A 57,671-nucleotide genomic window follows, 5' to 3' on the forward strand; every position below is an offset into this window, starting at 1 on the left:
GATATAGACTCAGTTTTAAATAAAGAATGGTAGGAAAATTATTAGTGGCATGACGAAGGTCATATTTTGGTAATGCGGAAGATTACCAGAGAGTGGGTTACAAAAAGGAATAAAATGGATGGAACTTACGGGTTATTCCATTACGTATTATACGATTGTTTCCATCAGGTATCAATATTTAAATAGGACTACATTTACAAGTAAGACTCTACTAGTCATAAGACTTGTAGAGCCTTTATACATCAAAACTTTAAAAAATACTCAAATCCCATGTATTCGCTATTTTTTCAAGTAATAAAACACCTGCCACACTACTCCCATACTCATCAATAGCAGGTCCATAAATACCTATCCCACATCCGTCCAGTAAAGGAGATGCAACTTGTCTTACACGGGGAGGTACTGCTGCCATAATTCCACCGGATACCCCAGTCTTTGCAGGAATTCCAATGAATGCAGCAAATCGTCCGGAATTATTATAGACTCCACAAGTCAGCATGAGACTCTTTGCTAATCTAGCAATTTCTTTAGGAAGGATTTGTTCTTTCCGAATAGGATGATATCCATCATGCGCTAAAACTAACCCGATCAATGCAATGTCTTCTGTGTTTACTTCTATTGAACATTGCTTCAAATATACTTCTAACGCTTCCTCTACTTCCATTTCTAAATAGCCTGTTTCTTTTAAATAATAAGCGAGCGCTCTATTTCGATTTGCTGTTTCCCATTCGGAGCGAAATACTTCTTCATTATAGGTAAAAGGTTTCCCTACCATTTTCTCCATTAACTTTAATACCGATTCTAACTTCGCTTTTGGGGTTTCCCCAGGAAGAATCGAAGAAACCGTAATAGCTCCTGCATTAATCATCGGATTAAATGGTTTTCCATGCTTATGCATTTCTAAACGAATAATCGAGTCAAAAGGATCTCCAGTTGGTTCTAAATCAACTCTCTCCAATACATAAGGAAGGCCATGATGCATACATGTAACGATAAAACTAATTACTTTGGAAATGCTTTGTAGCGTAAATGTTACTTCCCAATTACCAGATTTTATAATGTTCCCATCCGGCTCTATTATCGAGATGCCTAAATGTGATGAGTCTGCCTTTTCTAAAGCTGGTATGTAGGAAGCATTTTTTCCTTGGGATGTAAACGGGCCATACTCCGTAATCCATTCATCGATTAAATTGGCATTTTGGATATTTCTTTGTTCCATTGCATCTTTTCTCAATTGTTCCATTGTTTTTCTCCTATTCTATATCTACTCTCTTTTTTAAAAAATAATGATAAAAAACTACAATAATCGCCGATCACAATAATTGTAGTCTTTACTTCATTTATCCTATTTAAACTATTCGGTTACTCCCCATCACTATCATCATCTTTTTCTCTTGATGGTAATATTCCCACTTTCACCGCAAGCTTTGGTAAATTCATCGCAATAAACATTAAGACTGCGGTGATAATAGCTAAATCATATGCTCCATAACCTATTGTCAAACCGACACAAGCAGTAATCCAAAGATTTGCTGCAGTAGTAAGTCCACGTTTTACATTCCCTTTGTCTATCCAAATTACCCCTGCTCCAAGAAAACCAATTCCACTTATTACTTGGGCTGCTAATCGCATCGGATCCATATAAGGTCCTTGGTTTAAAGTCGATAAAGACATTGCTAATGTCGAACCTAAACATACTAATATATGCGTTCTAATTCCCGCAGGCTTATCTTTAACCGCTCTTTCTAAGCCGATAAAAAATCCGACTACTGTTGCCACAACTAGTCTTATATATAAGTCAAAATGTGAATCAAATAATGATGTAATAAAATTCATCGTGCATTACCCCCTTGAGGTTTCAACCTGTCTTGTCTCTCCAATTATACATCACTTAGGGTAACTCTTTATGCAATTATCTAAACTTCCATTTAGCTTACTTTTTAAGTTGACGAGGACACTACATCTTAGGTCTTAGATAAAGATAATTCTAAGGTTCAATGTGGAACATTTTTCTATTTCCTACAATGAAGAAGCAACCGAAGCAATAGAAAGGAGTCTTTTTGTCCAGTAAAGTTTTTGCAAAATTTCCAATGTTAACAACAAATTTTTAGTTACTATCCATTTTAATTAAAAAAATTGTCACTTTTAGGAGGAATTATTTCTATGTCAACAATCACCAGGTGGGCTTTTGGTAACAAAGCCGCCATCACTGTATTAACAGTTTTAATATTAGTAATTGGCCTTGTTAGTTATTTTAGATTGCCCATGGAATTTTTACCATCTGCTGATAATCCGCAAGTAACTATTATTTCGATGGGGCAAGGTGCGGATTCCAAAACAATGGAATCCGAGGTAACCGATCCGATAGAAAGGGCAGTAACAGGACTTAATGGAAAAACGTCTGTTTTTTCTAAAACCGGAGATGGATTTTCCCAAGTAGATCTATTCTTTGAAGCAGGCTATGATATGAAACAAGCAAAACAAGATGTAATGGATGCCATGAATAATGTTGCTTTACCTGTCTATGTATCCAAGCCAATCATTTCTCAGCTGAACACTTCCATGATTCCAATTGTGAATATCGCCGTCACTTTTGAAGACGGATTGACAGCTGAAAATATAGACTTTGCACGCAATGAGTTGCATGCTCTTTATCAAGATATCAAAGGTGTCTCGAATGTTGATATATACGGAACTACCGATTCCATCATCTCTGTCAAAATAAATGACGAAAAATTGACTGAGCACCAAATCCCACTTCAAGCAGTTATGGGCGTTCTCAATGGTCAAAACACTTCTGTCACAATAGGGGAAAAAACGATTGATGGTAAAACGAGCAATATTAAAGTAATCGGCGATGTAACAAGTATGGAAAAACTAAAAGAAATAACGGTAGCTCCAGATGTAACCTTGGGCGATATTGCAACGATTCAAGAAACAACCGATGCAAACTTCATAAGCCGTTTCAATGGAAAAGATAGCTTAGACATTAGCATCACAAAAGATAGTCAATCAAATGCAGTAACGATTAGTAAAGAAATTGAAAAAGTAACGAAAGAAATCAACGATAAGTATGACCAACAGGAATCCGTTATTTACGTATCCTCTTCTGATTTAGTGGAAAATTCCGTTCATACGATGATAAAAGAAGTGTTACTTGGCGCACTCTTTGCAACGATTGTCATCATGCTTTTCTTACGAAATATCCGCACTACTTTTATAACGATTGTATCCATTCCTCTATCTCTTTGTTTCACCTTATTTTTACTGTCCTTATCAGGTGTAACACTGAATATATTAACACTTGGCGGTGTCGCTGTTGCTGTTGGCCGTCTTGTAGATGATAGTATTGTCGTGATTGAAAATATTTTCCGTAAAATGCAAACAGAAAAGTTTTCTGTACAAATGATTATTGATGCAACGAAACAAGTCGGTGTTGCAATTACAGCTTCCACTTTAACAACGGTTGCCGTTTTCTTGCCGATGAGTTTACTAAATGGAGGGCTTCAAGAGTTCCTTTTACCATTCGCTTTAACAGTTACGTATTCTTTACTCGCTTCGCTAATCGTTGCATTGACGGTAGTTCCTTTAATGAGTGCTGGATTATTAAAGAACACGAAAATTCCCGAACATAAACCAGCTGTTCGCTTTCCCAAAATAGTGACATGGTCATTGAATCATAAATGGATTGTTTTCGTCGTTTCTATCTTTCTATTTATAGGATCGATCGGTACTTATTTTGCCATTCCGAAAGGAGCAGTCGATAACTCCTCTGCCGATTATGTTGTGGCTACATTAAGCTACCCCAATGATACGCCAATCGATGAAATAAAGGAAAAAACAATCGAACTCGAATCCTCTATATTAGAAATGGATGAGGTAGAACATGTATTTTCACAAGTAGGCTCCCCAGCAGAAGCTGCTCAATATGGATGGGTAGGATCTCCGACGGAAGCATCTTTCAGTATTTTATTGCATGATAAAAAAGATACCGACGTCATTGTAAAAGAAATGGAAAAGAAGAAAGATCAATATCCTGAGGCCCTTTTAGAAGTTACTGCAGCGTCCTTCATGATGGGAGGAGCTAGCGCAACTATTACGATAGATGTAGTAGGTGAAAATTTAGTCGAGTTAGAAAAAACAGCAACAACTATTAAAGATAAAATGGATAACATAGACGGAGTAGAAGAAGTTACGACCAATCAAGACGAAAAGAAAACGGTGCACTCCCTTGTAGTTGATCCTACTAAAGGAAATACAGAACAAATCGCAGGGCAACTTAGTGTCATGCTAAATAAAACACCAATAGGAACAATCAGTTTAAATAATCAACAAAAAACGGTATTTCTAGAACCTCTTCTAGTGACGAAAACACCGGAAGACTTGGAAAATATACCAGTCATGACCGAATCAGGCCCTGTTCCAGTATCGTCCATCGCTACATTAAAAAGCGAAGAACGTTCTACGAGCCAGTTCCATAAAGACGGAGATGCCTATCTTCGAGTAACCGCATCCGTCGACTCTGCAAAGCTCTCGGAAATTTCAAATGCAATTAATGTAGAAATTTTCGGAGATGAAAAGGATAACCAAGGAATGGATATTCCAGATAATGTAGAAGTACTAATTGGTGGATCTAGTAGTCAGCAAGCAGAAGATTTTACAGATTTATTCCTTATCATGCTTGTATCTATCGGGATCGTATTCTTCATTATGGTCATCACATTTAAATCGATCAAGGCACCAATCGCCATTCTTTGCTCGTTACCACTTGCTGCAATCGGAGCTATCTTAGGAATTCTTATTAGCGGAATTTCCGTTGATATTACAGCTCTTCTTGGTGCATTAATGCTTATTGGAATCGTCGTAACAAATGCAATAGTGCTTCTAGACCGAGTGAAACAAAACGAAGAAAAAATGATTATCCGCGATGCACTTGTGGAAGCAACCGCAACAAGAATGAGACCGATCTTCATGACCGCACTCGCTACCATTTGTGCAATGCTTCCATTATTGTTGAAGCAATCCGAAACAGGTAGCTTAGTATCCCAAAGCCTTGCAATCGTTGTAATTGGCGGATTAGCTATGGCGACGTTGTTAACACTGATTGTCATTCCTTGCATTTATGAATTGCTTTATTTTAGAAAGTCTAAGAAACAACGGAAGGCTCAAGCGGCTGAGCAGGATGCTAATTCTTAATCTGAACAAATTAAAACCAGACCACTGCCTGAATGCTGTGGTCTGGTTTTTACTGTTTGTTCTTGTTAATTCGAAGGGTCTATTGCAATATTCTAGTATATTGATACTTCGGATTTAATAATCACCCTGTGTAAGAAACAATTCAGAATTTTTTTTTGCACAGGGACATTTTTTCACGTTGACTTACGAAAACAGAAGAAGTAAAATGTTAACCTAAAGCGTAGTTATTACGGTTTAATAATTAGCATATAATTAACGTGCATAGAATTTGTTGAATATTAAAATACTTGCAGTAGATAGGAGAAGTTTAATGAGTTTAAAAACAAAAATTCCTGTATATATTTTGAGTGGATTTCTTGGAAGTGGTAAAACAACCGTTTTATTAAAGATGCTAGAGCATTGTAAAAAAAAGGGACAACAACCAGGGATCATTTTAAATGAATTAGGTCAAGCAAATGTAGAAGGCCATTTGTTTGAAGATCGAAAAGTAGTTGAACTACTCAATGGTTGTATTTGCTGTACGATTCAAGATGATTTAAAAGAGACGATGAATGATTTAGTTGCGGAAATGGATTATAACCCCCTAGATGTTTTATTTATCGAAGGGACAGGTGTAGCAAATCCTTTAGAAATACAAGAAGTATTATTGACCGATCCTTATGTAAACCAATTTGAAATTATGTCGATTATTACAGTTATTGATGCTAGCCATTTCAGAGAGTATCAAAGTATTTTCACTAGCTCTAGCGAAGTGCGCAAGCTAGTTAAAGAACAAATTGTATGTGGCAGTCTTTTATTATTGAATAAGACTGATCTAATCCGACCTGAAGAGTTACAAAAGGTGATACGTAAAATTATACAAATGGGCGGAGACGAATCGAATATCATCCAATGTCAATTTGGCCAAGTAGAAAACGATATATTGTTTGAAAAACGATTTCAATCTTTTTTGATGAATCCACAAAATACAGATATTGCCAAAGAGCATGAACATCATCACTCTATTATACAAGCCATTAAATTAGAAGATATTCCATCCTTTCCGATAAAATCTTATGAAAAATGGTTTAAAGGACTTCCAAGCAACGTGTTAAGAGGAAAAGGATATATTGAAATTGAACAGACCTATGAACTATTAAACTTTCAATATGCTTCTAACAAAGTGACATTTACTAAACTACCTACTACTGCTCCTAAAAAATCGATTATTATTTTAATCGGAACTGATTTAAATAATGAAGTGATGAATGAACATTGTAGACATTTATTAGAAGGAATTCTTTAATAGAACAATTTTTTAAGGGATGTGAATAATTCATGCGAGCGAACAGGATCTCCTTATGGAAAGAAACCTTTATCTTCTTGATTTTTGGTATAATCGTATTTTCATTTATGGTCGCTGAATATATAGAAATACCTTTTGAAATTTCTAAAACTTGGTTAAATGCTGGAACAATATTTTTGAGCATCGTTTTAGAAGCATTGCCTTTTATTTTCTTAGGGGTATTTGCCTCTGCCTTCATTCAGACTTTCGTATCCGAAAGTACTGTGCAAAAATGGATTCCTAGAAATTCACTTGTCGCAATCATACCAGTAGCATTATTAAGTGCACTTTTTCCTGTTTGTGAATGTGCAATTATTCCAGTCGTAAGAAGACTGATCAAAAAAGGAATGCCATTGCATTTAGGTATTATTCTAGTCATCGGGGCTCCTATTTTAAATCCTATCGTTTTCGCTTCAACCTACTATGCATTCCAGTCAACACCCGGCATTGCTTATGCGCGAATGATTTTAGCGTTTATATTGGCAATTATAATAGGCTTTATCGTATTTCTCTGTTATCGAAATACGAATCAGTTGAAATGGACAACTACAGAGTTTATGGATAGTCATGTAAATATGGTGAACTCGAAGGAAAGTTCCAAAATGAAAATTTTTCTGTTTAATGCGACCGATGAGTTTTTTGATATGGGGAAGTATTTAATATTCGGAACAATCTTAGCCAGTCTATTTCAAACTTTTTTCAATCGAGATACATTAGTTAATCTTGCTTCAAGCGACATTGTCTCCCCACTTGTCATGATGGGTCTTGGCTTTATAATGTCTTTATGCTCAGAAGCGGATGCATTTGTTGCCTCCTCTTTTGCTCATACCTTCCCTACTGGATCCCTTTTAGCATTTTTACTATTTGGTCCTATGTTAGATTTAAAAAGTTCCTTTATGCTTTTTGCCTATTTTAAATTTAAATTTGTCATTGGCTACATGGTGATTGTTACACTATCTGTTTATGCGGTTATTTTGATTTTTCAACATTTTATTTTGTGAGGTGAGTTATGCGAAAAGAACCCGATTATCGATTTCATGTGTTTTTGAGAGGCGTTATTTTGATTGGTTTTTTCTTGTTGCTCTTCAAATTACTAATCTCTGGAGATATTCAAAACTTAATTGCGCCTAAAATGATCCCTTTTTCTTATTTTGCGGTATTGATATTACTAGTTCTAGGCGTTATGCAAATATGGCGCAGCAGCTCCAAAAATCGCACAGATTTATTTTGTAATTGTGGTTTTGACCATCATAATGCAGGCTCATTCATTGGAAACTTACTCATCTACTCACTATTTCTTATACCTTTGCTTGTCGGCTTTTGGTTTCCAGATACCGTTTTAGACAGTTCCATTGCAGCAAAAAGGGGTATCAACTATGGCTCCAACTTGGCTGCACCAAATGGGGATGTCGCTTATCTTATTGCTGAAAATACGTATAATAATGAAAGCTTAGAAGAGGATAGTGGTGGAGTAATAGATCCTAACTTGTATGAAGGCTATGATACAAATTTGGAATATAAAAATAGGGAAGAATTAAAGAATGAGCTGTTAAACAGTTCCAAAATTATCGTAAAAGACGCGTATTACTTAGACACTTTGGATATAATTGTTAATAATATTGACGCTTTCGTTGGCAAAGAAATAGAACTGATAGGCTTTGTTTTTAAAGAAGCAGATTTAAAAGCAGATCAATTCGTCGTAGCACGATTTGCTATCTCTTGTTGTATCGCAGACTCTACGGTTTTTGGTATTATTGCATCTGCTGATATGTCACACCCTGTTGCCACGGATGAATGGATAAGCACAACTGGTGTCATATCCAAAACAACAGTTGATGACTGGGAATTGCCAATGATCCAAGTGACTGAAATTGAGCGAATAGATCAACCAGAAGATCCATATGTGTATGAACTTTATATGCCTTATTAATGAACGCATAAAAAAGCATGAGCAAATTCGCATCATGCTTTTTTATAACGTTTGAAAAGAAAAGATTTATTTTTCACTATCAAAATCTACCCACTATATGTATTTCGCTGCCTCGTACGTTGCATACCACCAAAACTAATGAAAAAAATGCAACAATACAAAAAAAAGCCCAACTTTTCTTTTTCTTCATGCTATTTCCCCCTGAAATATTTAAATTAAATAACACTATTTCTCTTTTTATCATTACTCTTTTCTTATTTCACTCCTTCAAACGGTAATCATTTCGATTTGAAAGGATATAATCTATTATTTTGGCTCATCTTGAGTATTAGTTCCACTTTTTAATTGATAAATAAAAAAATGCGTTTGCCCTCTGCTTGTGGAAAGTGATTGGTGTAATCTATCCACTCTACTTTTTGACATCGAGCTTCCATTTTTTCATGGAGCTCTCCATCTATTTCTTTCATCCTTCTTACAACCTGATCGTAAGGCAAGTTAAAACGAGAGACCGCCAAGTGAAAGGGTGAATGCTTGAGTAATAGCTGGCAAAATTCATCTACGGTCTCTGCTTTTTCCACTAAAAGATCTTCTGTGTTTACAATAAATTGATAAAATTCTCTTTTGTCATCTGGAAGCTTTGCTACCTCACTTCGTAACAAAAACTCCATAAGCCGTTCATTCAAATTACTCACCTCACATTTAAAAACAGAACAGTCTCTTGTACTTCTCTCCGAAGGCTATGTGGAAGAACGAAAGCGCTTATTTTAGGACACGAAACTTGTCACCAACTCGATTTCTTTACACCAGGTAATTGTCCTTTATGTGCTAGTTCTCGGAAAGCAATCCTAGACATATTGAATTTGCGCATATAACCTCTTGGTCTCCCAGTCACTTCACAACGATTTTTCAATCGAGTAGGCGACGAATTTTTGGGCAGCTTGCCGAGTGCTGCATAATCCCCTCTTTCTTTTAATTCCTTCCGGAGTTCTGCATAGCGGATGACCAATTTCCGCTGTTTTTTGTCTTTGACCACTTTCGATTTTTTTGCCATTGTAATGCCTCCCTTAATATCTATTTTGTTTCTCTATGAAGTGTTACTTTGCGTAGTCGTGGGCAATATTTCTTTAGTTCAATACGTTCCGGATTGGTACGTTTGTTCTTCGTTGTAATATAATTGCGATCGCCCGACTCTGTACAGGCCAATGTAATATTCACTCTCATGGTTGCTCCTCCTCGGTATGTTTTTCACAAGCACAAACCATTAATCAGCTATAACTCCCTAGCTACACATTCAAAATAATACCAACTAAATCGTAATAATTACGATTTAGTTGGTATTATGAATTAAACCATATCATCATAAAAAAGTAAAGATTATTTTATTCACCAGTACATATTACAGTACCTTTAGCCCACTACCATTCTTTCGCCTCTACATAATTTATGCATGAGAATCAATAATTGAAGGAGGCATGAAAATGGCATATGAAAATGACAACTTGCCTACAGAAAAAAACAATCACTTCGTCGAAACAACTGGCTTTAGCGATAAACCCTTTTGGAATTTGATACAGCAGGTGGATTCTTTTTTCAATCAATTCTTTAACCACTTGGACACTCATCTGCTTCCTAATTCCTTGCAAGTGAGCACATATGAAACCGGAACAGAAGTGATAGTTGAAGTGGCATTACCAGGTTGCAATCGAAACCAGATCCAGTTAGAAATTATCGGCAACCGGTTACGAATTGGAATTGAGGACTCCCTTCAGGAGGAGTTTAAATATGAAACACATACAGGAAGAAGACAATTTTATTCACGAAGAGAGCAGATTGTCTCCCTTCCATTTACAATTCCTGAAAAAGAAGCACTTACCACTTTTCACAAGGAAGTATTAAGAATAACCATCCCGAAAAAAGATACTCAACCAAAATACCTTACAATTGATGACTAACAAAAATCAAAAGCTCTAAGCTCCTATATCTACCCCGATTTAATAGCAGGCACGACGAATCGAATGTTGCATATTATAGGAATAATGCCTCACAACCATTTTCGTCTCACCCCAAGTCAACTTGTTTTTTGAAAAAATGGTTGCTTTCATCGGCAAATTGGTTGCTCTTGGAATAGACTTGGTTGCTCTTGGAATAGACTTGGTTGCTCTTACGCTGGTTTGGTTGCTTTCGGAATAGAATTGGTTGCTCTCAACAACTGACTAGTTGCCATTTGCCACTTTCTGGATATAAAAGTAGAATAAACTGTGCTTCCTAGCAAGTCGATACTGATAAATAAGCAATTTCTTGTGGTTTGCAGAAGAAATCTGAGCGACGCCTTATCCTTATACCGCTTTGGGATACTATATGTCACTAGCAAAAAGTAATCCGCCTCATAATATTTTATAAATTTCTAAACGTAAAAAAGCTACAATCACCGATTCTAATCGGTGATTGTAGCTTTTGCTTTATATACGATATATATATTGATAGAATCTAAAATTTGTGGTAAATTAGTATAGAAACACTTTTTCTTTATTATGATATATATATTTTCCCTAATTTAATTATATATCATAATTCTCCATCGGTCAACTATTAATTCATTTTTAAAGGAGTGCTTGATATGGGTAAAGATTTCCAGCAGGAACAAGAACGCGTAAACAGTGTAATGGAAACAATTACGGAACAAATTAGCAAACTGGAAGGCGAAACTACTCGACGCCGAAATGAAGTCGTTGATTTTCGTAAACACTTTTGGGATGACGTTAAAGTAAACACCGATACTTTCGATGACTATTTAGAGACGATTATCAGTTTGCGACAACAGGCTCAAAATCTTTCCATAACACAAAGCACTCATAAACAAGCTTTCAATAAGTTATCCGCACTGCGCCGCATGCAAGAGGTACCTTATTTCGGTCGGATCGATTTCACCGAGGATGGAACTTCAAACGCAGAACGTATTTATATCGGCGTTTCCACACTTAGGGATACTAGCGAAGAGAACTTTCTAATCTACGACTGGCGGGCACCAATCTCTAGCGTTTACTACGACTCCTCACCTGGTCCTGCCAAATATAGCACACCTGAAGGAATTATCCACGGTATGCTGGAGAAAAAATGGCAATATATCATTCATAACGGTGTTATCGAATCGATGTTTGATACTAGTCTCACTATCGGAGATGAAATTTTACAGCAAGTGCTCGGCAAAGGCACCGACAAGCATTTACACAGTATAGTTGCCACCATTCAACAAGAGCAAAACCTTATCATACGGCATGATCATAAGCGTTTGCTCATCGTGTCAGGTGCTGCTGGGAGTGGCAAGACATCTGCAGCTATGCAAAGGATTGCTTACTTGCTCTACAAGTATCGGGAAAGCATAAGAGCCGATCAAATTATTTTATTTTCTCCTAATGCAATGTTTAATAGCTATGTTTCCACTGTATTGCCTGAGCTCGGAGAAGAGAATATGCAGCAGGTTACATTCCAAGATTACTTGAACCATCGACTAGGTGACGATTTTCAAGTGGAGAATAGCTACGAGCAATTAGAATTTGTATTAACTGCATCGGATACCCCTTCCTACCAAGCTAGGACAGCGAGCATTCGATTCAAGGCATCCCCTCGTTTTTTTGAAGCTATTCAAGCATATAGGCAATCACTGGAATTATCAGGCATGATATTCAAAGGAATTAAATTTAGAGGAAAACCAATCGTTACAGCTGAACAAATTACGGATAGGTTTTATAGTAGTGACAGATCGCTTCGCTTTTCTAGCAGGTTGGAGAACTTAGTGGAATGGCTAAACAAGCAAATGGATGAAGCGGAGAAACGTGAGCTAACCCAACCGTGGGTGCAAGAAGAAATTGAGTTGCTTAGTAATGAAGAGTACCAAAAAGCTCGAATTCTTTTACGAAAAAAACAAGGCTTTATAGAAGAGACGCTTGACAATTATGAAAGCGAGACCGAAGCAATCGGCCGCTTGATCGTGCGTAAAAAGTTGAAGTCCTTGCGGAAACAAATTCAGTCGCTTCATTTTATTCATATGAAAAAAATTTACAAGCAGCTTTTCACTGATTCAACACAGATCAAACAGTGGATCGATGGAAATACACCCGAGAAGTGGGATGATATTTGTCTATTGTCAGTAAAAATGCTGGACCAAGGTAAACTTTATTATGAAGATGCTACACCGTTTCTACTTTTAAAAGAGTTAATCCAAGGATTTCAGATGAACAGCTCGATCAAACATGTCATTGTGGACGAAGCACAAGATTATTCTCCGTTTCAATTCGAATTTTTAAAGCGTTTATTTCCTGCAGCGAAAATGACTGTACTTGGTGACTTTAATCAAGCCATCTTCGCCCATGCCAGCGAAACAAGTGATTTCCACACGCTTACAGATTTATATGGACCAGATCAAACAGATATGATCACTTTGACCCGTAGCTACAGATCCACCAAACCAATTGTTGAATTTACACGTCGCCTTGTACCAAACGGCGAAAGTATAACAGCTTTTGAACGCGACGGAGAGCCACCTGTGCTGACGCAATTGCAAGATCATGCCGAACTGCACCGCTCCATCGCTTCTAAAATCGCAGACTTACGCAATCAGCAGTATAATACGATTGCGATTATATGCAAGTCAACCGCAGAAAGCATTAGCGCATATGAAGCACTGAGTAGCGTGGATGATATTAAGCTCGTAAAGAAAGGCTCCACTGAGTATGAACAAGGCGTGGTCGTCATACCTGCTTATTTAGCAAAAGGCATCGAATTCGACGCAGTGATCATTTATAATGCATCCGCACAAGTATACGGCGATGAGGGTCTTCGCAGATTATTCTACACCGCCTGTACAAGGGCCATGCATTACTTGCAGCTATATAGCGTAGGTGACCCGAGCCCTCTTTTACACAATATCGAGCAAGAGAGTTTACTACCGTAATCACATTCAACTAAAAACAGACCAAGGCTTAAATGCTTTGGTCTGTTTTTTCACTAGTTGCCTATTAAATTTCTAGATATCCGAAAAATTTATCGAGAAGGCCTAGGTTCTTGACAATTAGAACATTTTTTCTGATTGCTACCTTTAAATTTAGTAAACGTTTTTTCAAATTCATTTCCACACGAACATTTAAACTGTAGTTTTTGAGAGAACCCTAGATACTCATTCGATAGTAATTCACTATCTGAATTTTTCTTGACATAATCCCGTATTAGTTCAATCGTCCATTTTTTATTCATATAAACACCTCCGATTGTTTTTCCTTTCAATTAGACTTCAAACTACCCAATCTATCTGAATCCCTATTGTACCATCACTTTTTAGAATCCTGTTTTAGACTGAAATATTCCTCAATTAGTGATTATCTAAGCAGTTTGCTCGACATTTCTTTCATTATACAAGTTCAAATTCTGCACCAACTGGCGGAAACAATTAAAAAATCATCTCAAGCTTAAAAGCCGAGATGATTGTTTATGCTTGTTTTCCAATTTAGAATGTAATAACTCCCAAAACAATTGCTGCAATAATCATGACAAAACAAGACCCTAATGCCCACTTAATTATAAACTTTTGATGATCTCCGAATTCCACACCTGCCATACCAACTAGCAAGTAAGCTGAAGCCATTAACGGACTCATCGCATGGACTGGTTGACCTAATATAGATGCTCGTGCAATCTCTACTGGATCTACACCATAAGCTGCCGCAGTCTCAGCTAAAATCGGCAATACTCCAAAATAGTAAGGATCATTTGCCATAAAATAAGTAAACGGAATACTTGTTATAGCTGTAATGACCGGAAAAGAGGAACCTAAAGACTCTGGAATTATTGCAACTAAGCTATTTGCCATCGCATCAACCATTTCTGTTCCAGATAAAATTCCCGTAAAAATACCGGAAGCAAAGACTAGCCCAACAACTGCAAGTACATTTCCTGCATGATTAGATATTCTTTCTTTTTGGTGATCTAGATTTGGATAGTTAATCATAAGCGCTATAACAAAGGCAATCATGAATAAAGTAGATAATGGTAATACAGAAGTAACCAGACAGATGATTAAAGTAACCGTTAATGCAAAATTGACCCATAACAATTTTGGTCGCTTATAGTCTGCCAATGTGGAAGTCGCAGCTAGCTCACTTAAAGCAAGCATCTCTTCCTTCGAATATTGAATCTTAGCAACTCCTAATCTTTTACGTTCTTTTTTCCCTAGAATAAACGCCGTAAATAAAATCCACAGAATTCCCGCTGCCATGACAGGGATAAGTGGTGTGAACACATCTGCTACATCTAGCTGAAGTGCTGCTACTGCTCTGGCTGTTGGACCACCCCAAGGTGTCATATTCATCACGCCAAATGAAAGCATCGCAACACATGTTAAGATAAGCGGGTTCATTCCAATTCGCTTATAAAGTGGAAGCATCGCTGAAACGGTAATCATATAAGTTGTCGTTCCATCCCCATCAAGTGCTACAATCATCGCAAGGATAGCTGTACCTATCACAATTTTTAACGGATCGCCCTTCACAATCGTTAAAATTTTAGCAACAAGCGGATCAAACAAGCCCGCATCAATCATTATCCCAAAATAAAGGATGGCGAACATTAACATAACACCAGTCGGTGCAACTTGCTTAATGCCATCTAACATCATTTCACCAATACCTGGTCCAAATCCTCCTAGTAAGGCAAACAAAATTGGTATTGCAACTAAGGCAACCATAGCGGACATACGTTTAGTAATAATTAAAAACATAAATACTGCAATCATTGAAAAACCTAAAATCGCTAACATAGTATTCCCCCCAAATAACTACTCCCCAATTGTCATTTATCAAATGTGAAAATAATTGAACAATTTAGATATTGTTTAAATATAAAGGAGGAGCATCTCTATGTAAACGTTTACAAAATATTGTTATTTAAATACTTTATAGCTATTTCGTACATATAATCTATATTCTGATAATTCGCTCATTCAACTATTAAGCCTTTACCGACCTTTCAAGAAAATCCTGTCTACCAAATAGATACCTCAAAAAAATCGGCACGATGAACAAGATGAAAAAAACACGAAACAACTGATAAGCGGCAACCATTGATACATCTGCATGGACCGTATGAGCCGTAACACCCATTTCTGGTAAACCACCTGGAGCTATACATAAAAATGCAGTTGTCATTGAAATCGGATAGATTGTATGTAAGCCATAAGCTAAAACGAAAGCAAAACCGACAATCAATAATCCGGAAATAACCGAAAATGGCAATAGCCTTTTCCAATTTTTCAACATATTCATTTTGATTCCAAGACCTAAATAAACTCCTAAGCAAAGTTGCGCAAGTACGATAAGCATGGGAGGTAGTTGAAATGTTTCAAAGCCACTTACAGTTAATATAGCTGATGATAGTAGGGGTCCTATAATCCATGGAGTAGGAAACTTGAAGTGAACCGCACAAGCAGTGATAAGTAAAACAATCGCAATAACCGTAATAACCTGAAAAAAATTACCGTGTCCAGTTTGCGTTACTAGATCGATTGTAGGTTTACTTTTTTCTGTTTCGCCACTTGAAAATGCATAGATTGATAGTGTTGGTACAATGAAAATAACGGTTAACATTCTAATTGTTTGCATGAATGTAACAACCGTTGAATCTGCTCCCTTGATCTCTTCGCTCAATAAAACCATTTGGGATAAACCACCTGGTGTCGTTCCCATTACAGCACTTGGTATATTAATACCAGTTAACTTGGAAACAAAAAAAGCAATTGCCAGCCCGACAGCTACCATTAGAATGGTAATAATGACCATTGATGGCAACTGGTCAATTATCTGTCTCGCACTAACAATCGTAAATGATAAGCCCATACTATAACCTAATAACATTTGGCCCCCATTTCTAAAGCTTGCAGGCCAATATAAATCCTGTTTTGAAAATAGCTTCCAAATAAAAACAGCCGTTAATGGTCCTAACATCCATGACAAAGGTAAATTTAGTAACGTGAATAATAAACCACCTATTATGCCACATAGTAAAGTTTCTACAAATGGAAGTTGGCTTTGTTTTCTTTTATTTATCAGCTGTATAATCGATCTCAAAGTCATGATGTCCTCCCTTTCCTACTTATTCATCTACATTCAAAAAACGAGGCTGACCCGGGTCATGTTATACCTCTCAACCATCTTGCATGAAACGGTGGAGGTGTTAACACATATATCCCTAAGTCAACCTCGTCATTTTACAATCCCCATTAAATTACAGCTTCTACAATCCGATCGTTAAAATAGACAACATTTGAGAGAATTTTACTATCTGTTATCTTTTGAGCTGAATCTCTTGCTTCTTTCTCATCCTCAAATTCAAACATTTTAATACTACCTTCATCCGTGTAAACAGTTATAATCCACATTCATCCGTTCCCCCAATAGTGTATTAAAAAGTAACGATACCGAGACAGTAGATAAATTCAAAACAAAGTTGCTGTCGTATACTTTTCCACTATCATACAGCTGTTATAATACAAAGTAAATAATAAGAAATGTAAATTTTATTAAGTTTATATAAACAATTTTGTTCATTTTATTCAGGTGTTGCTAGTCTTCCCCATTAACCTTCATTAAAGCCTCATACATCTTACTTTGCTCTTCTAGAAATTTAGATGTTTCACTACTATTCTTATAAAAATCTTTCCACATATACTTCTCTAGCGTTTGTTGCCATTTTTCTGTGTGCACCATTTTTTCAATCGTGCTATCCCAAAACTGAATTTCATCTTTCGTCATATTGGGCGGTCCCATAATACCACGCCAATGTTCAAAAACTAGTTCAATTCCTTCTTCTTTCCATGTAGGGATTTCAGGAAGTTCTTTCAATCTGTCATCCGATGAGATCACGAGCAGTTTTACTTGATCTAAATCATAATATTTTTTAGCCTCTGCTAATGTCATTGTTGCCACATCTATTTGTTTTTTTAATAATGCATCCACAACTTGGGCACTATTTTCATATATAAAAAAGTCAAGTTCCTCGGGTTGTAATCCAACTTGTTTGCCTGCTAATACAAAAGAGAGCTGATCGTCATTCCCTAATCTTGGTGAAACACCAATCTTATATGCATGCGGAGTTTCTTTCAAATTTTCCATTAAGCTTTTTGCACTACTTATAGTTGAATCTTTCGAAACTATGACAACTTCCCATTCTGTAGCCAAAATGGCGATTGGAGTAAAATCTTTATAAGTGATCTTACTTTGACCAAGTAAATAATTGGTAATGAGCAAGCTGGAATTGATAGCTAATACATGATCTTTTTGCTGTTTCGTATATTTCCACCCTAACTCACCGCCAGCTCCAATTTTATTTAACAAACGAATATCCTCGTCCATTAAATTTTCACTCATTAAGACGTCTTGCATCGCTCGTGCAGTTAAGTCCCATCCACCCCCGATTGAGCTTGGAGCAATAATCGTTACTTCATCTGAAATCACTTCTTGATCCTTTTCTAGGGAACATCCGGTTAAAAGCGTTGCAAAAAGAATGAAAACGACCATTATTTTTTTCCTCATTGTTCATCCCTCATTAACTCATTCAAATTGACTCTTACTTGTTATTCTATCAAGTAATACTTCCGCTGAGGTCTACCTACAATTCCATATTCATGCTTTGCTGTGCATACTTCTATCGAAACCAGATATTCTAAATATCTTCTTGCAGTCGTTCGAGACACCCCCATTTTTTCACTCATTTCATCGATGGAAACGCCTCTAAGCTCTTCTACGACTCCTTTTATTTTCTCTAATGTATGGCGATCAACCCCTGTAGGAAGATCTTTTTGCATGATTGTAGATGGATTTATAGCCCCAAAGAATCGATCAATCATTTTCTGATCTATCTCATCACTTCTATTCAGTAATTCTTTCTTTCTCTTATAATCTTCAATCGTGTCCATAAATTTTTTCATTGTTACTGGCTTTAATAGATAGTTGGCTACACCGTATTTGACAGCCTTTTCAAGCATAGTTTTTTCCGTTGCAGCAGTCACCATAATAATATCAATTGCCGGATAACTCTCTCTAATTTTGACTAATAAATCAGTGCCAAGCTCATCTGGCAAATAAACGTCTAGTAACAGTAAATCCACTTCATTTTCACTTAAAAGTTTTATTGTTTCTTTCGCATTTAGCGCCTTCCCGACCAGTTTTACACCTTCTATCTTTTGTAAAAACTGCTCTTGTACTTGTGCAATTCGAAAATCATCCTCTGCAATTGCAACATTAATCATTTCTTCCCACTCCTTACTCTATCCCGAAACCTTTTTTGGAAGGTAAACTGTAAAAATAGCCCCTCCCTTTCGTTCATTATTCACTTCAATTGTTCCACCTAATGATTCTACAATTCGCTTGACATTGAACAGGCCGTACCCTCTGTTTTCACCTTTTGAAGAGTATCCCATCGTAAACAACGACTCTAACATGTCGTCTGAAATTCCTTTTCCATTGTCCGTTATTTCTATAATAATATCGTTTCCAACACCCGTAATGGAAAAAGCTACTTTTTTCTCCTGCTGATGTGCAACAGCATCAAATGCATTATCGATAAGGTTTCCAATGATTGTGACGATATGCGCTACCTCTATATGACTAGGTAAAGGATCTACATAACTGTCGGCATCTATTTCAAAGATAATTTTCTTTTCTGATGCTTTTCCTAGCTTACCTAACAAAATAGCTTGGACATTTCCATCATTAATTTGATTAAATAATATGCGATTTTGATGCTGATGAGTGATAGACTCTTTTTGAATAAATTCAAATGCATCCTCATAACGTTCTAATTGTAATAATCCTGATAACAAATATAATTTATTGGCATATTCATGTGTTTGTGCGCGAAGTCCCTCTGAATAATCACGAACTTCTGTTATAGTATTCATCAGCTTTTTTAACTCCGTTTTATCTCGAAAACTAGAAACGACACCTACAACAATCCCATTTTCAATAATCGGGATTAGATTAAAGATAAACATTTTTTCGTTTATCAAAACTTCCACATTATGAGCAATCTTTCCGGTCTGTAATACATCCTCTATATTTATAGCTTGCAGGACATGCTGAATATGCTGACCTATAAAGTCTTCTTCGTTAAGATTCAACATAGACTTTGCAGAATGATTGATTAAAGTTAATAATCCATTTTCATCAATAGCTATTATTCCTTCTTTAACGGATAAAAGAATGGCATTCCTTTCCCTAAACAAGGAAGCAATTTCATGAGGCTCCAGACCCAACGTATCTTTTCGAATACTTTTGGTCAGAAATATACCGCCAATGATTCCTAACAATAAAACAATCAAGGATGCCACGATAATGACTTTAATTCGTTGATAAATACTCTCATAAATGTCTCTTTCCAAAAACTCAACGGATACAGTTCCGATCACCTGATTATATTCTCCATAATCTGCAATAATAGGTACCTTTCCAATTAAAACGGAACCTTGCTCCCGCTCTACTTCAAAATTGTTAGAACCACCAAAAATTAATGCCTGATAACTTGTGTCGTCTAAACGCTTCTGACCGACAAGGCTCTGATCCGTATGTGAGTAAATGACTCCCTCACGATTTTCAATCATAATATTTGCCGCATCTACCTGATCTTTTACTTGCTCGGCAATTGGTCGAAAATGGGTCTCTATATCCTTTTTTTCAATAGCATCCCTAAACTCAGGCATGAGAGAAATCGTCTTAGCTGTTTGCAAAGCTAATTGTTTGACTTGATTCCTTGTATCAACAGACTGCAAGTAAGCAAATATGCTTGCAAGAAGAATAATGATGAAAAGGATAAGCGTACTAATGAGCCCTAATATTTTTGTTTGTAATGGAATTTTATTCATTGGCATAACTCTTTTCTTAACAACCTATCTTTTCAATTTTAGCATTTCTCAAATAAGTTTACATGAAATGGGGGCAATATGAAAAAAGAAGATCCGCTACGAATAGCGAACCTTCTTTTTTCATTACAGGATAAGACTTACAATAACCGCAGATAATATACTCACTAATGTTGCTCCGTATAAAAGTCTTAGACCGAACCTTGCTACAACATTCCCTTGTTTTTCATGGAGACCTTTTACAGCCCCTGCAATAATGCCAATAGAAGAGAAGTTAGCAAAGGAAACTAGGAACACTGAAATGATTCCGATCGACCGTTCACTTAAGCTTGACGCTAATTCATTTAATGAGAGCATTGCCACAAATTCATTTGTAACTAATTTGGTAGCCATAATACCGCCGGCTGTTACCGATTCTGAAACAGGGATCCCCATTAATATCGCAAATGGAGCAAAGACAAATCCCATAATTTCTTGGAACGAAACGCCAAATATCATATCAAATAAGGTATTTACTCCTGCCATTAATGCAACGAATCCGATTAACATCGCCGCAACTATGATGACAACTTTGAATCCATCTAGAATATACTCGCCCAACATTTCGAAGAAGCTTTGTTTTTCTGATTGAATAACAAGGAGATCCTCTTCTTCTGTGACTGTATAAGGATTAATAATGGAAGCAATGATAAATCCACCAAATAAATTAATCACGATTGCCGTTACGACATATCTTGGCTCAATCATTGTCATATAAGCTCCGACAATAGACATCGATACAGTGGACATAGCGGATGCAGATAATGTATATAGACGTTGAGGGGTTAAAAGGCCAAGCTGTTTTTTCACGGTAATAAAAACTTCAGACTGTCCAACAATAGCGGATGCAACCCCGTTATAAGATTCTAATTTGCCCATGCCATTAACTTTACTAATAGCCCAGCCTAACCATTTCATAATAAAAGGAAGCACTTTAATATGCTGCAGAATTCCTATCAGAACCGAGATAAATACGATAGGCATTAGAGCTGTTAAGAAGAAAGGAGCTTGTCCTTCATTCGCAAGGCCACCAAATACAAAATTGATTCCTTCATTAGCGAAATCTAGTAATTTTTCAAACCCAGCTGCGATTCCCTTAATAAGGATTAATCCAAATTTTGTATTCAGTAATAAAAATGTTAATATTACTTGAAGTATGAGCATCTGGATAATTGGTCTGATTTTTATTTCTTTACGATTGTTACTTGCAATCCAGGCAAGACCTAGAACAACAATTAAGCCTATGATTGAGATTAAATAATTCATTTAAAGCCTCCACAAAGTTGTATTATTAGAAGGTCGAACGTCTGACCATTTCACTTCCTTACTAAGTATACATATTTAACTCATTATGTCCAAATACTATTTATTAAATGTACCCATACAGATAAAAGAATATTATATTATACCTCTTCTTCGTCCAATAAAAACCTAACTCCATTACCTTATCAAAAATCTCCACACCAAAAAGCCACACCCACGAAAATCATCTTCCATGAGTGTGACTTCTATATTCTTTCTGCTAATGTTATAAATTTTAAGAATTCACAGAAACGGTTTTACCTTCCACACGGTCTTTAGCATACTCAGCTGTAGCTGTAAATAGTACGTCAGAAGATGAGTTTAGTGCAGTTTCACAAGAATCTTGGACAACTCCAATGATAAAACCTACACCTACAACCTGCATGGCAATATCATTTGGAACACCAAACAAATTACATGCTAGCGGGATAAGTAATAGGGATCCACCCGCAACACCTGATGCACCTGCTGCAGAGATAGCTGATACAACTGAAAGCATAAGTGCAGTCATAAAATCTACTTCAATTCCTAAGGTGTTAACTGCAGCAAGTGTTAGCACAGAAATTGTAACAGCTGCACCAGCCATATTAATCGTAGCACCTAACGGGATCGAGACTGCATATGTGTCCTCGTCCAAACCAAGTTTTTCAGCTAATTTCATATTTACTGGAATATTCGCAGCTGAACTACGTGTAAAGAATGCATAAATACCACTTTCTCTTAAAACCATGAAAACAAGTGGATAAGGATTTTTTCGTGTATAGATAAATACGATTAACGGATTCACTACAAGCGCGATAAATAACATACATCCAACTAAAATCAAAATCAATCTACCATAGTCAACTAAAGCAGAAAGACCACTAGTTACAATTGCATCAAATACAAGCCCCATAATACCAAGCGGCGCAAGATTGATTATCCATTGCACTACTTTCGTAATAGCATCCGAAAAACTGCCTAACATGTCTTTCGTATTTTGATTGGCATTTTTTAATGCAAGTCCAAGAACGACTGCCCACATCAATATACCAAGATAGTTAGCATTAATTAATGCATCGATTGGATTGGCAACTACATTAAACAGTAACGTTTTAATAACTTCCACAATACCTTCTGGTGGAGATAAATCTTCTACTCCTGTTGTCAGTGTTAATGTAACTGGGAACATAAAGCTTGCAATTACAGCGACAACTCCAGCAAGAAGTGTACCAATAGCATACAGACCAAGAATCGATTTCATATTCGTTTTCTTACCACTTTTATGACCGGCAATGGCGTGCATCACTAAAAATAATACTAAAACTGGTGCAACTGCCTTTAATGCCCCAACAAATAAAGAACCAAGAATAGTGACCCCACTTGCAGCATTAGGAACGGTTAAAGCTAAAATAACACCAATAACAATACCGACAACGATCCTTTTTACTAGACTAATTTGGTTCCATTTTACTAATAAATTTTTCATCCTACTATCCCCCAAAAATTACTTAAAACTTGCTTGAAACAAAGTGCAGCCACTTCTCCCAGTTGAAATAAGGTGTACTTATTTTACCTTTAAATAGACTGATATTTTATTTTAACACAAATTATTAGAATTTTGCATTGTTATTTTTTGTTAGCATTCCTTAAGAAAACTGTACATGTTTTAGCCGAATTTTTGAATCATATGGACAGGATGGGGACATCGTGAAAACAACAAAAAAGCCAAATTAAAAAACCGGTTTCTGAACATACAGAAATCGGCTTTATATATATTTTTATCGCTATTATACTAGCGGCTTTTGAATTAATGTAGCAAATTCTAACTGATGCACATGCCCATCATCAAGGGTAGTAGTACCTTTGACAAAGTGTACGTGTTTGTCTTCGCTAACACGGATAGCAGGCCCTGTCTCTATTGCAACTTCGTGATGATGATCTAAATAATCAGTATTAACCATAAGTACATGTATATGACTATTCCCTCTCGGAATTACTTCACTCGTAACCCCTGCAAAACGATGATTATGTCTGTCATCTCCTTCTTCAGCTAATTTGGTACTCGCTAAAAATTCATGAACATGCGTTTGGTGTGTTTCATCTGAAGTTTTTTTCTTGTTAGCCTGCTCTTCTTTATTGTTCTTCTCTTTTAGGTCCTTTTCTTTTTCATGTAACTCTTTACTCATTTAACAGGGTCCCCCTTAAAATTAGACTACTGTATATACTATTGGTTGAGTAAGGGGTTTATGAATATTTTTGTTCCCTACAATGTGTCAGAATCAAATATGAAAATCATAACATTCATCCTTGGTTGAATTAACATGAATGTTTCAATCACAGGGTAGCTATTTATATTTCGTGAAATTAATACGACGCTAGTTATACTTATCACACTAGTCCAAGTCCATTCATATTTTTGACATATTATATTTTTAAGTCAAACTAAAAAGGGGGGAGATTATGGAACCGTTCGTTATGAGAAATATGGGACGTCAGGTTATGGTGAGAGATAGAATGGGTAGAAGACGCATCGGAATGATAGATGGAGTTGTCCCAGGAAGAGGAATGTTTATACGAAATCGCTTTAGAAGAGAATTTTTGCCTTTCTTCTTAATCGCAACTCTATTTTTAATATAAAAAATTTTGATCCCTGTGATAGAAACAATCATGAAAATTATAACATTCACGTTTATTTGAATTAACATGAATGTTTCTAACACAGGGTAGCTTCTAATACCTGTTGTTTCTTAAAAAAATAAATACAACACTCAATATTAAGGATAATAATCCTACTAAGATTACGTATTGCGTTCCCATCGCTGAGATGAATAAGCCCCCCACAGCTGTACCGATTGTTGTTCCTATATTTGCGGACGATAAAAACAAGCCGTTAGCAAAGTCGGGAGCTTCAGGTGCTGCAGATGTAAGCACATATTGAGTAATATTTGCTGAGATTCCGGCTAATATCCCCCAAAGTAAGATAATAATTATCATAGGCAAGGTAAGCTGTCCCATGAAAAATTGGATGATATAGACAAGTCCCAATAGAAAAGGAAGAGAAACAATTGTTTTGATAGGATTCATAGTAAGCAGCCTTCCCGCCAAAATGTTTCCAATAATATTTGCTGCACCGTAAATAAATAACATCAAGCTAGTTATACTTGGTGATATATTCGTCACGGTCTGTAAAAAATCGGCTAGATAGCTGTACACCCCAAAAACTGCAGAGTTTAGCAAAATGACAATGATGATAGACAACCATGTAACAGACTTTTTCAATACATTTAATTGCGCTCCATAGGAGATCTTTTCTTTAACCGGCATGGATGGAACGAATAATAAGGTAGCAATAAGTACAATGATATTAACAAGAGCGAAAAACGCCAACGCTATTTGTAAATTAGACACACTAGCGATAAAACTAACGATCGGAACGCCGACTACCATCCCCGCGGACACACCAATAAAAATCTTGGATACCGCTTTAGGGGCTTCCTCTTTGCTAACCGACTCAGCAGCAGCTGAAAATGCCAACGAAACATAAACCGGATGAAAAAGGGCAGGAATAATTCGGGCAATTAATAAAACAGTAAAATTAGATGTGAATATAGAGACAATGTTCCCTACAACAAAAACACTTAATACAAGTACCATCACTTTCTTTCGATTTATCCCTGAAAATAATAAGGGCATTGTTGGAGCCGATATAGCAACGCCTATGGCAAAAATACTAACCAACCATCCCGCTTTTGCAACACTCACATCGAAAAAAGCCGCGATATCGGGCAATATCCCAATAAAGCCCATTTCAGTATTTAAAATACCGAAAACTCCTATTGTCAGAATAAATAGTAGTAAACTTTTTCTATTCATTAAAAATAGCTCCTCTCATGCACATCTTCTCTATTTATTTTACTTTCACAATCAGGAAATTACTAATACCTATATCTTATATTGTGATATGCTCGAAAGGCATACTACATTGTGTATAAGGGAGTCTGAATGATGGAATTTAGAGTTCTACGTTATTTTCTTACTGTCGCAAGAGAAGGAAGTATAACAGGAGCGGCAAATTTTTTGCATGTGACACAACCAACTTTGTCGAGGCAATTAAAAGAGTTGGAAGAGGAGCTGGGAAAGAAATTATTTATCCGGAAAAGTCACCATATCGTTCTTACAGAGGAAGGGATGCTCCTAAGAAAGAGAGCGGAAGAAATCATTGACATGGTTGTTAAGGTGGAAGAGGAATTTAATGCGATGGAAGAAACGATAGGAGGAGATATTTACATAGGGGGTGGAGAAACAAAGGCTATGAAGCTGATTGCGCAGATAGTGAAAGATTTGCAGTCTAAATATCCAACTATCCGATACCACTTCTTCAGTGGTAATTCCGATGCAGTGACGGAGCAGCTTGATAAAGGATTACTCGATTTTGGAGTTTTGATTCAACCAGCCGATTTGTCAAAATACAATTATATTAATATACCGGCCAAAGATGTCTGGGGCGTTGTTATGAGAAAAGATAGCCCCCTAGCTGTAAAAGAAAGCATCCAGAAGACTGATTTAATAGATGTCCCCCTCCTCTTATCAAGGCAAGCTATTAAACCGGGATTATCTAGAAATGAATTCTCTGAGTGGTTTGGGGATGATTATGAAAAGTTAAAGGTGATTACGACATATAATCTTGTGTATAATGCTGCCATATTGGTTGAGGAAGGTATCGGTTATGCAGTCACCCTTGATAAAATAGCAAATACATCTAGCGAGAGTAACCTTTGTTTTAGACCATTAGAACCGAGACTTGAATCTGGATTAAATATCGTTTGGAAAAAACAGCAGGTTTTTTCCAATGCCGCCAATCTATTTTTCGAGGAAATTAAGGATAAGTTTTCAAATCATGAATCTGTTGAATAAGAAGAACAACAAGCTTATTTTAAAGTAATGAAAGCTTGATATGGACATCCCAGAAAAGGACTGGGTGTGGTTTGCCCGGTCCTTTTCTTATTTAAATTGAATTAAAATTTCGGCAGTACTTTCCTTGCGCTAAGAAATATCCATGTACTTAATACAAAGGGCATGGTTAAGGGAGGAAGGCCAAAAGGAAGAAGCCATGTATGAAGACTCGCTGCGATTGGAACGGTCAAACACGCAGCAATAATTCCCGTAACATAAGAAAGTCGCCGTTTGCTCGTATTAAATACAATTGCTACAGCGATGGCAGTTAAAATACCATTGTAGCCGTACAAGCCTACAAATATTAATGAGTGTTCTGCTCCTAGTATTAAAGCTGTTAATAAAGCTGCTACATTCCCTAAAAATGCATAAAGACCAAGTCGCCAATCAGCCCAAAAAACGGCAACAAAAAGTAAAATTCCAGCTATTGTATGATCAAGGAAAAATACTTGTCCAATTCCGGTAAAGATGCCTTCTGTCAAATTAAAGGGTCCCGTAATATCTAATTTCCATTGCCATAAACTTTGAGGAACAAGTGCGTTACTCGTATGGACTGCACTTAATCGATAAGAAACGAGCAAGGTAAACAAAGTTAAGATAACAAAAGGGAATGATAGTACCGGTATGCCCGTATTTTTCATCACATGTATCAATGCGGCAGTCACGATGGCAGCAAGAAGGGCGCCGATTAGACTGAGGACCCAATGGAATGGACCAGTTAGAAACAAGTACAGTGCCATGCCTGTAAGCACGGAGTTAAAACCAAATAGCCCTTGATTAACAATCTCTTTATCAGCACCACCCAATTTACCAAGTAATGTACCAATCATTGCCGATAGCATAGCAATGACTCCTAAAGAAGTGGAAGATATGGTAATCGCAAGTAAAATGATAGCTCCAGTACCGGCATTTTCTATCAAAATTGCTTGTGAGATACCTTTCAGTGATACTGTTATAAAATGAAAGGCCCGATTGACAAATGAATTATTTTTCACCGTATGTTCCACCCCCGATTGTCATGCCGTTTCGCTGTAGGTTTAACGGAAAGTAATCGTCTACTGAATGCTTATCCACATAAATCGATATTCCTTACACCTACATGACGGATTAGTATAGCTTTGGTCTAAAGTTGGATCTCATACCTTTTCTATATTTATTATTCGAATTTTAAATTCATAAAGAAATCCAGACTTAGCGTACCGCTAAAAGTCTGGTTTCTTGTTTATTTAAAAGATAATAATTCTGCTTTAAGTGCACCGTGTTTATCGACAAGCTTGATAATACCGATTCCTGGTGCCAGGTAATACCTATCTCCATTGTTAACACGAACAACTACCACGTTTTGGAACGTTCCAGCTTTAACCTTAACTGTGCTAGTTGTACTTTCCACATTTACATGATGGAAACCTTCACTGTCAGCATCTGTTGAATAATATTCCTTCGTTTGTTTACCTTCAGTTAATGGAAAAGCAATGTCGAGTAATATCCAATCTGAATGACTGACACCAAACACTAGACGGTCTTTTAATTCAATATATATAAAACCATCTAAGGAATTACCTTTATAAATTAAAGAAGCTTTCCTTATATCATTTACAGAATCATAGGAAGTATTAGTTGTAAATTCCTTTTGTGTATTCTCAGTAAAGCTAGAGGAATACACAAGCTTCATCCCTGCCTTAGGAATAAGCCCACCAATTACTTCTTTTTTGAGCAGTGCAAGTTTGCTTTTAGATGGCGTTTCATATTTCACTTGAGCGCTCTTTTGTACGAAGCTACTTGCTCCTAAACCGTATAAACCGCCGCTTGTTCCCTTATACGTATAGACTCTAAATTCTTCCCCTTTTTTAAGCGTGCCTACTTTATTAAGTGATCCATTTGAACCTATTTTCACTAAATTCGTATCTGCTAGAATGGTTACTTTACCAATTTGTCCTTGTTTTAATTCTGTTTTTCCCCACATAATTTTGTTTGTAGATGCTTCTGCTTGTATATTATCAAAGCTTGTAATACCCAACGCCAAAACAGCTACGAGGAAAGTCATACTTATTTTTTGGAACAAACCTAACCACTCCCTTTGTTAAAATTATTCCGTTTCAGAAAAACGCATAGCATTCCGTTCTTTTTTGGGTAATGATTGAATGCCTATAAGCTACCCATTCCCCAAATTATTAGTCTTGAAACACACTACCCAAAAATGTGATTGTCCTTAAATTGTTCTTCTGTTACTAAGCTATTCTTCAAAAGATCACTCCGTATTATATATTAGACAAACCTGTCCGTTCAGTTCACTAAAATGTACAATTGTGATTTCTAATGGCAAATTATAATCTCTTTTTCAAGCTTGTGCTAAGACCCTGTCTCAGCCTTCACGGCAATAATCCTTAATTGATCACCATACTCAGAGCGTACCACTTTTCGGGCTTGAATAGACGTCCTTGCTGTCACTTGTAGCTTTTGCAACTTGCCATTAATTTCAGCATGAACTGTAAAGCACTTTGCTCCGCATTTCATAAGCCTCACCTATCTCCCCATCTAATTGCTTCTATTTTTTCCTATGTTCAAAGCAATGTTGAATAAACTCTTTTAAAACCTGCATTTTTTCCTTCGTATCCACTACTTCTAAAGGAACAACCACTTCATTATTTTTCAATTTGAACTTTCTTAGTTCTTTAAAATCAAAGCCTAGCATCCCCTGTATATGCTGCTGCAGTCGTTCACCTAAATCGGTTTCCTTATCTCCTGGTGCTACATGAAGAATCAAACATTGATAACTTTTACTTCCATTTAATGTAGCAAACTTCGGCTGAATACCCATAAATGAAAATGGCTTATGGCTTATAACCTATAATTAAACTCTTTTCAGCAATCGTCAACCTGATGTCAAAACTCATTAAATATTGATGTAATTCATTGAATGCTAGTAAATTATTCATCTTTCTTCTCTCCCACAAAATATTTCTCCATTAGCTGCTTCGCTTCTTCAATCCCCGCTTCTGTTAAATAAACAGATTTAGACTTTTTACCACCGCGTAAATAATCCCGGTCCGTCAGTTGATCAAGCGCATCAAATGAATAGCCTTTCCAGCTTCTTCGCATTGCTTCCGGAATGTCTTCTTCCTTCCAAGAGGTTAAATAAAGTAAAAGTAATGTTAGCTCTTCAATTTCTTTTTCCATTTTTATACCCAACTTTTTTAGATTTAAATGCTTGACTATCCATCCTATATTAATTAATTTACCATAAACAAAGAAAAAAGAACGCACCATATGAAATGATCCGTTCCTCATAATATCCTCCAAATAATTGCCTTTCTCTAATCAATTTTTTACTTCTTTAGGTTTCCGGATACAAGTATAGAACCTAAAAGTACGATGATTGCACCTGCGACAAATTGTAAACTAATCGGGGTACCAATAAACACAATCTCGGTTACAATGGCCCAAAACACATAAGTATTATTGAGTGATTGCCCCCTCGCAGCCCCGATTAGATTAATGGACGAATAGTATAAAGAATAATTAGCAGTTCCTAAAAAACCAGCTATGATTATGACCCATACGATATTAGATGTCGCTGCTTCAAATACTAAAGGATAACCATGAATAAACGGTATGATTATGATCCCATAACTAAGCGCGGAAGTAATTTGCCTTATATTAATCGCGTATAGCGGAACGACGTCTCTTCCTCTCATCCCCCAAGCGCCGATTACCCCTTCAATTCCCCAAAATATGGCGGCCCCTAACGAAAACAATATTCCGATGAAAAAGTTACTTTCGCTATCAAACTTGGTTGGCATATATGCTAATACAATGACCCCAATAATACTCAAAGCAACGCCAGACCAAGTTTTTTTGTTCATTTTCTCCTTCAAAAAAAAGAAGGCAAGCACCGCTCCGATACCAGGAAATATAGAAGCAATACTTGCTGCATAAGTTACTCCGGCATACTGAATACCAAGAAAATAAAAACTCATTGCCAAAGGTCCACCCGACAATGCTCCTAATACTAAAATTGCACCACTCTTCGTTTTAAACAACTTTAAGACATTGATAAATTCGCCCTTTACTATCATAAGTAAAGATATCCAAAGAGAAGAGAAAAAATCATGCATGAAGGCGGCAATAAGTGGAGCAAGCATAACTGCCTCTTTAAATGGTGTACTAGCTATGATAAAACCGATGATAACTGTATCTACTCCCCATGCAACAGCAGAAGTAGCCCCTAAGCCTATACCCTTTCTAACTTTTTTAACATCTGTTTTAGTCATTGACTTCACCTCTTCTCGAAAAATCAGTTCTTTGGAATGTACCTAAATGGAAGGCATATTTCCCTAAATTATTTTCTTAATATTCTAATAACCAATATTCGTACTATCTAAACTTTAGGGAGGGTTAAAAGAGGAAAGATGAAAATAAGTAATCACCAAGAAGAACATAATATGTTTGCATTGCCTATCATTTCTTTAAAACGTCCTAAAATTTACTATTAAATTGGCTGTTATGAGTAAAGATTATTCATATCAAATAAAACAAGATAAACACTGACTCAATTACCTTTTTGGATATATTTTAAATACCAAGGCGATTAGTCCTAATCAGAGAAGATGTCTCTTTGGTTGCACATCAAATTCTCCAATAAATAGTAGATTCTCTTCAAGAGGATTGGCTATTAAGTCTCTATATCCCAAAATCCTTTTGCTAATTTTTTCACAAAGTTGCGATGTATAAAAATACTGTGATAAAATAAATTGAATTTAATTCCATAAGATGTAAAAGAATACCGTTAACATGTATAGTTATTACCAAAAATGTAGTTGTGTTAAAAATTTCATAATTTAAGAGGGGCTTCCAAGATGATAACGGAGAATAAAGAGCAAACTATATTTGATCACGTTGGGAATAAAATAATTACGGATAGAGAAATCGACATAATCACTAAATTAGAAGAGCCTTTGATCGTGATGTTAGGAAATGTGTTAAGTGACGAAGAATGCGAGGAACTAATCAGATTATCTAAAGACAAGATGAAGCGTTCCAAAATTGGAGCAACACGCGAAGTAAATGAACTGAGAACAAGTAGTAGTTCGTTTATCGAAGAAAGTGAAAACGAAATTGTGGCTAGAGTCGAAAAAAGGATCTCTTCTATTATGAATATACCCATGGAACACGGAGAAGGCCTTCAAATCCTTCAGTATACGCCGGGTCAAGAGTATAAAGCTCATTACGACTTCTTTTCATCGACAAGTAAAGCAGCAAGCAATAATCGAATTAGCACTCTTATTATGTACTTAAATGATGTAGAAGAAGGCGGAGAAACTTTTTTCCCTAAACTAAATTTTTCAGTATCACCTAAAAAAGGCATGGCAGTTTATTTCGAGTATTTCTATAACGATCAAACTTTAAATGAGCTGACTTTACATGCTGGAACACCTGTTATTACTGGGGAGAAGTGGGTTGCTACGCAGTGGATGAGAAAACAGAAATTACGGTAAGAAATTGCTTTAAGTTTCCTATTTTTGAGCTGGATCAATTTAATTCTGAGTCTTTATAGCTTATGGTTTTTTGGCAGAAAAAAAACGAACTCCCCATATGTCTAATTAAGTAAGTGTGAACAAACTTTCAGACAAGAAGACGGACCTCAATAATCCAGATTTAGTAATGAGCTTTATATAGAAAAACCTTCTAATTCATCATTTGAATTAGAAGGTGTTAATCCATAAGGCATCTACGCTCAGTTCTAACAGTATTCTACCAATCAACCTATATATAGATATAATTATTTTGCAAATGGATCTTTATTGTCATACTTATTGTAGTGCACAACATCCGACTCAAGATAGTCATACACGTCGTCGACAATTTCAATCCCTTCTATTTTAGATTGTTGTTCGACAATCGTCGTATTTTGACCAGGATAAAATACCTGTTCAAAACCTGGCGCAGGTTTAATATTATTTAAATCGCTCATTGTCTTAGAAATGTTTTCTTTAAAGGTTGTTAAATTTGTAAAATAGGCTGGATTGATTACAATATGAAGCTGCCCTAAATTACGCCCTTCACTTAAATCATGGTACATAGATGATACTTGGTTTCCAAATGGTAATCCAAGTAAAATTCCTGATAGAACATCCACCATCATCATTAACCCATAGCCTTTTGGTCCTGCGATTGGGAGTAAAGCATTCACTTTAAACGGATCTGTAGTCGGTTCACCATTTTTATCTACTGCCCATGTGTCAGGGATCGATTCATTCTTCGAGCGTGCATGTAAAACTTTTCCCCAAGCTTGGACTGTAGTAGCCATATCAAAAATAATCATTTCGTCATTTTTACCTGGGGCCGCAAACGCAATGGGATTTGTCCCATAGTACGGTTCAACCCCTCCAAAAGGAACAACCATCGGATCCGATTGGACAACTGAAAGGCCAATCATACCTTCTTTAGCTGCCTGTTGGACATAGTAAGAAAGAGCGCCACTATGACTGATTCGTCTTACCCCTACTACTGCAATTCCTGACTCTTTCGCCATTTCAATTGCGTGATCCATCGCTTTTTTAGCCGCCACATGTCCAACACCATTATCACCATCGAATACAGCTGAACTTGGTCCTGTTTTTTCAAAGGTGAAATTTGGATCTGTGGTGATTCCCCCTTTTGCGATTCTTTCCGCGTAATAATCTACCCGCATAGCCCCGTGGGAATGAATACCTCGGAGATCAGCATGTACTAATACCTCCGCTACTCCCTCTGCATGTTCTTCCGATAGGCCCGCTTTATTCAACTTCACCGTAATTAATTTTTTCAACACTTCTTCCGTGGTTTTCAAACTAAACATCTCCCTTTAATGTAGATTCTTTTTATGATTGACTGTTACTCTTTATATGCTAAAACATATAATGACTCAATTAATGCTTGAACACCCATAGCTAATTCTTCTGGGCTTGTATATTCTAAAGGATTGTGACTGATCCCCTCACGGCTTGGCACAAATATCATGGCTGTTGGCACTATTGGCGCAATGATTTGAGAATCATGGCCCGCACCGCTATGCATCAATTTGTAATTTAGTCCATTTTCATTTGTCTGTTTTTCAATAGCTTCAACGATTTGTTGATCCATTGGAATTGGATCCTCATCCATCCACATATCGATGTTCGTCTCTACACCGGCTTCAGCGGAAATACGATTGATGATTGTTGTTAATTCCTCCGTAAACTTTACAAGCATCTCTTTTTCTGTATGCCGAACATCCAATGTGAATAATGCATTCCCCGGAACGACGTTTACGATGTTCGGTTTGACCTCGATTTTTCCTACTGTAGCAACAAGCGGATCGCCGTATTCTATTGCCTTGTTGATCACTTCTTGGATCATTTGGCTTGCTACATATACAGCATCCTTACGATACCCCATCGGCGTTGTGCCTGCATGGTTCGCTACGCCTGTTATATCAATCGTAAAACGTCTTTGACCGACAATGCTATGGACAACCCCAATCGCTTTTCCTTCTTTTTCTAAAACATTCCCTTGTTCGATATGAATTTCAACAAAGCTTTTTAAATCATTACGCAACGTTTTCGATTCATCCCTAAAATGAAAACCCGCTTCTTTCATCGCATCTACAAAAGGAACACCATTGAAATCCGTTATCCCTTCAACATCCTTTTTCTTAGCTAGTCCAACTAGGTTTTTTGAACCCCAGAAAGCATACGGAAAACGACTTCCTTCTTCTTCAGCAAACGATACAACTTCAAGGTTACGAAGTGGCAGACCGTATTTTGCTTGTAAATGTCGTATCGCTAAAATACCAGCTACAATTCCGAATGCCCCGTCTAGTTTTCCACCATTTTTAACTGTATCTACATGTGAGCCAGTTAAAATGGTTTCGTCGTTATACTTAATTCCTTCTAACCGTCCAAATAAATTCCCGATTTCGTCATAACGTGTCGTCAATCCATCTTCTTGCATCACTTTTTCTAACGCTTTTTGCGCGTCAACCCACTCACTTGTATAAAGTAATCGTGTGACACCACCTTCTGCATCCTTACCGAATTCAGCTAGCCAGTCTACGAAGTGAGCAACTTCGCGTGTTAAATTTTTCACTTTCATCGACCCTTTCGATTGTTATTATAGTTGTATAGTAATACTGCACGTACTTTTCGTAACTGTAATACTCGCAACACTCTTCTATTTTTATTTAGACAATGTTTATGCACCCATTGCTTTTACTTTTGGTTCCTCTTTAAAGAACATCATCAGGACTAATCCTATGGCAAGAACAATGACCGCTGAGTAAAACCCTGTAGCCATGCTGCCTGTTTTATCAGCAAGATAACCAACAAACCAAGGTGCGATAACCGACGACATCATACCCATAAAATTAAAGACACTAAAGGCAAGTCCATACGCTGATTTATCAACATTTTCAGATACAGATGAAATCAGAATCGGATCCAGCGCTATCTTACCAAATAACCCATAAACTAATAATGCGGTGATCAACAATGCTGTACTATGCACATAGACAGTTGCCCACAATGCGACCGCAGCAATTGGAATCAGCACAAAAACGAAGGGCTTCTTCCTACCTAATCGATCGGAAATATAACTTGCGGCAAGCGCCCCTGGTATCGAAGCCAATGGAACCAAGGCCGATATCAAACCAACTTGACTACCTTGGAAGCCTCTTTCGGTCTCCAAAAACTTCGGCAACCAGGTGACAACGACCGTAAAAGCGTAAATGGAACAAAATAAGACAAGAAAGGTAATCAACAGATTGCGGTTTTTAAGTAAGGATAAAACCGAAACTTTTTCTCCCTTATTGGACGATTCCTCTAGCCCTTCACTTTCTTTCGTTACCGTATCCGGATTTTTTTCTTTGACTAACACTGCAATCACGATTCCGACAAGTACTGTCAGCACGCCGAAGATATAAAATGGAACGCTCCAACTCATTCCCTTATCTAACACTAATGTGCTCGACAAGATAAATCCGAAAGCGATCCCTATCCCTGATCCGCTGTTAATAATTGCACTGCCGACCGTTCTATGTTTTTCTGGAATTGCCTCAGATGATAGGGCGAATTGGGGACCGTAATAGGTTGCAGAAGAAAGTCCCGCAATAGCACGAGCCACTAAAAAGCCCGTAAAACCAGCCATGAGACCGCTGATACCTGTCAAAATCCCATATAAAATAAACCCGGTGACAAGTAATTTTTTCCTGCCAAATTTATCACTGAAAGCACCAGCTGGAATTTGCGCGATCGTGTACGTCAGAAAGAATATACTATTAACTAATCCAAGCTGGGTGTTATTCAGGTGATACTCAAAGCCAATCTCTCCTAAAATAGGATTCAAAAAGTATTTATTGGCATTGATAAACATCCATCCTAATGTGAATGCAAAAACCACTTTCCACCAATATGGAATCATAAATTTCTTGTTCTTATGAGCTTGATGTTGAATTTCCTTTGGTGTCATAATAAATTTACTCCCCTTCTCTTTAAATATTACTGTAGGGGAGTACAGTCATTAAAACTTTTCCCCTACATTATTATTTTTTTATAGGTTGCCCATTTTCGAACACTATTTGACCACCAACAATTGTCGTTTTCACTTTCCCTTTAAATGTCATACCAACATAAGGGGAGTGCTGATGACGGTAGAACAAATCTTCCTTCTTCAGTTCAAAGCTTTCATTGAGGTTAACAAGTGTCAAATCCGCATCATAATCCACTGCGATGGTTCCTTTAGTTGATAGGCCGAATAATTTTGCCGGGTTTGTTGCCGTTAATTCCACAATTTTTTCTAGTGGAAGATTGCGTTTAAAATGCCCTTCCGTCAACATGATATTCAGGGTAGACTGAGCGCCTGAAATGCCTCCCCAACCTTCAAAAAAGTTGTCTGTTATTATTTTCATGGATGCTGGCGCTGGTGAATGGTCGGAGGCAATGGTGTTAATTTCACCATTTGCGACTGCAGCCCATAAATCTTCCACTTCTTCTTGATCTCTTAATGGAGGAGCACATTTGGCCATTGCACCCTTTTCTTCTAAATCTTTTACGGTCAACGATAAATAATGCGGGCATGTTTCAACGGTCACATCTACGCCTCTTTGTTTAGCATCATTAATCACTTGGACCACTTTTCGGCTACTTGCATGGACAATATGCAGTTTACAACCAGTTGCCTCTGCATAAGAGATAACTCTTCTTACAGCTTCAATTTCAGAAATAATCGGTCGCGATTCCACATAATCTCTTGCAGTAGTTTTGCCTTGATTTTGTTTTTCTTGTGCGAGCTGATTGGTAATAACCGTACTTTCAGCGTGAACAGCTAAAAGAGAGTTCAAGGATGCAATCTCCTTCATTCCCTTAAAGATTGTTTCATCATCCACATTATTGAAATCAGCAATTCCACTTGGTGACATGAATGCTTTAAATCCAATTACGCCATTTTCGTGAAGATCCTTTAAATCATCAATATTTTCTGGTACAAGCCCACCCCAGAAACGTGGATTAACAATGGACTTTTCATCGGCAGCTGAGCTCTTTAGTGCTAAATTAGCTTTATTAATGGTCGGAGGAGTACTATTCAACGGCATATCAAAAAATGTTGTGACCCCGCCTGCTGCTAAGCTTCTACTCCCTGTCTCTAATCCTTCCCACTCTGTTCTGCCTGGTTCGTTAAAATGAACATGTGTGTCGATTAAACCTGGAAGGATATGAAGTCCTTCCGCGTTTATCTCACGATCCGCTGTTGCCTCTAGAGGTTTGCCAACAGATACTTCCTTAATTTGTCCATCTTTGATAGCAATATCACCTTGAATAATCGAATCTGCTGTAACAATCGTCCCGTTTTTTATTATTAAATCGTAATTTTCCATGATACATTCCTCCGATTTTGATTTCTTTTTAATCTCACCATTTTTACAATGGCAAATGGCGCATAATTGAATGGATATTCTTATCAAATTATTTGGCAGTAATTAGCTTTCCTATTCCTATCTTTTTGTAGAACTCTTTTTAGTCCTACCTAACTCCAGCACACTATAAAGAATAAAGGCTGAAATAATACCTACAATCCACGAAATATCATAAAGTGGTTTAAAGAATGGGATGAAATTACCGATTAAGGAAAGCACGCCAGCAACAGTTGATGTAAGGAGTGCATTTACATTAAAACCATTCTTATAGTTGTATTTCCCTTTATCGGAATACAATTCTCCCAAGTCAATTTCTCTTTTGGAAACGATAAAATAATGAGCAAGCATAACACCTGTTATAGGAGCTAATAAACCGCCAACGATATTTAAGAATGTAAATATACTTGTCGCATCTTCCATCAGTTTCCAAGGCATTACAAGAATTCCAATGACAGCAGCAATAGTTGCTCCCGATTTAAACGTTAGTTTTTTCGGGAATAGTGAGGCTAATTGATAACCAGCAGGAACAATATTACCTGTTACATTCACCGATAATGTGGTTAAAGAAAGTGTAAGTACAGATATTCCTACTGCAAAAGCACTATCAAATCGCGCAACAACATCAAGTACATTCCAAATGGGTGTACCAAAGGCAATTTCAGAGCCTACAATAATCGAAATACTTGCGATGGCAAACAATAGATAGGTCACAACTAAACCTAATGTTTGACCAACCGCTTGTACCTTCGTAGAGCGAGCCAATCTTGTGAAGTCAGATACATTTACAATTGGAGCCGCCCAAGCAGCAATCAATGCCGTTATAGCCGCTAAAAAGATGATTACTTGATTGCCGCTCGTTCCTGCACCCGTATAGGCTAATATAGGGCCAATACCACCAGCTAAATTAATCGCCCAAATCGCCATACCACCAAAAACTATATAAACAAGTGGAGAAAGGATATTTGTGAACTTCCCTAAAAATTCCATTCCCCCATAAATTAAAGCAACATTAAATAACCAGAATACTAAGAATGAGATTAACCCCGGTAATGATAAACCGAAAAAGTTCCAATCTCCACCTAACGTTGAAAACCCTGGCCAAAGCTTGGCAATTAAAATATACAAAGCTTGGCTTCCTGCAAATGTTTGAAATCCAAACCACATAATCGCTGCAATAACCCCTCTTAACACCCCCGGAAACATTGCCCCTTTAGTCCCGTAAGACGAGCGTACTAGCATAGCAAAAGGCAAACCATATTTAGAACCCGCATGCCCATTAAGAACCATTATTGCTGCTATTATAATGGACGCACTCATAATCACGGCGAAAACTTGTCCAACAGACATCCCTAAAGCAAATAGTCCACCAACGGCAATATAGTTAGGGATATTATGCACGGACCCCATCCATATGGACGCAAAATTTCCTACATTCCAATTTCTATCTTCTAGCTTAGTCGGTAAAATATCTTCGCTAAAACCTTCTTTTTTTAATTGTTCTCGATTGATTTTCTCCAATCGAAACCCTCCTTGCTTTTGTCTAATTTGTATATCAATTACGATGCCAAGCCCATCTAGCAATCGTATGATTCTCCATAAAGTGTTATCGTTTTACACTCATACTCCTCTCCAATCAATCAGATTCCTATTAATATAAGAAACTACCTCAATATCAGGTTTCCTTAATTAATGTATCTTCGATTCGAGATAACTATATAATATGTGACATACTTGTGTCAATAATATTTAATTAAAACATCTTTAAATCGAGATATTAAATACTTTTTTACTATTTTATAAGACTAAAATAATGTAGGTTGAATCTCATTGGAGCAAATTTTACAATTTCAAAAATTTGCTCCAATTCTTCTTGTGTTAGTAGCTAATCAGGAAAAAATTACCTACTGATTTCCTTTTTTTATGAGTGTATGAAATTCAGTCACTCATTTCACCATAAAAAGATTTAATAATTACAGAGGCAGTATTTCGACCTAGGTCAAAACACCTGTAATAACAGGCGTATTTCAGGACTAAAAGCCATATTCATCTTCTTTCGCTTTACGAATCATACTATCTGCGTTAAAGGTTTGTACTGTGTCATCAACCAAACGGTCTAAGCGGAAAAGAATATCATCGTTTATGATTTCTTTGCGTAAAAAGTCTTTTTCTTCAATAAATACATACGTTGGAACGATGTGAGCCTTCATATACGCTAAGATAGGTTTTAATTGTTGCTCTACCATTAAATAATGCTTTGCTGTCCCAGCTGTCACGACCATACTTACGACCTTGTCACGGAATGCATTAACTGGCAGCAGATCAAAGATATTTTTTAATGTTGCTGGAATCGATGCTTGGAAGGTCGGGGTCCCGATAATAATGGCATCTGCAGACATAATTGTCTCTGTAACGTATTTTGTGTCTCCCTCAAATTCAAAGTAATTACGTCCATCACTAAATTCCAATTTATAGTCAGCTAAATCCAGTAGTTTAACCTCATGTTCAGGATATTTTTGTTCAAGCAGTTCCACTGTTTTTAGCATTGCAGTTTTAGTTTTAGAGCCGACGATAGAACCGGCTAGCGCTACGATTTTCATAAGATACCCTCTCTCTACTTTATAATAATTTAAGGAATTCCCTTTACTTAATAGGCTGTATATTTTTTAATTGCTGGAATAATTTCATTCCCTATGATTTCAATATTCTTCATAATTTTCTTAAAAGGAACGCCACCAAAGTCAAGTTGTGCCATAAAACGTTGCATACCGTAAAGCTCATATTGGTAAAGCATTTTTTCGATAATTTGTTGGGTGCTACCAACCATTAATGCATCACGTATATCAGGTGCTTGAGCAAATTGTTGTTTTGGATAACCACCACCACGAATGGCTTGGAATCCCCCATTAATATGTGGGTACATTCCTTGTAATGCTTCTTGTGTTGTATCTGCTACGTAGAATAAGCTTGTTGTTGCAATTGGTAATGTTTTGGGATCAAAGCCACTGCGTTCAGCTGCTTCACGATAGGCTTCAACAGAAGGCTTAAAGTTCATTGCTGGTCCACCTAATGTAGTTAGCATCATAGGAATTCCCATATAACCTGCTTTAATGGCACTTGCTGGTGGCCCACCTACAGCACGCCAAATTGGAAGTGATCCATTTTTTGGTTGCGGCAGAATTTCTGCATTTTGTAGTGACGGACGGTATTCACCATGCCATGTGATACGCTGTTCATCATTTATTTTTTTTAGTAGCTCTAATTTCTCTTCGAATATTTCCTCATAATCTTGTAGATCAACCCCAAGTAAGTGGTAGGCACCTACACGAGATCCACGACCAGCGACGATTTCTGCACGACCATCTGAAATTAAATCGATTGTGGCAAAATCCTCATATACACGTACAGGATCAGAAACACTTAGTACTGTTGCTGAGCTAGTAATTTTAATCTTTTTTGTCGCTTGTGCAATGGCTCCTAAAACAACGGTATGTGCTTGTGTAGTGAAGTACGTTTGGTGACTTTCACCGACACCAAATACATCAATACCCGCTTGTTCGGCTAGTTTACTTGCTTCAATAAGTTCATTGATTCGTTGTTGGGCTGAAATTTGTTCACCTGTAAGTGGGTTGGGAGTATGATCCCCTAATGAATATAGTCCAAATTCCAGGCCTTTTGTCGGATCGATGCGATATGCTTCCATAGTTAATTCTCCTTTATTGGTTTTAATTTTTCTTCCATTCCTGATTCGTTCTTTCTTTTCATCACTTTACTAGTCAAGTGATTTAGTAAAAAAAATTACCTATTCAGCAATTTCTTTTTTTCGATATTTTTTTGTACACGAGATATGAGACTAAACAATACTTTTTGTTCTTCTTTTGATAAACATTCATCAAAGAAAGAGGATTGAAATGCAAGCTGAGCTTCAAATGCATTATCGAGTTTTTCTTGGCCTTTTTTCGTTATCGAGATTGTTTTTATTTTCCAATCTTGCTTCCTTACAATTAGTCCTTCTTTTTCAAGACGAGTAAGCATACGCGAAATACCGCCTTGTGTCACCGTAATTTTCTCAGCGAGCTCACTTTGCGTTAATGGTTGGTAGGTTGATATTTGCATTAATACATCAAATTGTGCAGTTGTAAGATCAAATTTCTTTAAAAAATCATTGGATAACAAGTTACTTTGATGAGTGGATCGAGTGAGTCGCAACCAGATTAATGAACCACGAGTATTTTTGAGCATATTGTTTATCACTACCTTTCTTCACCATCACTTTACTACTCAAGTGATAATAATGCAACAAAAATGTTTGAATTCAAGGTATTATTATTTCGGTGAGGGGGCAAACATAACAGACGCTTCCTTTCTTATACTAACTATTTGAATCACCCTGTTTCGTTAATTGCTGATTTGTTCCACCCATACTAAAAAGTAATGACAGGTTATTTCGAGTACTTCTATAACGATCAGACTTTAAACGAGTTAACTTTGCATGCTGGAATACCAGTTATCAGTGGTAAGAAGTGGTTTTAAGTTACAAACATTTTTAGCTTAATCTATTCGTTACTTTGGGCATTTATAGTACATAGTTTTATAGCAGTAAAATAGAGGTACTCCTTCTTCTCTAAATAAGTATGTGTGAACACAGACAAGAAGGAGTACCCTTTATGTTCATTAGTAATAAACCAGATTTAGTAAAGGTTTGTTTGGAAAAATATTCAAATGTTTTTTTATGACACTATTAACTTGAAGTAATTAGATATTTTTTTGATGCAATTTTTGCAAAATGACCCTATTTACTTGTAAAGATATGTACAATAGTAATGGTACATTTCAATGAGATGTTAAATGCGTTAAATCAAAAGTTGAATGATTACGATTCTTTACTTCAACAAAACATAGACTTATCTAAAAAGAAAACCAAATTAAAGGACTCATTCCCCAAAGTAGGAAGTGGATTGGTTGAAGCCAGTTCCGGAATGGTCACTGTCGCTCTCCTAGCTATACTCTTCGGGATAACTCTTCATTGGCCTTTTCCATCATTCTAAAATCTCTCCCCACTTCTAAACTAGTGCGGTTTTATAGGAACTTGGGCAAAGACTTCGCTCTTGGCAGTGAACCACATGCTAAGGGACTTCCAAAGCAGCCGAATATGGTAAAAATCACCTTTACAATAAGCTCTATGACAATGATATTATGGGCAATCTTCGGCTCCTTAATAGACAAGGGAAAAGAGGAGATACTATTCAAAAGCCTCTTTAATTGGTTTAAACTTTCATGTAAACATTACTAAAAATAACGGAAGGAAACTCTCCTTTATATTAGAATTGAAAAGAAATGGGGATTCCGACATGTGGGATTTACTAGTACAAATGCTATCAAGAATGACACTCATTATTACGATTGCTTTCCTCATTACACGTTTGCGCATTTTTAGACAGATGATTTATCGGGATCTAAATATCAAAGACAACTTTATCATGATTATGCTTTTTGGTTTATTTGGTGTAATCGGAAATTATACAGCCATAGTCGTCAATCCGGAAGCACATATGATTTCCAACTTGTGGAACCCTGCACTTGAAACGGACAATGCTATTGCTGATACACGCAATATCGGCATCATCATAGGTGGATTGGTAGGCGGTCCAGTAGTTGGGTTGGGGTCGGCATTGATTGCAGGTGGACATCGTCTCATTATGGGCGGCTTTATAAGCGATGCCACTTTCATCACCTCACTTATTGGTGGCGGATTGGCAGGGCTGTTTGGACGTAAATTGCGAGGCTTAGGCTTAATGCGGCCTTTGCCCATGTTTGTTAGTGGTCTTTTGATCCTTCTCATTCAAATTCTGCTTATCCCCTTGTTTGCTTCCCAGCATAGTACCGCTCTTCATTTGATCAGTTATACTGGGATACCTATTATCATTATTAATAGTATTGGAATCTGGATTTGTGCCATTGTTTTTAATAGCGTTATTCAAGATGAGGAACATACACGCGCCAGTCAAACGGCAACGGCACTCTCGATTGCAAATCAGACGCTGACACTTTTCCGCCAAGGATTAAACGAATCCTCAGCCACAAAAGCTACAAAGATCATCCAACAGTTAACAAACGTTGACGATGTGGCAATCACCCGGGGCATTAGAGAGCTTGCACATACTGGCGGACCTAGCAGCCAATCTGAAATAAAATATAGAGAGCTCGTGTTTCAAACCGGGAAGATGGAAAGCGCTCACTCCTCAGAGTATGAGTTTATTATTTTTCCGTTAATTGTTAAAAAGAAGACGATTGGGACATTAACATTTTACTTTAACCATCCTTTTCACGTCACATCTGTAGATCGGGAAATGGCTGAAGGGCTCAGCAATTTATTTTCTAGTCAATTGGAGTTGGGCGAGGTTGAACGTTATAATCACTTGCTGCAGGATGCTGAAGTAAAAGCGCTTCATGCCCAGATTCACCCGCACTTTTTGTTCAACGCTTTAAACACAATTGTAGCACTATGCCGCATGGATCCTTTGCTAGCTCGTCAATTGCTGCTTCATTTATCGACCTTTTTAAGGAACAATTTAAGGGGACTTACAGATCGTCTTGTTCGTGTTGAAAAAGAATTGGAAAATGTCCATGCTTATTTCGCATTAGAAAACGCCCGGTTTCCGGATAAGTTTGAGCTTACAATTGAAATGGATTCACATCTGAATAATGCACTCATTCCTCCCTTCATACTGCAACCGCTTGTTGAGAATGCTATTACACATGGAGAATTAAAAGACCTAGGAGGAATTGGAAAAATCCGAATTGATATTAAACAAGAAGAAGCGACACTGCATTTAACCGTCACCGATAACGGGATTGGCGTGCCTCCGGAAAGGCTCGCTGATTTAGGTCAGCGTGTTGTCAATTCAATGAAAAACGGCAGCGGATCTGCGCTATTCAATATTAAAGAGCGCTTAACTGCACTATTTAGCCAAGACGCCACTTTTAAAATGGAAAGTAAGCAAGGACAAGGAACAACCATTTTTATCACATTACCGATACACTTTTAATAGGAGATAGATGGATATGTTACAAGCTTTTATCGTAGAAGACGAACAATTTGCACGAGAAGAATTAAAGTATTTATTAACCGAAACAGGCGATATAGAAATCATCGGTGAATCTGAAACGATGCATAAGGCGCTATGGGATATTAATAATCTTCAGCCGGATGTTGTGTTTCTGGACATCGAGCTTGCCAAAGGAAATGGATTGGAACTGGCCAAACAATTTATACATATGAAAAAGCAACCAATGATCGTTTTTGCAACGGCTTACGATGAATATGCGCTGGAGGCATTCAATCTCGATGCCGTTGATTACATTGTCAAACCAATCGATGAAACTAGACTGCGCAAAACCGTAGACAAATTACTAACACACGCTCAGTTCCAAAGTGATCCGCAAAAGCAAAAAAGTTCACAGCCGCAAGGAACCAAAACAATTCCGGCAAAAGACGGAGATCGAATGATTATTGTCCAGACAGATGAGATTTACTATATCGGAACAGAAAATCGACAATCTTTTATTAAAACCGCTCATCACAAATATGAATCGGATTTGTTGCTTTATCAATTGATTGAAAAACTGGGTGACGACTTTTTACAAGTGCATCGGGGGTACATTGTCAATGTCAAGTATGTTTCTGCCATGGAACCATGGTTTAACCGTGCCTATAATTTATTTTTAAAAGACGGTTCAAAAGTACCCGTCAGCCGCTCCTTTGCCAAAAACGTTATGCAAAAATTAGGATTTAAATGAGACACTATTGTTTTGTCTGGCTAAAAACAAGAAGTAGGCTAATCATTGTTTGATTAGCCTACTTCTCACATTACCGAACGCATTATAAAAAAAGCACCCATATGCATGGATGCTTTTTTTCAATTATTATGACCAGCCAATTAATTGGGCGATGACAAGTACGACAATAGAAATTCCAGCCCATATTAAGAATAATGGATAGAAGAAACGAATCCACGTTTGCCATTTTACTCCTGCAATCGCTAATGCTGCCATGAAGTATCCGCTTGTCGGGTAAAATATATGTGTAAATCCATCTCCAAGCTGATAAGCAAGAACAGCAGTTTGTCTTGTTACTCCTACCATGTCTGCAAGCGGTGCCATAATCGGCATTGTTACGAGTGCTTGTCCACTGCCGGACGAAATAACAAAGTTAATAAGAACTTGTACAACATACATACCAACTGCTGCTAATGCTGGCGGCAAATCACCAACGACCGCACCAAGTGCATGAACAATCGTATCCATAATGTTACCGTCCTCTAATACAACAGCAACCGCTCGGGCTAGTCCTACGATGAAAGCACCCATTAAAACATCTTTAAAACCTTGATTAAATGCTTCGCAAATATCGCCAACTTTCAGACCAGAAATGATCCCTACGACGATTCCCATAATGATAAAGAGTCCCGCCATTTCAACCATAAACCAGCCTCTTGAAATGACACCATATACAAGGACGGCGAAGAATACAAGTGCTACAATTGCTGCCCACTTTTGTCTTGCTGTTGCAGGAATTGCTTCAGCTTTTCCTACATTGTTATACAATGAGCGTTTTTGCAAATCATCTTCATACACAAGACTGTGCTTTGGATTTTTTTTGATTTTCTTTGCGTAATGGGTAATGAATAAAATGGCTGCTGTAACCGCCACGATAAATACGATTAAACGTAATCCAAGACCAGAGAAAACCGGCAGTCCCGATAACTTCTGTCCAAGACCTGTGTTAATCGGATTTAGTACTCCTGCTGTAAATCCGACAACTGTCCCACAAAGTGCAATAGCTGCTGCTGTTATGGAATCGTAACCAAGCGCAATAATCAGCGGCATGATTACCGGAATATAAACGAGCGATAATTCAGCTGTTCCGATCAATGTAGCTATCAATGCGAATACTGTTGTTAAAACAGGAATGAGCATAATACTTCGATTGGCAAATTTCCTTGCTAGTTTATCAACCGCAATTTCAATAATTCCTGTACGTCTAAGCACCATAAACATCCCACCAATGATAAAGGTGAAAAATACAACTTCTCCTGCATCGATCAACCCTCGAGGAATAACTGTTATAAAGTCTTGAATACCAACTGGTGTCTGATCAACATATTGAAAGGAATTTGGATCGATGGTCGTTCTGCCATCTGGTCCTGGCACACGTTCAAACTCCCCCGCTGGGATAAAATATGTGGTCAATGCCGCTAACGCACTGAAGACAAATAAAATAACATAAATATGCGGCATCTCAAATTTCTTCTTTTTCTTTTCTGGCTGCTGTTCTTCTCTATTCAGCTGCTGTGTATTTGGCACGATGACCCCTCCGGAAATGTGAATTATATGACCAAATAAATGCAAACAATTTGGGATACAAAACACATTATAATCGGGGAAATATTACCTCGGCTGTTTTTATAACCAAGTGCCCATATTTAGAACAAAAGGTACATGGTCTGAAACGAAAAGTACAATTTTGGGGGTTGAATTCTCTTGAACTATATGATTTTTCATAGATCAATTCCACGAAGAATTGTTACAGAAAGTTCAAGCATTATTCATAAATTATATTGATTCATAACTATTAGAATGAATTTAACACTATAATTGATAGTTAAAAATATTTTCAGAGCGTTAACATTTTTGAACTGCCCAGTAAATGTTAGACACCGTCTAACAAATGAAGATGCATTTTTAAATGTAGTCAGAGTTAATATTCAGGCAGTTTTAACTTATCTTAATTAATTCAATAGCAGATCAGTTTAAATATTAGTCATTCGATCCCCCTGCCCTCACTTAGGTTAATCACTATTTATTGGGGGTATACTACCACCATCAAGGACCGATTAACTTCAATTTAGTAGGGTGGTCAAGTTATGAAAAATAGTTGGAAGATTTTCAAGACAGACATTCAAAATATAAGTAAAAATTGGGTGGCTGCAATGCTTATAGGAGGATTAGTTTTCCTGCCATCTTTATATGCATGGCTTAACATTTATGCTTCTTGGGATCCATATGCTCAAACGGATCAGCTTCCTGTTGCCATTGTAAATGAGGATGCAGGAGCAACAGTTCGGGGGAAACAGTTAAACGTTGGAAATGAACTGATCGATACATTAAAAACTAATCAAGACATGAAATGGTCTTTTACTTCTCGAAAAAGTGCTATGGAAAAAGTGGAATATGGTGATTATTTTGCCGTCATCATTATTCCCAGTAACTTTTCCGAAAAGCTAGCTTCCGTCGTTTCGGATAACCCTCAGAAGGCGGATATCGAATACTATGTAAATGAAAAAATAAACTCCATTGCACCCAAAATAACGGAAAAAGGTGCCACGACTATGGTTCAAAAAGTTAGCAGTCAATTCATCTCGAGTGTGAATGGAGTCATTTTTGACCTCTTTAATGATTTAGGAATTGAAATAGAAAGAGACCTGCCAGATATTCAAAACTTCGAAAACTATGTATTTAAAATAGAACAAGACTTGCCCGCAATTCACAATTTGTTAACTGGTGTTCAAAAAGATGCCTCTTCCGCACAGAAAATTATAACTCAAGCTACTTCCATGTTACCACGTGCCGAACAAATAACCACTGAAGGTTTAAGTTCCATCGAAAGAACAATAGATTTCTTGACGAAAGCACAAAATCGCTTAAATGAACTGGCTCCTGAAGTGGGCAATGATTTAGAAAAAGTATCAAAGATTTCAAAAAGTACAAATGAATTTCTTCAAAGCGTTCAAAATGTCCAATTGGATTTTACAGAATTAGACCGAGTAAAAGAGAATCTCGACAACAAGATGACCTCCAATATACAAACCGTCGACGCAATCAGTAAGGACCTTAATTGGTTAAAGGAAGTATCCAATAGCTCAAACGAATCGAGTTCAGAAGTAAATAACGAAGATCAACAAACAAAACTAGACAATGCAATTGATAAAACGAACGAACTGAAAGCTTTTTTACAAGAAGCGCAAACGAATACCCGAACAATTAATACACTTGTAAAAGATAAAGAACAACAAATGCAAACAACGTTGAATAATTTACAACAAATAGCTCAGAATACAACCGTCCAACTGGATGCCTTTATAAACGAATATAAAAACACTATTGAACCAACTATGCTTTCCGAAGTAGCCAAAGCAAAAAAGAAGCTAGGAAATGCTAAAGATATTCTGACCAGTATACAGTCAACTATACCGGAAGTCGCTCATACGCTAAATAACGCAGATGACCATATTAAAGAGGGAAAAACAACACTTGATCAAGCATTGGCACAATATCCATATATTAATGATAAAGTAAACCTGTTAGCAGATAGGATACGAAAAGTTCAAGGGGAAACGAATATCAATGAAATAATCCAGTTACTCCGCAATGATCCACAGGCGGAACGTAGCTTCTTTGAAGAGCCAATCGTCTTGAATGAAAACAAACTTTTCCCTATCGCAAACTATGGAACAGGTATGACTCCTTTTTATACAGTTCTTGCTATATGGGTCGGTTGTTTACTTCTTATCTCACTGCTTGCTACAGATGCCAATCATGAGACTAATGTAAGCGAACGTAGTGTATATTTCGGTAGATTATTTACATTCTCATCCATTGGACTCCTCCAAGCATTGATTGTAACAATAGGAGACATTGTTCTTTTAGGTGTGGATGTCAAAGATTCTTTATGGTTTATATTATTTGGATTTCTTATTAGTTTCGTTTTCATGTCCATTGTTTACACGCTTGTTTCCGTATTTGGCGATGTAGGAAAAGCGTTAGCCATTATTATGCGAGAAGCTGTAGGCGGAATCGTCTGGCAGAGAGCAATACGAGATGCTATCTTTCTTCTGCTCTTCAGCTTAGCATTTTTACTATTCGGCACCTTCTTAAAAGAAAAGATAAACCGAAAAACAAAACTAATGCTTAAAAAGTCGCGAGAATCTGGATTATTTCATTGAAGTTTTTTATTTTGTTCCCTGTGTTAGAATTTAATGGCTATGGATTCAATGTTAAAATCAATTAGTGAGGAATGGATATCTGATGACGAGTTTTTCGTCACCGAATCTGAAATTTAGGAGAATAATAAACTCTATCATCAATTGAAAAAAAGAACTTCGAATAAGAAAAACATAGGGAGCTGTTAGTCTTCCTATGTTTTCATTCATATTATTTATCTGTTTTTTTTTTTTCAAATACTCCGCGCGTATTTTTTCAAGTTGCTGCTTTTTATCAAATTTGGCAGGCTTGTGTTTTTCATGATACTTTGCCACAGCCATCTTACTTTTGGTATCCAATTGATATTTCCCCACTTTGTTCACCTACTTTTCTTGTCTTTAAAGAAAATCTATTCAACAAATATAATATACCTTATTTTATTGAAGTAAACCTTTTTACTTTATTAGTATACTCCCTAACATGTTTTTTCCCCTGTGTCAGAAACAATCGTGAAAATTACAACTTATCATCGAACACAGTATTTAACTGAGTCGATTTGAATGAGCATTATCTAAAACGAAACTATTTCCATCATCACAACGTAAATTGAAAGAATAAACGACTTCAAATACTTTAAGAGGTGATAGGATGAGGCAAGTATCCGGGTATAGTATGCTTTTTGGCATTTTAATCGTCGCCTTCAGTGGCAATTGGATTATTGACAACTACGATTCGGTATCCGTTTATCCGAAAGCTTCCTATATTTTAATGGGGATTGGATTGGCAATTGTCGTTGTGACTTTTATGATGAATCGATTTTCCACCTACCATGAAAATACATATGTACATCGAAAGGACAATCGGGATGCTTTAAATAAGTGGCTTCTGGATAATAGACCATTCAACAAATGGCTTATCGGCATCATCATAATTCCCCTGCTCTTCGCGCCATTTTATAGCTGGACATTGTTTTTTCAGCTCTTTTCGCTGTATTTATTTTGGGGAGTTGTTCTGGCAGGGTTTATGTATATATTAAGAGGAGATCGAGTAGAAGTGGAAGAGAACTGGGATTATAAAGGAAAAACGAAAATAATGCTTGAGCTGATCGATTACCGTAAGCATCCGTTCAACATTTCGCTGTTCATCTATATCCTAGTCATTGTAAGCTTTGTATTAAGCAAACAATGGGACATTCCGTTCTATATGGAGACTGGAGGCAACCCGCGCTATGTCACTTCCTTGCCAAGCAGTTCGGTTTTACTGTCCGGCCTCATGGTGGTCAGTACCTTTATTTATATGATCAGTCAAGGGAATTTCTTTGGTTTTCGAAAAGCCGAGCTTAATTATGATAAAGTCATGTTCATCCATTTTGTTGAAATCTACTGTTGTGGTCCAGTCTTAATGATCTGGGTGTTCACCATGATAAATGCTCTGTATGTGCACTTTAGGTGAATTTCTGAATAAAAAAAATGAGAAACTCAATTATTGCATAGTCTCTTCTATCGATTTACTTAGATTTTTGATTTTTCCCCTGTGGCAGAAACAAACATGAAAATTGGAACATTCTCGTTTGTTTAAATTAACATGAATGTTTCTAACACAGCTATATTTTAATCAGTCATATCCTCTCAATAATCGATTTCGACGATTCGTTGCATTTCTTGCTTCCGTTTCCTTGGCTATCTGATCCTTCCGTAACTGCCCATTTAAGCGTGGGTCTTGTAATCGCATGGTCCCCCATCCCGACGGTCCAACTTTTTTACTTACTTTCTTTATTTCATCTTCAAAAAACAACATGTCCATTCCTCCCTCCTATCAATTGATCAAAGAAGACAATTAATATACACTTCCCCTCTTTCTAAAATATGCAAACAACTTAAATACATAAAGGTTATCCGCACAGTGAAAAGGAATTTAGTTAGACATGCAATGCTTATAAATATGTATAAAAAGTATCATTTGTAGTTAGTAATAGATTGTTTCATGCAAGATTAATAATCTCCGAACAAAATTTCCATAACCTTACGTGTTCGGTGTTAGAAACAAACGTGAAAATCATAACTTTCGCGTTTGTTTGTAGTAAACTCTATCATCAATTGAAAAAAACTTCGAATAAGAAAAACATAGGAGATTTTAGTCTTCCTATGTTTTCATTCATATTATTTGTCTGTTTGTTTTTGCTTTTTTTTCAAATACTCCGCACGTATTTTTTCAAGTTGCTGCTTTTTATCAAATTTGGCAGACTTGTGTTTTTCATGATACTTTGCCACAGCCATCTGACCTTTGGTATCCAATTGATATTTCCCCATTTTGTTCACCTACTTTTCTTGTCTTTAAAGAGAATCTATTCAACAAATATAATATACCTTATTTTACTGAAGTAAACCTTTTTACTTTATTAGTGTACTTTCTATCTTCTTCAATAGCTATCGCTTCATCCTTATTTATACCTTTAATTGAATAAATGTTACCACTTTAATTAATATTGGAAGCAAACATGAATGTTAGTATACAGCGAAAGATATTAGTAAAATAAAAAAGACCAAATGATGTGTGAGCATCAAACGGTCAATTAAATATATTACTTTTCTAATGAAGACAAGAAAACACGCTGTGCCGCACTTACTCCAGCTCCCGGCTCAAATGGATAGGAAAAATCCTGCAAGCCTGCTTCGATGAGAGAAACTGCTTGAAGTATGTCGCTTGGGAAGCAATATCCCATATGTCCGAATCTGAAAACCTTGCCTTGAAGAGAACCAAGACCACCAGCAAAATCAATGTGATACTTATTTTTTAAGTGGCTTAAAAAAGCTGCAAGATCCAATCCTTCTGGGGTCCGGATCGTCGTAATGGTTGGTGATGCGTACTCATCACTTGTTAACAAATCAATTGATAAGGCCTTCATAGATTCCCGAACCATATTTTTCATAATCTCATGGCGTTCAACTGTTTTCGAAAATCCACCTTCCTCTTCAATTAAATCGCACACAGCGGAAAGTCCCATAATGAGCGAAACCGCTGGAGTATTAGGGGTCATTCCTTTTTCTGCCCAATCACGATAACTTAATAAATTTAAATAATAGGCAGTCGTTTGATTAGCTTCTATCACTTTCCATGCCCTTTCACTTACAGCTACAAAGGCAAGTCCCGGAGGAAGCATCATCGCTTTTTGAGAACCTGTTACCAAAATATCTATACCCCACTTGTCCATTTCTGCAGGGGCGCCCCCGATACAGCTCACACCATCCACTATAAAAAGAGCATCCGAATGATTGTGTACTGCTTCTGCCAATTGCTCGATAGGATTTAAGATTCCTGTAGAAGTTTCATTATAAGTGGCAAAGACGGCCTTCACATCGGTTAAAGGCTTCAAAAAGTCAATGAGATCTTCCTTGGTACAGGCTTCCCCCCACTCTTTTTCAAGTTTATGTACATGCAAGCCATGCTTTTCACAGATTGAAACGAAATAATCTCCAAATGCGCCTACTGTAATGACGACTACTTCTTCTCCTGGTGAAACAGTGTTTACCACAGCTGCTTCTAATGCTGCTGTGCCGCCTGAAGGAATAAGTAAAATATCTTGCTTCGTCCCAAAGATAGGTTTCACACGTGCAGTAGTTTCTCGATACAGCTTAACAAATTCTTCCGTACGGTGACTAATCATATCCTGAGCCATTGCCAATTCCACTTTTTTAGGGATTGGAGTAGGTCCCGGATGTCTAAGAATATTTCGATACATAGTTTTATTCTCCTTTATACTATTTTGGGGTGTATGTTCCCTATGTTCGCATAGAGCTTCAAAACTTAAGCATAGTTTTGAAGTTATGTCTAACACAGAGAACTTTTCCCCTTTTTATTCTGCTCTTTAATTATACCCATTCCATCCATGAATTTCTTAATAGAACCCTCATTTTTTAATAATTCGCTTAAACACAGCAAAACATCAAACTCTTCGGGATCTGCGTCATAATAAATTATTCCTGGATTGATAAAAGGCTCATAAACGATAGTACAAATATATTGTCCTCCTATGCTTACATGAAAGGATCTCTCTAAATCTGAAATATATTTATTTGTCCAATTCAAATCATGTACGGCTGATTCAAAGGATTGTCCATTATAGAAGAAAAATAGTTTATTATCTTTAACATAAATGCCTACTATCTGGCCACTTTCACTTATTCCCCCAATTCCTTGTCTACTTCTATATCTATCCTCCGTTTCTTTGATTGAATAAGTAGTGTTATCAATGAATTAGAAATAAATTTATTGTAACTACCCATCGCATCCTTTTTGATAGCTATAACTTTAGAACTTTTTTTGCAGCAATAATTTAGAAACAACTTTATAGTAAAATGTAAAATAGATGCTTTTTGGAGGATGTGTAAAATGAATACTGTAAAGAAAACAATTTTAATAATAGAAGACGAGGAATCCATATACGATATATTATCTTATGCTTTACGTAAAGAAGGATTTAGTGTGTATGGAGCTTCTACCGGGAAGAAAGCTTTAGAATATCTTCGAGGAATAGAAATAGACCTGGTTATCTTAGACTTAATGTTACCTGATACAACAGGCTTTGAGTTATGTAAAGATATTACTTCTAATAGTAATTTACCAATCCTCATGCTAACTGCTCGTGATGATATTGTAGATAAAGTTTTGGGACTAGAACTCGGAGCCGAAGATTATATGACCAAGCCATTTGATGTAAGAGAAGTAATTGCACGTGTCAAAGTATTACTAAGACGAAATTCATCACAAGCTCCCTTTCACTTTATAAAAGTAAATGAATCAATTAGAATTGACCCCCGTGCATACTCTGTATTCCAAAACAACGAGGTCGTACTGCTAAAGCCTAAAGAATATGAGTTACTATTATTATTAGCTCAACATAAAAATCGTGTGTTTTCACGAGAAGAGATTCTAAATACAGTTTGGGAAATGGATTATGAAGGTGGACTTCGGACGGTCGATGTACATGTTCAAAGAATCCGGAAAAAACTTGATCCCTCCATTATTGAGACTGTTTTTGGGATTGGCTATAAAATGAAAGGAAACTAAACGATGAAATGGACCATTCGAAAGAAGTTCTTTGTAGGTTTTTTCTTTTTGTTTACGTTGGCTGCATTTCTATTTTACTTTGTATTGGCAAATATGCTAGAAAAGCATACGACAACCAACTTAGAGTCAAATGTTACCACATTACAATTCGCAACGAAACAATATATGAACCAATTTAAACAATTACGTAAGCAAGACGGAAGCTTTTTCACCGAGGATAGTTATACCATTGCAAATGAGCTTAGTAAGATGAATAAGCAAAGTGTGGCTCTATATGATACAGCTGGACAATTTATATATGAAGCAGCACCCATCGACCAAGCCTTACTCATTGAACATCAACGGTATCAAACGAATGTAGAAAGTGAGAGTAGTGAAGAATTAAAACAAGCATTTCAAAATAAATCCGCCTACACTATTCAACCAGTTGAAAATGGAACTCTTCTTTACTTTGCTTATCCGCTCTATATCGAAGATACCTTTTATGGTGTCATTCGATTTACTGCCGATTATACAGATGTTTTTCAGCATAACGAGCGATTATTAGGAAGCTTTACCCTACTTACCATCTTATTATTTTTAGGCGTCTTTATCATTTCTTTATTGCTAACAAACCAGCTCACTAAACCACTTCATCACTTAACAAATGCAACCAAACGAATGGCACAAGGTGATTATCAGCCCATTCCTATTATCAATAGAACGGATGAAACGGGAGAACTTGCAAAGCATTTCAAACTGATGCAGCATGAAATTCAGCAACATATCCAGACAATTGAACTGGAAAAAGAGAAGGTCTTGTTATTAGAAGAAAAGCGTCGAAACTTTTTTAATAATGTAACCCATGAATTAAGAACACCCCTTACGACAATTTCAGGGTATGCACAAATTATTGGAGAAAAGGATTTTAATGATGCTACCTTTCTTAGCAAAGCCGCTCAAAAAATAAGAAGTGAAAGTGATCGTTTAAATGAAATGGTTACTCAATTACTTACACTATCAAAATATCAATCGGAGACTCCAAATCAATTAACGGAAGTATTTGATGTATATTCACTTGTACAATCGGTTGCCGAGGATATGCAACTGAAAGCAATAAAGTACGATACGAAAATAGTGGTAAGTGGAGAGCCATTTATTGTCCAAGGCAATCAAAATGAAATTAAACAACTTTTTATCAATTTGATCGATAATGCTATTCAGCATGGTAAACCAGGTCACGATATTGACATAAAGGTACGTGAAGAATTCCTAATTAAAAATGCATGCTTTCCTATCCCACCAACTATTTTGGGACATATCTTCGAACCTTTTGTCCACCAGAAAAAAGTAGGTAGTACGGGTTTGGGCTTATTTATATGTGCCGGTATAGTTGAACGTCATAAAGGAAAAATTATATTTGAAGAAAAATTAGGTCATGCAATTGTATGTATCACAATTCCCCGTTGGCAACATTATGGCAACAAGTCATACAAAACTTGAAACAACCATTCCTTATACTATTTATGCAAGCTACTAATTAGGAGGAATAAAAAATGAAAAGAAAATGGCAAGGAATTGCAGTACTCACAATCAGCAGTATTATCGTAGCAGGATGCACGCTCAATGGAGACGCGAGCTCGAAAACCATAACAATTTCCGAAGATGTCAAATTTGAAAGTGCTTTATCTGAAGGAAGTATTATGGCAAAACACGGTGGTTCCATACCTATTGATGTAGAAGTAAAATACACCGGGTTCAAAGGGAATAATCTATTTTACAATCTAAACAAAGAAACGTATCATCTTGAACTGGGGACGATGAAAAAAGAGAAAATAGCAGATGAGCCTTTCTATTTGTTATCTGAGAATGGTAAACGCGCATTGTCTCTTGTGAACGAAGAATTTTACGCACTCGATTTTCAAACGAATACGAAACAGTTCATTGCAACAGGTTCAGAAGAATATATGACCTATTTCGGTGATGAAGAAGGTTCAACAGTCATTCAAGTGATTCATAAAGAAAGTGATTTGGTTTTAGAAAAAACAATCCTTGCGAAAGACCAAAAAACATCCTGGACAATCTCAGACATGTTTGAGTGGGATGGTTTATCCATTTCATCTTTTCAATCGAGTAGCAATGGAGTATATATAGTAGGGAAATCATTACAAGAAGGTTATGGATTTTATCATTTGACGGAAGATGGAGAAATGGAACAATTATCTCCACTAGAAAAAATAGATTCGATTAACCACTATCATTTTTTAGACGAAGACACAATTATCTTTAATGATATATACAACGGAAAATCTGGAATTTATACACTAAATTTTAAGACGGAACAAGTGACACAGCTTGTAGCAGGTGGCGAAGATGAGGAAGGTATTTGGGTACCATTTTATAAACTATCCCCAGATAAAAACAAAATTCTATTTGATGCACCTGTCCAGGTAGGTAAAGAGTATAAGACAAATGTTTATATAGCTGAGTTAGTGAACGGAAAAATTTCCAACCCATCTTTGATTATGCAAAATGCAGATCTATATGGTGTTATATCCCACACTGGGTATTGGAGTCAGGATTCGAATACTGTCTTTATTAGTACGACTATTCCTGGAAATGAAATGATTGATACTATTGAGGTCTTTCAGGTTCAATTAGGTAAATAAAAAAACAAGTGGCTGACATAAGTATATTTTTAAACCAAAATTTAAAAATTTCACATCAGAAAGGCGCGAGAAATCAACATTACTAAAATTGATTTCTCGCGCTTTTTAAGGTTTTAAGTAAATCTGTCCCAGCCTCTTACCTGCTATACATAAACTGGAGTAATTCTTGTCTGGGAAGCACTCGCTGCTATTCATCTGCTTTTTGATATTCTAATAATTTTTCACGTAATGCTTCGTCACTTGCGTAAATATAAATTCCCCTAATACCACGCTTCATCAAAATGTTGATGGAATTAAGAACGATTTTTTCTTTCGCTTCATTAATATTTTCAATGCCTTCGATACCTGTGTAAGCACCTTTATCCATGTATTTACTTGTATCAATAACAATTTCATCTTTGGTTGCATCATATTGTACAGAA

The 57,671-nt window shown here is 36.7% G+C and carries 51 protein-coding genes and 1 pseudogene (1 of these 52 only partly in view); 17 read left to right on the forward strand and 35 right to left on the reverse strand.

The window, feature by feature from the left end; translation table 11 throughout:
* Positions 1 to 250: 250 nt before the first annotated feature.
* Both AC1DFT_RS01820 and AC1DFT_RS01825 read right to left on the reverse strand, forming a co-directional pair.
* Positions 251 to 1,243 (reverse strand): glutaminase, encoded by a 993-nt coding sequence (locus tag AC1DFT_RS01820; protein ID WP_477917072.1) that lies wholly within the window; start codon positions 1,241 to 1,243, stop codon positions 251 to 253.
* 119 nt (positions 1,244 to 1,362) lie between these two features.
* Entirely contained in the window at positions 1,363 to 1,836 is a 474-nt protein-coding gene (locus AC1DFT_RS01825; protein WP_477917074.1) for an MgtC/SapB family protein, read from the reverse strand.
* 327 nt (positions 1,837 to 2,163) lie between these two features.
* On the opposite strand from AC1DFT_RS01825, the gene AC1DFT_RS01830 reads away from it, so the two are divergent.
* From AC1DFT_RS01830 to AC1DFT_RS01845, 4 genes are all read left to right on the forward strand, one after another.
* Positions 2,164 to 5,196, forward strand: a complete 3,033-nt coding sequence (locus tag AC1DFT_RS01830; RefSeq protein ID WP_477917076.1) for an efflux RND transporter permease subunit — start codon at positions 2,164 to 2,166, stop codon at positions 5,194 to 5,196.
* Between the two features lie 310 nt (positions 5,197 to 5,506).
* Entirely contained in the window at positions 5,507 to 6,481 is a 975-nt protein-coding gene (locus AC1DFT_RS01835) for a CobW family GTP-binding protein (protein ID WP_477917078.1), read from the forward strand.
* A gap of 32 nt (positions 6,482 to 6,513) precedes the next feature.
* Positions 6,514 to 7,521, forward strand: coding sequence for a permease (locus AC1DFT_RS01840; RefSeq protein WP_477917080.1), 1,008 nt, complete (start codon positions 6,514 to 6,516; stop codon positions 7,519 to 7,521).
* A gap of 8 nt (positions 7,522 to 7,529) precedes the next feature.
* The gene (locus tag AC1DFT_RS01845) at positions 7,530 to 8,450 is read left to right on the forward strand and encodes a TIGR03943 family putative permease subunit (protein ID WP_477917082.1); all 921 of its coding nucleotides are present in this window, start codon (positions 7,530 to 7,532) and stop codon (positions 8,448 to 8,450) included.
* A gap of 341 nt (positions 8,451 to 8,791) precedes the next feature.
* Here AC1DFT_RS01845 and AC1DFT_RS01850 read toward each other — a convergent pair whose 3' ends face one another.
* From AC1DFT_RS01850 to rpmG, 3 genes are all read right to left on the reverse strand, one after another.
* Positions 8,792 to 9,133, reverse strand: a complete 342-nt coding sequence (locus AC1DFT_RS01850; RefSeq protein ID WP_477917084.1) for a hypothetical protein — start codon at positions 9,131 to 9,133, stop codon at positions 8,792 to 8,794.
* A 98-nt stretch (positions 9,134 to 9,231) separates the two neighbouring features.
* Positions 9,232 to 9,501: a 30S ribosomal protein S14 gene (gene rpsN, locus AC1DFT_RS01855; protein WP_477917085.1), complete on the reverse strand. Its 270-nt coding sequence runs from the start codon at positions 9,499 to 9,501 to the stop codon at positions 9,232 to 9,234.
* Between the two features lie 20 nt (positions 9,502 to 9,521).
* A complete protein-coding gene (gene rpmG / locus AC1DFT_RS01860) occupies positions 9,522 to 9,671 on the reverse strand; it encodes a 50S ribosomal protein L33 (protein ID WP_142607317.1) in 150 nt (49 codons plus the stop codon).
* A gap of 257 nt (positions 9,672 to 9,928) precedes the next feature.
* Here rpmG and AC1DFT_RS01865 point away from each other — a divergent pair, with 257 nt between their 5' ends.
* Positions 9,929 to 10,402 (forward strand): Hsp20/alpha crystallin family protein, encoded by a 474-nt coding sequence (locus AC1DFT_RS01865; RefSeq protein ID WP_477917088.1) that lies wholly within the window; start codon positions 9,929 to 9,931, stop codon positions 10,400 to 10,402.
* Between the two features lie 665 nt (positions 10,403 to 11,067).
* Positions 11,068 to 13,401 (forward strand): RNA polymerase recycling motor HelD, encoded by a 2,334-nt coding sequence (gene helD, locus AC1DFT_RS01870; protein ID WP_477917090.1) that lies wholly within the window; start codon positions 11,068 to 11,070, stop codon positions 13,399 to 13,401.
* Positions 13,402 to 13,490: 89 nt separating this feature from the next.
* Here the strand turns inward: helD and AC1DFT_RS01875 are convergent, their stop codons facing one another.
* The 10 genes from AC1DFT_RS01875 to AC1DFT_RS01920 all read right to left on the reverse strand — a co-directional run bounded on the left by AC1DFT_RS01875 (position 13,491) and on the right by AC1DFT_RS01920 (position 23,861).
* Positions 13,491 to 13,700: a hypothetical protein gene (locus AC1DFT_RS01875; RefSeq protein ID WP_477917092.1), complete on the reverse strand. Its 210-nt coding sequence runs from the start codon at positions 13,698 to 13,700 to the stop codon at positions 13,491 to 13,493.
* A gap of 250 nt (positions 13,701 to 13,950) precedes the next feature.
* Complete coding sequence (locus AC1DFT_RS01880; protein WP_477917093.1) at positions 13,951 to 15,258, reverse strand: CitMHS family transporter; 1,308 nt, start codon at positions 15,256 to 15,258, stop codon at positions 13,951 to 13,953.
* Between the two features lie 190 nt (positions 15,259 to 15,448).
* Positions 15,449 to 16,570 carry an AbrB family transcriptional regulator gene (locus AC1DFT_RS01885; protein WP_477917095.1) on the reverse strand — a complete coding sequence of 374 codons (1,122 nt, stop codon included), beginning with the start codon at positions 16,568 to 16,570 and terminating at the stop codon, positions 15,449 to 15,451.
* A gap of 146 nt (positions 16,571 to 16,716) precedes the next feature.
* Positions 16,717 to 16,875, reverse strand: coding sequence for a hypothetical protein (locus AC1DFT_RS01890; protein ID WP_477917096.1), 159 nt, complete (start codon positions 16,873 to 16,875; stop codon positions 16,717 to 16,719).
* Positions 16,876 to 17,059: 184 nt separating this feature from the next.
* Positions 17,060 to 18,028, reverse strand: coding sequence for a tripartite tricarboxylate transporter substrate binding protein (locus tag AC1DFT_RS01895; protein ID WP_477917098.1), 969 nt, complete (start codon positions 18,026 to 18,028; stop codon positions 17,060 to 17,062).
* A 41-nt stretch (positions 18,029 to 18,069) separates the two neighbouring features.
* Positions 18,070 to 18,744: a response regulator gene (locus AC1DFT_RS01900; RefSeq protein ID WP_477917100.1), complete on the reverse strand. Its 675-nt coding sequence runs from the start codon at positions 18,742 to 18,744 to the stop codon at positions 18,070 to 18,072.
* Between the two features lie 18 nt (positions 18,745 to 18,762).
* Positions 18,763 to 20,355: an ATP-binding protein gene (locus AC1DFT_RS01905; protein WP_477917102.1), complete on the reverse strand. Its 1,593-nt coding sequence runs from the start codon at positions 20,353 to 20,355 to the stop codon at positions 18,763 to 18,765.
* A gap of 123 nt (positions 20,356 to 20,478) precedes the next feature.
* A complete protein-coding gene (locus AC1DFT_RS01910) occupies positions 20,479 to 21,657 on the reverse strand; it encodes a NupC/NupG family nucleoside CNT transporter (RefSeq protein ID WP_477917104.1) in 1,179 nt (392 codons plus the stop codon).
* A 271-nt stretch (positions 21,658 to 21,928) separates the two neighbouring features.
* Entirely contained in the window at positions 21,929 to 23,161 is a 1,233-nt protein-coding gene (sstT, locus tag AC1DFT_RS01915; protein WP_477917106.1) for a serine/threonine transporter SstT, read from the reverse strand.
* 301 nt (positions 23,162 to 23,462) lie between these two features.
* Positions 23,463 to 23,861 (reverse strand): YmaF family protein, encoded by a 399-nt coding sequence (locus AC1DFT_RS01920; RefSeq protein ID WP_477917107.1) that lies wholly within the window; start codon positions 23,859 to 23,861, stop codon positions 23,463 to 23,465.
* Positions 23,862 to 24,135: 274 nt separating this feature from the next.
* On the opposite strand from AC1DFT_RS01920, the gene AC1DFT_RS01925 reads away from it, so the two are divergent.
* Positions 24,136 to 24,312 carry a hypothetical protein gene (locus AC1DFT_RS01925; RefSeq protein ID WP_477917108.1) on the forward strand — a complete coding sequence of 59 codons (177 nt, stop codon included), beginning with the start codon at positions 24,136 to 24,138 and terminating at the stop codon, positions 24,310 to 24,312.
* Positions 24,313 to 24,405: 93 nt separating this feature from the next.
* Here AC1DFT_RS01925 and AC1DFT_RS01930 read toward each other — a convergent pair whose 3' ends face one another.
* On the reverse strand, positions 24,406 to 25,548 hold the full coding sequence (locus AC1DFT_RS01930) for an MFS transporter (RefSeq protein WP_477917110.1): 1,143 nt from the start codon (positions 25,546 to 25,548) through the stop codon (positions 24,406 to 24,408).
* 132 nt (positions 25,549 to 25,680) lie between these two features.
* Here AC1DFT_RS01930 and AC1DFT_RS01935 point away from each other — a divergent pair, with 132 nt between their 5' ends.
* A complete protein-coding gene (locus AC1DFT_RS01935) occupies positions 25,681 to 26,589 on the forward strand; it encodes a LysR family transcriptional regulator (RefSeq protein WP_477917112.1) in 909 nt (302 codons plus the stop codon).
* A 101-nt stretch (positions 26,590 to 26,690) separates the two neighbouring features.
* Here AC1DFT_RS01935 and AC1DFT_RS01940 read toward each other — a convergent pair whose 3' ends face one another.
* From AC1DFT_RS01940 to AC1DFT_RS01960, 5 genes are all read right to left on the reverse strand, one after another.
* Positions 26,691 to 27,623, reverse strand: coding sequence for an urea transporter (locus tag AC1DFT_RS01940; protein ID WP_477917113.1), 933 nt, complete (start codon positions 27,621 to 27,623; stop codon positions 26,691 to 26,693).
* A 227-nt stretch (positions 27,624 to 27,850) separates the two neighbouring features.
* Positions 27,851 to 28,690: a hypothetical protein gene (locus tag AC1DFT_RS01945; protein WP_477917115.1), complete on the reverse strand. Its 840-nt coding sequence runs from the start codon at positions 28,688 to 28,690 to the stop codon at positions 27,851 to 27,853.
* A 483-nt stretch (positions 28,691 to 29,173) separates the two neighbouring features.
* Positions 29,174 to 29,446, reverse strand: coding sequence for a hypothetical protein (locus AC1DFT_RS01950; protein ID WP_477917117.1), 273 nt, complete (start codon positions 29,444 to 29,446; stop codon positions 29,174 to 29,176).
* Positions 29,447 to 29,556: 110 nt separating this feature from the next.
* Positions 29,557 to 29,916, reverse strand: a complete 360-nt coding sequence (locus AC1DFT_RS01955) for a DUF6429 family protein (protein WP_477917119.1) — start codon at positions 29,914 to 29,916, stop codon at positions 29,557 to 29,559.
* A 38-nt stretch (positions 29,917 to 29,954) separates the two neighbouring features.
* Complete coding sequence (locus tag AC1DFT_RS01960) at positions 29,955 to 30,899, reverse strand: DMT family transporter (RefSeq protein WP_477917121.1); 945 nt, start codon at positions 30,897 to 30,899, stop codon at positions 29,955 to 29,957.
* 585 nt (positions 30,900 to 31,484) lie between these two features.
* Between AC1DFT_RS01960 and AC1DFT_RS01965 the strand changes: the two genes are divergently transcribed.
* A complete protein-coding gene (locus AC1DFT_RS01965; protein ID WP_477917123.1) occupies positions 31,485 to 32,123 on the forward strand; it encodes a 2OG-Fe(II) oxygenase in 639 nt (212 codons plus the stop codon).
* Between the two features lie 284 nt (positions 32,124 to 32,407).
* Here AC1DFT_RS01965 and allD read toward each other — a convergent pair whose 3' ends face one another.
* From allD to AC1DFT_RS02005, 8 genes are all read right to left on the reverse strand, one after another.
* Entirely contained in the window at positions 32,408 to 33,457 is a 1,050-nt protein-coding gene (allD, locus tag AC1DFT_RS01970; RefSeq protein ID WP_477917125.1) for an ureidoglycolate dehydrogenase, read from the reverse strand.
* A gap of 44 nt (positions 33,458 to 33,501) precedes the next feature.
* On the reverse strand, positions 33,502 to 34,740 hold the full coding sequence (gene allC / locus AC1DFT_RS01975; protein WP_477917127.1) for an allantoate deiminase: 1,239 nt from the start codon (positions 34,738 to 34,740) through the stop codon (positions 33,502 to 33,504).
* A gap of 99 nt (positions 34,741 to 34,839) precedes the next feature.
* On the reverse strand, positions 34,840 to 36,111 hold the full coding sequence (locus tag AC1DFT_RS01980; protein ID WP_477917128.1) for an MFS transporter: 1,272 nt from the start codon (positions 36,109 to 36,111) through the stop codon (positions 34,840 to 34,842).
* A gap of 73 nt (positions 36,112 to 36,184) precedes the next feature.
* A complete protein-coding gene (locus tag AC1DFT_RS01985; RefSeq protein WP_477917130.1) occupies positions 36,185 to 37,516 on the reverse strand; it encodes an allantoinase in 1,332 nt (443 codons plus the stop codon).
* A gap of 117 nt (positions 37,517 to 37,633) precedes the next feature.
* A complete protein-coding gene (gene allW, locus AC1DFT_RS01990; RefSeq protein ID WP_477917132.1) occupies positions 37,634 to 39,073 on the reverse strand; it encodes an allantoin permease in 1,440 nt (479 codons plus the stop codon).
* Between the two features lie 512 nt (positions 39,074 to 39,585).
* Positions 39,586 to 40,152: an NADPH-dependent FMN reductase gene (locus tag AC1DFT_RS01995; protein ID WP_477917134.1), complete on the reverse strand. Its 567-nt coding sequence runs from the start codon at positions 40,150 to 40,152 to the stop codon at positions 39,586 to 39,588.
* 47 nt (positions 40,153 to 40,199) lie between these two features.
* Positions 40,200 to 41,255, reverse strand: coding sequence for an LLM class flavin-dependent oxidoreductase (locus AC1DFT_RS02000; protein ID WP_477917135.1), 1,056 nt, complete (start codon positions 41,253 to 41,255; stop codon positions 40,200 to 40,202).
* A gap of 95 nt (positions 41,256 to 41,350) precedes the next feature.
* Positions 41,351 to 41,794: a MarR family winged helix-turn-helix transcriptional regulator gene (locus AC1DFT_RS02005; RefSeq protein WP_477917137.1), complete on the reverse strand. Its 444-nt coding sequence runs from the start codon at positions 41,792 to 41,794 to the stop codon at positions 41,351 to 41,353.
* A 186-nt stretch (positions 41,795 to 41,980) separates the two neighbouring features.
* Here AC1DFT_RS02005 and AC1DFT_RS02010 point away from each other — a divergent pair.
* From AC1DFT_RS02010 to AC1DFT_RS02020, 3 genes and pseudogenes are all read left to right on the forward strand, one after another.
* Positions 41,981 to 42,085, forward strand: a pseudogene (locus AC1DFT_RS02010) (2OG-Fe(II) oxygenase); the annotation flags it as partial.
* 818 nt (positions 42,086 to 42,903) lie between these two features.
* Positions 42,904 to 44,601 carry a LytS/YhcK type 5TM receptor domain-containing protein gene (locus AC1DFT_RS02015; RefSeq protein ID WP_477917138.1) on the forward strand — a complete coding sequence of 566 codons (1,698 nt, stop codon included), beginning with the start codon at positions 42,904 to 42,906 and terminating at the stop codon, positions 44,599 to 44,601.
* Positions 44,602 to 44,617: 16 nt separating this feature from the next.
* On the forward strand, positions 44,618 to 45,352 hold the full coding sequence (locus AC1DFT_RS02020) for a LytR/AlgR family response regulator transcription factor (protein WP_477917140.1): 735 nt from the start codon (positions 44,618 to 44,620) through the stop codon (positions 45,350 to 45,352).
* Between the two features lie 126 nt (positions 45,353 to 45,478).
* Here AC1DFT_RS02020 and AC1DFT_RS02025 read toward each other — a convergent pair whose 3' ends face one another.
* On the reverse strand, positions 45,479 to 46,852 hold the full coding sequence (locus AC1DFT_RS02025) for a YfcC family protein (RefSeq protein ID WP_477917384.1): 1,374 nt from the start codon (positions 46,850 to 46,852) through the stop codon (positions 45,479 to 45,481).
* A 626-nt stretch (positions 46,853 to 47,478) separates the two neighbouring features.
* Between AC1DFT_RS02025 and AC1DFT_RS02030 the strand changes: the two genes are divergently transcribed.
* Entirely contained in the window at positions 47,479 to 49,557 is a 2,079-nt protein-coding gene (locus AC1DFT_RS02030) for a YhgE/Pip domain-containing protein (RefSeq protein ID WP_477917142.1), read from the forward strand.
* Positions 49,558 to 49,614: 57 nt separating this feature from the next.
* Here AC1DFT_RS02030 and AC1DFT_RS02035 read toward each other — a convergent pair whose 3' ends face one another.
* The gene (locus AC1DFT_RS02035) at positions 49,615 to 49,908 is read right to left on the reverse strand and encodes a hypothetical protein (RefSeq protein WP_477917390.1); all 294 of its coding nucleotides are present in this window, start codon (positions 49,906 to 49,908) and stop codon (positions 49,615 to 49,617) included.
* A 274-nt stretch (positions 49,909 to 50,182) separates the two neighbouring features.
* Between AC1DFT_RS02035 and AC1DFT_RS02040 the strand changes: the two genes are divergently transcribed.
* Positions 50,183 to 50,986, forward strand: coding sequence for a nucleotidyltransferase (locus AC1DFT_RS02040; RefSeq protein ID WP_477917144.1), 804 nt, complete (start codon positions 50,183 to 50,185; stop codon positions 50,984 to 50,986).
* Positions 50,987 to 51,148: 162 nt separating this feature from the next.
* On the opposite strand, the gene AC1DFT_RS02045 is transcribed toward AC1DFT_RS02040, so the two are convergent.
* The 3 genes from AC1DFT_RS02045 to AC1DFT_RS02055 form a co-directional block, all read right to left on the reverse strand.
* Entirely contained in the window at positions 51,149 to 51,337 is a 189-nt protein-coding gene (locus AC1DFT_RS02045) for a hypothetical protein (protein ID WP_477917146.1), read from the reverse strand.
* Between the two features lie 356 nt (positions 51,338 to 51,693).
* On the reverse strand, positions 51,694 to 51,843 hold the full coding sequence (locus tag AC1DFT_RS02050) for a hypothetical protein (RefSeq protein WP_477917147.1): 150 nt from the start codon (positions 51,841 to 51,843) through the stop codon (positions 51,694 to 51,696).
* A 272-nt stretch (positions 51,844 to 52,115) separates the two neighbouring features.
* Positions 52,116 to 53,273 carry a pyridoxal-phosphate-dependent aminotransferase family protein gene (locus tag AC1DFT_RS02055; protein ID WP_477917148.1) on the reverse strand — a complete coding sequence of 386 codons (1,158 nt, stop codon included), beginning with the start codon at positions 53,271 to 53,273 and terminating at the stop codon, positions 52,116 to 52,118.
* Positions 53,274 to 53,923: 650 nt separating this feature from the next.
* Between AC1DFT_RS02055 and AC1DFT_RS02060 the strand changes: the two genes are divergently transcribed.
* The 3 genes from AC1DFT_RS02060 to AC1DFT_RS02070 are packed head-to-tail and all read left to right on the forward strand — an operon-like array spanning position 53,924 to position 57,249.
* Positions 53,924 to 54,601 (forward strand): response regulator transcription factor, encoded by a 678-nt coding sequence (locus AC1DFT_RS02060; RefSeq protein ID WP_477917150.1) that lies wholly within the window; start codon positions 53,924 to 53,926, stop codon positions 54,599 to 54,601.
* A gap of 3 nt (positions 54,602 to 54,604) precedes the next feature.
* The gene (locus AC1DFT_RS02065) at positions 54,605 to 56,083 is read left to right on the forward strand and encodes a HAMP domain-containing sensor histidine kinase (protein WP_477917152.1); all 1,479 of its coding nucleotides are present in this window, start codon (positions 54,605 to 54,607) and stop codon (positions 56,081 to 56,083) included.
* A gap of 53 nt (positions 56,084 to 56,136) precedes the next feature.
* Positions 56,137 to 57,249, forward strand: coding sequence for a hypothetical protein (locus AC1DFT_RS02070; RefSeq protein WP_477917154.1), 1,113 nt, complete (start codon positions 56,137 to 56,139; stop codon positions 57,247 to 57,249).
* A gap of 187 nt (positions 57,250 to 57,436) precedes the next feature.
* Here the strand turns inward: AC1DFT_RS02070 and AC1DFT_RS02075 are convergent, their stop codons facing one another.
* Positions 57,437 to 57,671 carry the 3' end of a DNA/RNA helicase domain-containing protein gene (locus AC1DFT_RS02075; protein ID WP_477917156.1) on the reverse strand. Its footprint extends 1,403 nt past the window's final position, so only the last 235 of its 1,638 coding nucleotides appear in the window; its start codon lies beyond the right edge, outside the window; its stop codon occupies positions 57,437 to 57,439.

It is taken from the genome of Psychrobacillus sp. 05T411 (genome assembly GCF_056396485.1).

Bases quoted from the DNA above. Each gene is read 5' to 3' on its own strand.
- AC1DFT_RS01960 (WP_477917121.1), bottom strand. From the start codon at position 30,899: ATGACTAAAACAGATGTTAAAAAAGTTAGAAAGGGTATAGGCTTAGGG.
- AC1DFT_RS02070 (WP_477917154.1), top strand. From the start codon at position 56,137: ATGAAAAGAAAATGGCAAGGAATTGCAGTACTCACAATCAGCAGTATT.
- sstT (WP_477917106.1), bottom strand. From the start codon at position 23,161: ATGAAAAATTTATTAGTAAAATGGAACCAAATTAGTCTAGTAAAAAGG.
- AC1DFT_RS02055 (WP_477917148.1), bottom strand. From the start codon at position 53,273: ATGTATCGAAATATTCTTAGACATCCGGGACCTACTCCAATCCCTAAA.
- AC1DFT_RS01965 (WP_477917123.1), top strand. From the start codon at position 31,485: ATGATAACGGAGAATAAAGAGCAAACTATATTTGATCACGTTGGGAAT.
- AC1DFT_RS01935 (WP_477917112.1), top strand. From the start codon at position 25,681: ATGGAATTTAGAGTTCTACGTTATTTTCTTACTGTCGCAAGAGAAGGA.
- AC1DFT_RS02000 (WP_477917135.1), bottom strand. From the start codon at position 41,255: ATGGAAGCATATCGCATCGATCCGACAAAAGGCCTGGAATTTGGACTA.
- AC1DFT_RS01880 (WP_477917093.1), bottom strand. From the start codon at position 15,258: ATGTTAGCGATTTTAGGTTTTTCAATGATTGCAGTATTTATGTTTTTA.
- AC1DFT_RS01925 (WP_477917108.1), top strand. From the start codon at position 24,136: ATGGAACCGTTCGTTATGAGAAATATGGGACGTCAGGTTATGGTGAGA.
- AC1DFT_RS01955 (WP_477917119.1), bottom strand. From the start codon at position 29,916: ATGAGGAACGGATCATTTCATATGGTGCGTTCTTTTTTCTTTGTTTAT.
- AC1DFT_RS01910 (WP_477917104.1), bottom strand. From the start codon at position 21,657: ATGAATTATTTAATCTCAATCATAGGCTTAATTGTTGTTCTAGGTCTT.
- AC1DFT_RS01830 (WP_477917076.1), top strand. From the start codon at position 2,164: ATGTCAACAATCACCAGGTGGGCTTTTGGTAACAAAGCCGCCATCACT.
- AC1DFT_RS02040 (WP_477917144.1), top strand. From the start codon at position 50,183: ATGAGGCAAGTATCCGGGTATAGTATGCTTTTTGGCATTTTAATCGTC.
- AC1DFT_RS01980 (WP_477917128.1), bottom strand. From the start codon at position 36,111: ATGACACCAAAGGAAATTCAACATCAAGCTCATAAGAACAAGAAATTT.
- AC1DFT_RS01995 (WP_477917134.1), bottom strand. From the start codon at position 40,152: ATGAAAATCGTAGCGCTAGCCGGTTCTATCGTCGGCTCTAAAACTAAA.
- AC1DFT_RS01840 (WP_477917080.1), top strand. From the start codon at position 6,514: ATGCGAGCGAACAGGATCTCCTTATGGAAAGAAACCTTTATCTTCTTG.
- rpsN (WP_477917085.1), bottom strand. From the start codon at position 9,501: ATGGCAAAAAAATCGAAAGTGGTCAAAGACAAAAAACAGCGGAAATTG.
- AC1DFT_RS01985 (WP_477917130.1), bottom strand. From the start codon at position 37,516: ATGGAAAATTACGATTTAATAATAAAAAACGGGACGATTGTTACAGCA.
- AC1DFT_RS02005 (WP_477917137.1), bottom strand. From the start codon at position 41,794: ATGCTCAAAAATACTCGTGGTTCATTAATCTGGTTGCGACTCACTCGA.
- AC1DFT_RS02025 (WP_477917384.1), bottom strand. From the start codon at position 46,852: ATGCCGCATATTTATGTTATTTTATTTGTCTTCAGTGCGTTAGCGGCA.
- allC (WP_477917127.1), bottom strand. From the start codon at position 34,740: ATGAAAGTGAAAAATTTAACACGCGAAGTTGCTCACTTCGTAGACTGG.
- AC1DFT_RS01865 (WP_477917088.1), top strand. From the start codon at position 9,929: ATGGCATATGAAAATGACAACTTGCCTACAGAAAAAAACAATCACTTC.
- AC1DFT_RS02030 (WP_477917142.1), top strand. From the start codon at position 47,479: ATGAAAAATAGTTGGAAGATTTTCAAGACAGACATTCAAAATATAAGT.
- AC1DFT_RS02045 (WP_477917146.1), bottom strand. From the start codon at position 51,337: ATGGACATGTTGTTTTTTGAAGATGAAATAAAGAAAGTAAGTAAAAAA.
- AC1DFT_RS01900 (WP_477917100.1), bottom strand. From the start codon at position 18,744: ATGATTAATGTTGCAATTGCAGAGGATGATTTTCGAATTGCACAAGTA.
- AC1DFT_RS01905 (WP_477917102.1), bottom strand. From the start codon at position 20,355: ATGAATAAAATTCCATTACAAACAAAAATATTAGGGCTCATTAGTACG.
- AC1DFT_RS01835 (WP_477917078.1), top strand. From the start codon at position 5,507: ATGAGTTTAAAAACAAAAATTCCTGTATATATTTTGAGTGGATTTCTT.
- rpmG (WP_142607317.1), bottom strand. From the start codon at position 9,671: ATGAGAGTGAATATTACATTGGCCTGTACAGAGTCGGGCGATCGCAAT.
- AC1DFT_RS02020 (WP_477917140.1), top strand. From the start codon at position 44,618: ATGTTACAAGCTTTTATCGTAGAAGACGAACAATTTGCACGAGAAGAA.
- AC1DFT_RS01820 (WP_477917072.1), bottom strand. From the start codon at position 1,243: ATGGAACAATTGAGAAAAGATGCAATGGAACAAAGAAATATCCAAAAT.
- AC1DFT_RS01825 (WP_477917074.1), bottom strand. From the start codon at position 1,836: ATGAATTTTATTACATCATTATTTGATTCACATTTTGACTTATATATA.
- AC1DFT_RS01950 (WP_477917117.1), bottom strand. From the start codon at position 29,446: ATGGGTATTCAGCCGAAGTTTGCTACATTAAATGGAAGTAAAAGTTAT.
- AC1DFT_RS01920 (WP_477917107.1), bottom strand. From the start codon at position 23,861: ATGAGTAAAGAGTTACATGAAAAAGAAAAGGACCTAAAAGAGAAGAAC.
- AC1DFT_RS01885 (WP_477917095.1), bottom strand. From the start codon at position 16,570: ATGACTTTGAGATCGATTATACAGCTGATAAATAAAAGAAAACAAAGC.
- AC1DFT_RS01930 (WP_477917110.1), bottom strand. From the start codon at position 25,548: ATGAATAGAAAAAGTTTACTACTATTTATTCTGACAATAGGAGTTTTC.
- AC1DFT_RS02015 (WP_477917138.1), top strand. From the start codon at position 42,904: ATGTGGGATTTACTAGTACAAATGCTATCAAGAATGACACTCATTATT.
- AC1DFT_RS02050 (WP_477917147.1), bottom strand. From the start codon at position 51,843: ATGGGGAAATATCAATTGGATACCAAAGGTCAGATGGCTGTGGCAAAG.
- AC1DFT_RS02060 (WP_477917150.1), top strand. From the start codon at position 53,924: ATGAATACTGTAAAGAAAACAATTTTAATAATAGAAGACGAGGAATCC.
- AC1DFT_RS02065 (WP_477917152.1), top strand. From the start codon at position 54,605: ATGAAATGGACCATTCGAAAGAAGTTCTTTGTAGGTTTTTTCTTTTTG.
- AC1DFT_RS01875 (WP_477917092.1), bottom strand. From the start codon at position 13,700: ATGAATAAAAAATGGACGATTGAACTAATACGGGATTATGTCAAGAAA.
- helD (WP_477917090.1), top strand. From the start codon at position 11,068: ATGGGTAAAGATTTCCAGCAGGAACAAGAACGCGTAAACAGTGTAATG.
- AC1DFT_RS01890 (WP_477917096.1), bottom strand. From the start codon at position 16,875: ATGTGGATTATAACTGTTTACACGGATGAAGGTAGTATTAAAATGTTT.
- AC1DFT_RS01895 (WP_477917098.1), bottom strand. From the start codon at position 18,028: ATGAGGAAAAAAATAATGGTCGTTTTCATTCTTTTTGCAACGCTTTTA.
- AC1DFT_RS01845 (WP_477917082.1), top strand. From the start codon at position 7,530: ATGCGAAAAGAACCCGATTATCGATTTCATGTGTTTTTGAGAGGCGTT.